This window comes from Streptomyces sp. NPDC058663, from assembly GCF_042716745.1.
Lineage (GTDB): Bacteria > Actinomycetota > Actinomycetes > Streptomycetales > Streptomycetaceae > Streptomyces.
Map to the genome: position 1 here is coordinate 1 of NZ_JBHXRV010000042.1, position 54,355 is coordinate 54,355.

A 54,355-nucleotide genomic window follows, 5' to 3' on the forward strand; every position below is an offset into this window, starting at 1 on the left:
TGAGTTGCCTGCGCGTCACGCTCGTCTTCCTACCGGATCCGCCTTCCATGCGGATCCGGATCGGCAAGATTGATCACGACGTCACACAGGCCCTAGTACGCCGGGCATCTTCACGGTGAATAGCGAGTACCGCCAGACCACAAAGGCCGCAATACGCACAACTAGGTGACCCGAGGAGAGGTTGGCTGAATGACGCCCACCGCCGAGACTCTTTCCAGCATCCGCACACCGGTCCGCGACATCAGGCGCCGTCGAACGCCTCCGCTACACCCGGCCGCAGGGATCTGCAAGGGCGTGCCGTCTCCCCCATCGCGCTTACGTCGTGCCACAACGTGCCAGTAGGGGCGGTAAACAGCGGTCACCAAGGGTTTCACCGGAGCCACCTCCGACCACCCCCAGGCAGCCATCGCCCCAGGCCAGAGGCCATTCACGAGCCGAAGTGCAGGGTGATTACCAAGCTCAGAGCGCGAGTTCGATTCTCGTCACCCGCTCCAGTGCGAACCCCCAGGCCAGCGGCCCGGGGGTTCTTTCGTTGTCCAGGCCGGGTCAGGAGCCGTGCACCATCTCTGCACCGCCAGCTCCCTTCCTGGCCTACTCAGAGACGAGGCTCACCTGCCAGATCGCAGAATGACAACGTATGCGGACGGTACGCGATGACCGAGACGCCTGGTGGCGGAGTGCCTCCGCGCCATCGCCGTCGCCGACGATGACGCGGGCCTCGCACAAGCACGCAGAGACTGGAAGGCCGTCCGGCAGCAGGATCGGCGCGCCTGGCCTTCGATCCTTCTCTACGTGGCATGGAGCTACCTAGGGATTGCCATGATCCTTTGCGTAGTAAGCGCATTGGGCTGGTTGGCAGAGAACGGCGGACCAGGAAAGATCAGCGGGTCGGACCCGACCACCGCAAATTTTTGCCTGCTAGCCATCACTGCCGGCCTCGTCTTTATCACCCTTCTGCCCGTGGCGGTGGCTACAGCAGAAGCGATCCGCTCTCTTCGCCGGGCCCGCACCAAGCAGCGCGAGTTCGCCCGGCGCGAGGCCGAGACCGCCTCGCGCATGTGGCCCTGCGATCGGCAAACTCAGGGTTGCCCTCAAGCGACCCGCCGACGACATGACGAAACCGTGGCGGCGGTCGCGTCCGCATCGTCTCCCTCTGAACCAGAGGCGCCGTTGACGGGGATGCCTCAGTCGGCACCGCCCGTCCGAGTCCGGCATCAGGGTGCTTGTTCGGCATACGGCGTGGGCCACTGGTCGGCGCTGGGGAAGAAACACCGTCACGGCGCGCATACTTCAGTATGCTATCCGTATGTCCTCGACGACTCGCATCACTGTCACCCTGCCCAGCGACCAGGTGGCCGAGCTCCGCAAACTCACGGACAACGTCTCCGGGTACGTGGCGGAAGCAGTCGCCCGCCAGATCCGGCACCAGTTGCTCGGTGATGACCTGCGACGCCACGAGGAGGAGCACGGCAATTTCACCGACGAGGAGCTTGCAGAGGCTCACTCGAAGATCTTTGACCCCGCAAGCACCAGCACCCGGTCGGACGCCGCGTGAACGAGCGCATCGAAACCGTCGTCCTGGATTCCGAAGGGCTGTCGGCCTGGGTCGCGCAGGACCGGAAGGTCCTCGCGATGCTGCGGGTGTTCCATGACATGGGTGCGGACCTGGTCGTAGGGGCGAACACGATCGTGGAAGTCAGCCATGCGCGCACCAACACGCCACGCCTCAACTGGACGCTGTCGCGGGTCAAGGTGGAACCGGTCACCGAACAGGCGGCCAGAGCAGCCGCCGAACTGCTGAAAGAGACTGGGCTGCACGGCCACAAGTACGCCATCGACGCCACCGTGGCGGAGATGGCCCTGCGCCAGCCAGGACCAGTCGCGCTCCTCACCTCCGACACCGACGACATGACAAAACTGTGCGGCACCCGCGTCCGCATCGCCTCCCTCTGAACCATCAGCACCTTTGACCGGGATGCCGCTGCTCTCCCGGGCCAGCCCTCGCGGCCTCGCGGGGCACCGCACACAGGGCCGTGCCACAACGTGCCAGTAGGGGCGGTAAACAGCGGTCACCACGGGCTTCACCGGTGCTGTACGCGAACAACGCCAGGCAGCCATCGCCCCAGGTCAGAGGCCACTTGGCGGTCGAAGTGCAGGGTGATTCCCAAGCTCAGAGCGCGAGTTCGATTCTCGTCACCCGCTCCACGAAAGCCCCAGGCCAGCGGCCCGGGGCTTTGTTGTTGTCCGGACCAGCCAGGTACCGCGTGCCCGCTCCGTGCCTGCCGCTCGGTCAAAGGAGCGGTGCCCGGAACGCCCCGCCGTAGAGCTCGTCGAGACCGATGAGCAGCACGCCGTCCTCGCCTTGTGCTCCCCGTGACACCTCACGTCGCAACGAGTCACTGAAGCCGGCTGCGCTGAAGCAGGCCAGCTGGCACCGGCTGGTGTCCATGCCTCGCGCGGTGAGGACTTCTCGTGCGCGAGCAAGCCTCTCCAAGTGGCTCAGCCCCATGACAGTGCCCCATTTCGCCTCTCCCAACAGGTGGACCGCTTGTTTGCTGCCCCCGGACCCGGGTTCCACCACGGCTACGTCGATCTGCGTCTGCCGCCGCACCACCGGGTCCGTCACCACGCCACCGCCCACCTCCCCCAGGGAGGAGCGGAGCAGGGCCCGGCCCGGCCCGAGGAGGTACTCACGGCACACCGTCTCGAAGTGCGGTCCGGCCACCTGGGCCGCGAAGCGTTCCGCGGACTGCGCCCACACCTCTCGCGCCTGTCCGCTTTCCAGTCGCGCCCAGGCGGGCCGCATCACCGCCTCGTAGAAGTTGATCAGCGGCTCCGTGATTCTGTACTGGGACTTCCCGGTTCGGAAGACGTCCGCTTCCCGCACCAGAAGGTGACTGTCCTCCAGGACGTGCAGAGGGTGTGAGATGTCCACCGACTTGCGGCCGATGTACCCCGCGATCCCTCCCCGGGTGGAATTCCCCTGGGCCACTGCGGCAAGGACCGAGTGATACAAAGCCGTGTCCCGGATGTCCGCTTCCTCGGCGAGCAGGTACCGGGCTTCCCGGAAGAGAGGACTGAAGGGCGAGAGGACCGTACGACAGACCCAGTCGTCGAACTCCTCCAGCCCGGTGGGGACGTCGTCTGCAAGGAACTGCCGACGGTACGCAGGTGTACCGCCGACCACGGCGTGGAGACGGGCAGCGAGCGCGGGGTCGTCAGGAACCCCCCAGAACTCAGCCGCCGCCCGATACCCGAAGGGCCTTACGACAAGTTCCAGTTGAGCCCGGCCTCGCAAGGGCGCAGTACTCGCCAGCAGTCCGCCCATGACGGACATCGCCGACCCGCACAGGAGAAGCCGCATCCGGCTCTGCTCAACCTGGAACCGGTCGACCTCCCGCTGGATGATCGACGGAAGCTCCGGAGCGGTCTTCGCCAAATACGGAAATTCATCGATGACCACAAGCAATGGCGCCCGAGAACTTCGCGGCGAAGCCAGCCCGAAGAGGTAGGAAATCGCGTCGTCCCAGGTGGCAAAGGAGAAGGGAACCGGCGACCCCACATGATCGGCAAGAGCCGCAGCGAACTGGCGCAGGGATTCCGTCTCCGTCGCCGCCGTGGCTCCGAAATAGAAGCCCCCCTGCTGCTCCACCAGAGCGCGCAGCAAGTAGGTCTTGCCCATCCGCCGCCTGCCGCTGACGATCCCGAGCATGGCGTGCTGCAGCGGCCGGCTCACGAAGGCGGCGAGAGCGTCCCACTCGACGCTCCGGTCGAAGACATGGGCCGGTTTGGTCGGGCGCGAGGAACCGGACACGGATGCACTCCTTAGGAACGTACTCCTATGGAGTGTACTCCTAAACATTGTCCGCTCACCTGAAGAGGAGGACCACGCGCGCGCACCCGCAGCACAGCGACACCGTGGCAAGACTGTGCGGCACCCACGTCCGTCACATCTCCCTCCGAAACGTCGGTTCCCCCGCCGCCCGGCCGCGTGGACGCTCCCGGGGATGCCCGGTTCCGTCGAGTTGAGCATCTGACCCATCGGCGTAGCGTGGAAAAGACCGAGGCCAGGCGCGGTCGGCGCGGAGAGCGGCCGACGGAGCGTCGGGTGGCTCGGTGAGGGCTGTGTGTCCCCGGAGCACGCGGCACGACGCGCAAGGAGTGAGGTTGATGAACCCTTCATCGATCGAACAGTTGCGGGAACGCGTACGGGGGCCGGTGGTCACTCCCGACGCCGAGGGCTACGACGAGGCGCGCAAGGTCTACAACGCCATGGTCGACCGGCGCCCGGCAGCCGTGGTGCGGTGCGCCAATGCCGGCGATGTCGTGGCCGCGGTCGACTTCGCCCGGGACAACGGGCTTGACCTCGCGGTGCGTGGCGGCGGGCACAGCGTGCCCGGCTTCGGGACCTGTGACGACGGGCTGGTGGCCGATCTGACCGGCATGCGCGGCGTCCGCGTGGATCCCGGGCGGCGCATCGCGCGGGTGGAGGGCGGGGCGACCTGGGGCGACTTCGACGCGGCGGCGCACGCGTTCGGGCTGGCGACCACGGGCGGGATCATCTCCACCACCGGCGTCGGAGGTCTCACCCTCGGCGGCGGCATCGGTTACCTGGCCCGCGGTCTGGGCCTGAGCTGCGACAACCTGATCTCGGCCGATGTGGTGACCGCGGACGGCAAGCTGCTCGTCGCGAGCGAGGACGAACACGCCGACCTGTTCTGGGCCCTGCGCGGCGGCGGCGGGAACTTCGGGGCGGTGACGTCGCTGGAGTTCCGGCTCAGTCCGGTCAAGGACGTCTATGGCGGGCCCATCCTCTTCGAGTTGGAGGATGCCGGCACGGTGCTGCGTGCGTTCCGCGAGCTCATCGCCGACGCCCCGGAGGAACTCGGCGGGTTCCCCGCCTTCCAGATAGCGCCGCCCCTGCCGTTCATCCCGGAGAACCGGCACGGCGACACCTTCATCCTGATCGTGGCGTGCTGGGCAGGGCCGATGGATGAGGGAGAGCGCGCCGTCCAGCGGTTCCGCGACATCGCGCCGGTGGTGGCCGAGCACGTCGGACCGATGCCGTACTCCGCGCTCAACAGCGCGTTCGACGCACTGGTGCCGCCCGGCCTGCAGCACTACTGGAAGGCCAACTTCGTGACGGAGCTCAGTGACGCGGCGATCGAGGCACACCTCGAACACGCGCCTCGGTTGCCCGCCGTCAACTCGACGGTGCACATTTACCCGATCAACGGTGCCTGCCACCGCGTGGCACCGCAGGACACGGCCTTCGCCTACCGGGACGCCACGTTCGCCACCGTCATCGCCGGAATGTGGCCGGACCCCGCCGACAACGAGGCCAACACCGCCTGGGTGCGTGACTACTACCGGGCCACCGCCCCGCACTCGGAGGAAGGCGGGTACATCAACTTCATGGCCGAGGACGACCAGGACCGGATCCGGGCCAACTACCGGGGCAACTACGACCGGCTCGTAGAGGTCAAGCGGGCCTACGACCCCGGCAACCTGTTTCACGTGAACCAGAACATCAAGCCGTAGCGGGGGATGGGTCGCGCGGAGAGGCGGGAGGCGCCCGAGCCCCGCGCTTGGATGCGCACCGCGTTCCCCTGGTCGACGGGATACGCGGTGTGTGCTGGCGGCGCGGCACTACGGACGAAACAGGTTGGCGGTGAACTGACCTATCTGCCAGCAAACTTGGTCAGCATTTCCCAGCCCCCCAGTCACACCGTCCCTCTGCAGCCCGTCGCTGCATAATCCCGAGGCGGCTCACCTGGCCACATCGCAGAATGATCACATGGATATGTCTGAGCCGTACGCAACGACTGTCGCAGCCGTGGCCCCTGTGATCTGGGCAATTGGAACGGTCGAGGTTCACCAGGTACTGAAGCGGGTGTGGGTCCTGCGCGACGAACGAAATCGCCTGGTGGAGGCGTCCCTTCACGCCATCGCGACGGTCGACGATGAAGCGGGGCTCGCTCAGGCGCGTAGGGACTGGAAGTCCGTCCGTCGACAGGACCGGCGTGCGTTGCCGCCGACCCTTCTCTACGTGGCCTGGGCCTACCTCGGAATCGCCATGATCGCGTGCGTGATGTTCGCGTTGAGCTGGTTGGCAGAGACCGGGGGGCCGGGCAAGCTCAGCGGGGCAGACCCGACCACAGCAGGACTCTGTCTGCTGGCCATTACCGCCGGCCTCATCTTCATCACATTCCTGCCCATGGCGGCGGCCACGACAGAGGCGATCCGTTCTCTTCGACGAGCCCGCGCCAAGCAACAAGAATTCGCCACGCTCGAGGCCGAGGCTGCCTCACGCCTTGCGGTCCGGCGAGTGGCCGACTCGGAGGCAACCGCAGCCTCCTCGCCGGCTCCGTAGCACCGGATCGGTGCCGCGGAGAGCGCGGGAAATGACCAGGTAGCGCCGCCGTAGGGCATCCGGCTTGCCCGTGCGCGAGGGCGCCCGGCGCAGCAAGCGGCATTTCGCGCCGTCTTCGGAACCTCACGAGCACCTATGGCAACTATGATAGTTGCCATACACTGCCGTCATGGAGACGAAGACTTACACAACCATCGACCTCCGCAAGGGGATGGGCGAGATCCTGGATCGGACTCGGATCGCCGGGGAATCCGCTGCCATCACCCGTAAGGGGAAGGCCATCGCCTACCTGGTGCCGGTTGAGTGGTTCGAGCAGATGGCCTTTCCGCAGCAGCCGCACGAGGCCCGACACGACGCGGCCTGATCCTCCACCCCCAGGAGACGGACCATGCCCTCCCATGCACTCCACTTCGAGGGATACGAGGGGGAGCCTCCGCGGTTGCCGCCCATGCCCGAACGGACCCCGCAAGCACTTCGACTGGCCATTCAGGAGCACGCTCCGCACCTCCTCCCGGACTTCGAGGCTCACTGGAAGCGTGTCATCGGTGATGCCTTCAACATCACCCCGGTGCCGGCCTTCATGCGCCTGTGGTGGACGCAGTACGCCATCGCACGTGATCCCGTCCTCGACTCCCATCTGCACGATCTCGAAGCCCGCGCCGCCAAGTCCGAGGACCCGGCAGAAGCCATGCAACTGCTGGAGGAATACAGCCGCCTCCGGCATGAGGCCGCCGAGAGGAAGCCCGGGGAGTGAGCGACGAACCGCCCCGGCCGCCCTGGCAGATGGACTGGACGAAGCGGGCGCGCCACGACTTCCAGAGCATGCCTGCCGAAGGCAGCGACCTGTTCATGAGCGCCCGCGCGGAGCTGATCACCGCCGAGGACCCCTACTTCCGAGGGATCGACGCGGATGCCTCACTTCCGCACTGGATGACCGTCCGCCCCTTGGCCTCCACCAGCCCGGGAGGGCCCCACATCGTGGACCTGGCCGGCGGACGCGGTTGGCTCATCTACACCTTCATGCGTCGCCACGCGGACCCGCAGATCGTCGTGACGGAAGCCTTCTGGGCCTGACGTCCCCCTCACGCCGACCCGGGTCAGCCCCGCGCCCGCCCGGTGCCCGCTGCATCGCGGGCGGCGCCGGTCCATCCGGTGCGGGACCCTGGGATCCCCGCATGTAACCGGCCGCAGTTTCTTGACCGGACGTTCCAGATAGGCCTATGGTCCCGGTGTGGCCAGAACCAAGGAATTCGATCCGGAGGCCGCGCTTCAGGCGGCCCTTGAGCTGTTCTGGCGGCGTGGTTACGAAGCGACGTCGATGGCCGACCTCGTCGAGCACCTCGGCATCGGCCGCGCCAGTATCTACGCCACCTTCGGGAACAAGCACGAGCTGTACCTCAAGGCCATGGACCGCTACTCCGAGGGGCGTGACGCGTCCCTCATGAGCGAGCTGTCGCAGCCGGGGCCCGCGCTGCCCGCGGTGCGGGCGGTGGTACGCCGCTTCGCCTCGGAGGCCGCGTCACCCGGGAGCCGGCTGAACGGCTGCCTCGTCACCAACACCGCGGCCGAGCTGGCCCCGCACGACCCCGCTGCGGCCCGCCGGGTCGAGCTCAGCTGGGAGCATTTCGAGACCCTGCTGCACTCCGCGCTCCTGCGGGCCAGGACCCAGGGCGAGTTGCCCGCGGGGCGCGATCCCCGCGCACTGGCCCGCATGCTGCTCGTCCTGCTGCAGGGCGTACGGATCACCGGCAAGGCGTCCGGCGACCCCACCCTGGTGCGCGACGCGGCCGAACAGGCGTTGACCCTGCTGGACTGAATGCCGGACGCCTGGCCGAAGGTGGTGCGCATCCGGTCCGGATCCGCGTCGCGTCCCGCCACGGAGCCGGTAGCCACCCCCGCATTCCCGCATTTCCGCATTCCCGCATGCCCGCATGCCCGCATGCCCGCATGCCCGCATGCCCGACCAGCGTCCCTGCGTGTCCCTATATTGGAACGATCGATCAAGTATGAGAGAGGGTCATGACCGCCGAGGGAGTCACCCCCGTCGTCCCGGTACGGGGCCGCCACGCCTTCGCCCTTCTCGGCAGCATCCAGCTCACGCTGATCTTCACGCTCACCGTGATCGCCGTCCCGCTGCCTCGCATCGGGCAGGAATTCGGCCTGCAGCGGCCCGACTTGATCCTGCTCAGTGCCGCGTACGGACTGAGCTTCGCCGGGCTCCTGCTCTTCGGCGGCCGGCTCGCCGACCGCTACGGCGGGCGGCGCACCCTCGCCGCCGGTCTTGTTCTGTTCGCGGCCGCCTCCGCCCTCGCCCCGTTCGCCCCGGGCATCGGGGCCCTGATCGCGGCCCGCTTCGCGCAGGGAGCCGGTGCGGCCCTCGTCGCACCCGCCGCCATGGCGGTGCTCCGCGTCACGTACCCCTCCCCCACCGCGTACCGCAAGGCGATGGCCACCTGGGGCGGGCTGTCCGTGCTGGGGGCCACCGCCGGCAATCTGCTCTCCGGCGTCCTCCTGTCGCTGCTTTCCTGGCGTGGGGCCCTTGCCGTACCGCTCGTCGTGGCGGTCACGGCACTCGCCCTGCTGTCCCGCTTGCTGCCGCCCACCGCGGAGAACCGGGGCCGGGCTCTCGACCTGCCGGGTGCGCTGCTCGCCACCGCCGGGATCACCCTCACCAGTTACGGGCTCGTCGTCACCGACACCCTGCCCTGGTCGTCGCCCGGCGTTCTCGTACCACTGCTCGGTGGGGGCGCGCTGCTCGCCGCGTTCCTGTACGCCGAGCGGCGTGCCGGGGATCCGCTGCTGCCGGCCCGGTTCCTGCTCGACCGGCGGCGTGCCCTCGCCCTCACGGCCATCGCGTTCAGCGCCTGTGGGACCGCGATGACCTCCGTGGTCCTCTCGCTCCACCTCCAGCAGGTGCGCGACTGGTCACCGATGCAGACCTCGGCCGCCTTCGTGCCGTTCGCCCTTGCGCTGATCGCCTCGGGCCGGGCGGCAGGACCGCTGATCACGCGGTACGGGGCGCGGGCCGTCACGACCGCGGGGCTCGCCGTGGGCGCTGCCGGGCTCGTTCTCCTCGCCTCCACCGGGCTCCACCCGCACACCCCGTACGCGCAGGGACTGCTGCCGGGCCTCGTGCTGCTGTCGGCCGGCGCCGCGGCCTCCTTCGGGGGAGCCGCCGTGCTCGCGGCCGACGGTGTACCGCAGGACCGGGCCGGGCTCGCGGGCAGCGTGCTGAACAGCGCGATGGAACTGGGCCCCACCGTCCTGTTCGCCGTTCTGCTCACCCTCGGCAGCGACGCCCGGTCCCTTGCCGCGACGGGGGCCGCCCTGGCCGTCGTCGCCCTCCTCAACCACCACATCAAGTAACCGTCTACGCACAGGAGTTGTCGAAATGAACCGCTTCACCGGCAAGACCGTCCTCGTCACGGGCGCGGGCTCCGGCCTCGGCCGCGCGATCTCGATCGCCTTCGCCGCCGAAGGGGCGTCCGTGGTCGCCGCGGGTCGTACCGCGGCCTCCCTGGACGAGACGGTCGGCCTCATCGAAGCGGCCGGCGGCACGGCTGCCGCCGTCACCGCGGACGTCACCGACTCCGGTCAGGTCCGGGACCTCGTAGACGCGAGCGTCACCCGCTTCGGCGGGCTCGACATCGCGGTGAACAACGCCGGGATACTCCGCGGCACCGTACCCGTCGGAGAGGTGAGCGAGGAGGACTGGGACGCGGTGCTGCGGACCAATGTCACCGGCGTCTGGCTGGCCATGAAGCACGAGATCGCGCACATGAAGGAGAACGGTGGCGGGGTCATCGTCAACATCTCCTCCAACCTGGGCGCCCATCTGCGCATCCCGAACGCCGCCGCGTACATCACCTCGAAGGCGGCCGTCTCCGCGCTGACCCGCGCCGCCGCCCTCGACCACGTCCACCAGGGCATCCGCATCAACGCGGTCAGCCCGGGGGCATCCGCCGCCCCGATGTCGCTCCGGCCCGGCGAAACCGAGGCCGACCGTACCGAACGGGTGAAGTCGGAGAACCCGCTCGGCCGGCTCGCGGAGGCCGAGGAGGTGGCTGCCGCGGTGCTCTACCTCGCCTCACCCCTGGCCGGAGCGACGGTCGGCACCGATCTGGTCGTCGACAGTGGGTCGTCGGCCTGACGGGGCACCGCCGGGCCTGACGGAGCACCGCCGAGTCTGACGCTGCACCGCCGGGTCTGATGGGGCAGCGTCGATCCTGACGGTGCACCGCCGGGCGCGGCGGTCGTCCACGGTCCCGACAAACCTCCATACGGTGTCACCGGCCCACCGCGCGGCCGTTTCCACGGGTGATGAGCGGTCATATGAGGCCCGTGACCCCTTTGCCGGAAGTTTCGGCCGTGTCCGCCCGTGGAGCGGGGGCGTGGGCGCCGGCCGGTGCCCGTGGGTCGCGGATCCATCAACGCAAGGGAAGGCTGCTGCTGTGGTTGACCACGTAACCGGGGAGAACTCTCGTCTGCACAAGGCCGGGAACGCCCTCCGGCGGATGAGCAGGTCGTACTCGCCGCAGGAGGAGCGCCACCTCGGCGGGCACCTCGGGGCCGTCGTCTCCTTCGGCGCGTACACGGCCGCCTGGGGCGCGGCGGTCGCCGTGCGGAAGGCGAAGCTCCCGGAACGCCCCGCCCCGCAGGACCTCCTGCTGACGGCCGCCGCCGTATTCCGGTTGAGCCGGCTGCTCAGCAAGGGCTCCGTCACGAGCCCGCTCCGGGCGCCGTTCACGACGTACGAGTCGGCGACCGGGCCCGCCGAGGTGAGCGAGAGCCCCCGCGAGGGCGGCATCACGTCGACCGTGGGGGAACTCGCCACCTGTCCGTTCTGCCTGAGCGTCTGGCTGACCACGACGTTCGCCGGGGCCCAGCTGCTGTGGCCCCGTGCCACCCGGACCGTCACGGGTGCCCTCACCGCGCTGGCCGCGGCCGACACCATGCAGCTGGGCTACGACTGCCTGCTGCAGAAGAACACGGACTGACGCGGGGGGCGTGGCACCCCCGGGGAGGCGGGAACACGGGCGCCGACGGCCGGGCGCGCTCGTTCCGGTTGTTTTCGTCGCCGTGAGCGGGAGAAATGTGTCTCCGACCGAAGGAGACTGATGTGGTACCTGACCGGATGGGCCTGGCCGAGGTTCTGGCAGCGGCGGAGAACGCCGCGCCGGTGGACTCGTTGGACGTCGTAGCGCGCAATCTGCGCGAGCGGTTCGGTGCGCGCTACGTGTCCTTCCTGTTCCTCGACGTCGTCGGCCGCCGCCTGCTGCGGGTCAACGGGACGGCCGACACCGTGAACGGTGAGCGCGCCGAACAGGTTCCCCTGGTCGGCAGCGGCATCTACGACGAGGTCGTGCGGTCCCAGAAACTGGTACGGACGCCGGGAAACGGGCAGGGGCAGCGGGTGCTCGCCCCCGTCACCAACCGCGGCGACACCATCGGCGTCCTCGAGCTGTTCCTCACCCACGTCACACCGGACGTACTGGAGCAGGTCGAGGAGGCCGCGCACGCACTGGCGTACATCATCGTCACCGACCGCCGCTTCACCGACCTCTACCACTGGGGCAACCGCACCACCACCGTCAGCCTGGCCGCGGAGATCCAGCGCCAGCTCCTGCCCTCGGCCTCCGCCTGCGAAGCCGACCAGTTCTCCCTGGCCGCGGCGCTGGTCCCGGCCTCCGACATCGCCGGCGACACCTACGACTACAGCCTCGACGAAGGCACCCTGCACCTCTCCGTCACCGACGCCATGGGCCACGACGTCGACGCCTCCCTCATGGCCACGCTGCTGGTCAACGCCTCCCGCGGCGCCCGCCGCGCCGGGGTGGACCTCGCCGAACAGGCGCGCCAGACCCACCAGGCACTCCTCGACCACGGCCGGCGCACCTTCGCCACCGGTCAGCTCCTGCGCATCGCGCTGGACGGGTCCGGTGCCCAGCTCGTCAACGCGGGCCACCCCTGGCCTCTGCGACTGCGCGACGGCGAAGTGACCGAACTCCCCCTGACCGTGAACCTGCCCTTCGGCGTCGTCGGGCAGGGCCCCTACCGGGTGCAGAACCTCGACCTCCGCCCCGGCGACCGCCTCGTGCTCTTCACCGACGGCATGCAGGAACGCGAAGCCCAGTCCGTCGACCTGCCCGCCCTCCTCCGCAAGACGACCACCGAGCACCCGCGCGAAGTGGTGCGCACCCTGGTCGCCGCGGTCACCGACGCCTACGACGGCCCTCCGCGGGACGACGCCACCGTCCTGTGCCTGGACTGGCACGGCGGGCCGGTCCCGAACACGGCCCCGGTCCAGGTCCCGGCTCCGGCCCAGGTCCCGGTCCACGACTGAGGGCGCGTCGGCACCTGTGCGGACCGGGAGCGTCCGGCCAACCCGGCGAAGGTTTGGTTAGCCTTACCTCATATGCTGGTCGACTTCTGGCCCGTCCGGTACGCCGGGTGGGCCGGAGCCATCCGCAGATCCGTGACGACTGGACCCCCCACATGCGCACCACTCACCGTGGCCTGATCGCGGCGCTCGCGCTCGCGCCCCTGCTCACCGGCTGTTTCGCGGCGAACGAGAACACGTCCGGTGCGGCCGCGGACGGTGCGAAGCGGTTGCGGGTCGCGCTCGCCGTGCCGCCGGTGCAGGCGCTCTCGCCGTACAGCAACGACGCCACCGTGCTCAGCAAGCTGTCCGTCGCCGAGGGACTGACCAAGCTCGGCAAGGACGGCAACGCTCAGCCGGCCCTGGCGAAGTCGTGGCAGCGGGTGGACGCGAAGACGTGGACCTTCGAGCTGCGGAAGGCGTCGTTCCAGGACGGCACCCAGGTGACCGCCGCCGCGGTGGTCAACGCGCTGGACCACGCGGGCAAGGCGGCCACCAAACCCCGGGTGCTGAGCGATGTCGCGCTGAAGGCGAAGGCCGACGACGCCGGCACCGTACGGATCACCAGCAGTACGCCGGACCCCGTGCTGCCGTGGCGCCTGGCGAGCCCCGCGCTCGGCATCCTCTCCGCCAAGGCCTACGCGAAGGACGGCACCGTCAGCCCGGTCGGGACGGGGACGGGAGCCTTCCGGATCGCTGAGGTCGCGGGGAAGACCAAGGCCAGGCTCGACCGTTTCGACGGGTACTGGGGTGGCAAGGCCAAGGCGGCCGGTGTCGACGTGTCGTGGATCGCGGACGGCACCGCCCGTACGAACGCACTGCGCGGCGGCGAGGTCGACATCGCCGAATGGATACCCACCTCGCAGGCGAAGCTCCTTCCCGAGGGCACCCGGCACGAGGTGCCGTCCGTACGGACGGACAGCCTGGTGCTGAACACGGGCGGCGGCGTCTTCGCCGACGCCGGCATGCGGGGCGCCGCCCGCAAGGCGGTGGACGGTTCCGTGCTCGTCGGCTCCGTGTTCGGCGGGTACGGGGACGCCCCCGAGGGGCTGTTCGGGCCGGGCGTCGGCTGGGCCGCCGGAGCGCGGGACAAGCAGCGGCCGGCCGGCCGGGCGGAGGCCGCGAGCGCAGCCGAGGTGAAGGAGAAGGCCAGGAGCAAGACGCTGCGGCTGGCGACGTACACCAACCGCGCCGAACTGCCCGAGGTCGCCAGCGTGGTGCAGCAGCAACTGGAGAAGGCCGGGTTCGAGGTCGAGCAGGACGTCCGCGAGTACACGCAGATGGAGGCGGACCTGCTCGCCGGGAAGTACGACGCGCTCGTCTTCTCGCGCGTGACGCTGCTCGACACCGGTGACGCCGTGTCGTACCTCGCCAGCGACTACGCGAGCAAGGGCGTCTACAACATCGCCCGGCTCAAGGACCCTGCCGTGGACAAGGCGATCGCGGCGGCCGCCGAGGAGGGCGACACCGGGGAGCGGCGCAAGAAGATCATGGCCGCCGAGGCCGAGATCCTGCGCACCGACGCGGTGCTGCCACTGGTGCACGAGAAGGTCGTGCAGGGCATCGGCACCGACGTCACGGGCGTGCTGCTCGATCCGCGTGAGCGCTCGCTGATCGACGCCGGCACCCGGCTGAAGTAGCAGCGGCGCCAGATGACGGTCGAGGATTCGGCGCCGCGGGACGCCCGGCGGGGAGCTGCGCGGGAGGTCCTGCGGGAAGCCCAGCGGGAGGCCTCACAGGAAGCCGTACAGGAAGCCGTACAGGACGCCGCGCAAAAGGCACCGCCCGCCGCCCCCGCCCCCCGTCGCCGTCTCGCGTTCGCCTGGCGGGGCGGGGTGGGGGCCGGGGCCGGGCGGGTGGTCGCGGGGGGCCTGCTGCTGTGCACGGTCGCGCTGCTGCCGTGGCTCTCGCGCAGCGACCCCGCGCTGACCGTCCTGCGCACCCGTTCCGCCGAGCAGAACCCGACGCCGGAGGCGCTCGCCGCCGTACGGGAGCAACTCGGCCTGGAACAGGGCCCGTTGTCCCTGCTAAGGCAGTGGCTCGGCGGGCTGCTGCGCGGCGACGCGGGGACCTCCTGGGTGTCCGGGGAAGCAGTGCTTTGGGATCTGCTGGCGGCGCTCGGGGTGTCGGCCACGATGGTGGCCGGGGCGCTGGCGGTGACCGTCGTGGTCGCCGCGCTGGTGTGCGCCAGGACCGTCTTCCTCGGCTCGCGGCGGCGGTTGCACCGCGCGCGGGCGGGAACCGGGGCGGCCGTGCTCGCCGCACTGCCGAAATTCCTGCTGGCATCCGTGTTGGCCACGGTGTTCGGGGTGTGGCTGGGCTGGTTCCCGTCGAGCGGCTGGGCGGGACCCGCGTCGATGGTGCTGCCCGCGCTGGCGCTCGGGGTGCCGTCGGGCGCGATGATCGGCGGGCTGCTGGACCAGGCGCTGCCTGCCGCCTTCCACGAGCCGTGGGCGCGCACCCGGTACGCCGTCGGCCTCCCGTCGGGGCGTGCCGTGGGACCCGCGCTGCGCCGGACCCTGCCCGGGGTGCTGCCGCAACTGCTGCCCACGGTCGTTGCGCTCGTCGGCGGGGCCGTGTCCGTCGAGATGATCTTCAATGTGCCCGGGGTGGGGCGGCTGGTGCTGAACGCCGCCCTCGCCCAGGACCTGCCGGTGCTCCAGGCGGGCACGCTGACCCTGGTCCTGCTGGGTGCCGCCGCCGGGCTCGCGCTGCGGGCCGTACGGCGGCGGATGCTCGGGCCCGCCCTGCGCGACGGCGCGCTGCCCACCCTGCACCGCCCGCCGATGCCCGTACCGGGGTCACTGCGGTACGTCGCCGGGGGCTGCGCGGCCGTACTGGTGGCGCTGTGCGTGGCGGGGCTGCTGCGGGATCCGCTGCATCTGGACACGGCGGCGCGCCTGGTGGCGCCGTCCCTGGAACACCCGTTGGGCACCGACTCGCTGGGCCGCGACCTGCTGGCCAGGCTCGGTCACGGGGCGGTGCGCACGGCGGGGGTCGCGCTGGGCGTGACGGTGGTCAGCGTGCTGCTGGGTGTGCTGCTCGGCCTGGCGGCCGGGGTGGGTGCCGGGCTGACGGAAGTGGCCTCGACGCTGCCCGCCGTGGTGGCCGGGCTGCTGGTCACCGGTTTGACGGGCCCCTCCGTGCTGGGTGCGGCGCTCGCCGTGTGCGTGGTCGGCTGGACTCCGTACGCCGCCCAGACCGCGGCCCTCCTCCAGCAGGAGCGGGCCGCCGGGCACGTGGCGGCGGCGGTCGCGCTGGGCGGCGGGCGGGGACACGTGCTGCGCCGCCATCTGCTGCCCGCCCTGGTGCCGCCACTGGTGCGCAACGCGCTGCTGCGGCTGCCGACCGCGGTGCTGGTGCTGGCCTCGCTGGGCTTCCTGGGCCTCGGCGAACAGCCGCCGGCCCCCGAGTGGGGGCGGCTGCTCTCGGAGAACCAGGCCTATGCGGAACTGGCCCCCTGGACGGTGCTGGGCCCTGCCGCGGCACTGGTGGTGCTGGCGGTGCTGGCGGTGACCTGCGCGGCGGTCGTACGGGGTGGGACGGGCGTACGCCGCCGGGCGCGGGCCACGGGCTGAGCGCATGCGGGGGCGCGACAGCTGCTGGGCCCCCGGGACCCGACGGCTCTGCCGGGAACAGCGGGTCCGGTCGGCGCGGTTGCACCGACCGAGAGAAGGACGCATCCCCGCAGGAGGACTGCTTTATGACTGACCGGCCCTTGACGCTGATGGCTGTGCACGCCCACCCCGACGACGAGGCCACCGGAACCGGAGGGGTCCTCGCGCGGTACGCGGCGGAGGGCATCCGCACGGTTCTCGTGACGTGTACCGACGGCGGTTGCGGGGACGGCCCCGGAGGCACCAAGCCGGGCGACCCAGGACACGATCCGGCGGCCGTCGCCGCGATCCGCCGCGAGGAACTGCGGGCGAGCTGCGACGTCCTGAAGATCAGCGACCTGGAGACGCTGGACTACGCCGACTCCGGGATGATGGGCTGGCCGACCAACGACGCCCCCGGGTCCTTCTGGCAGACCCCGGTGGCGGAAGGCGCCGCCCGGCTCGCGGAACTCATGCGGCACTACCGGCCCGATGTGGTCGTCACCTACGACGAGAACGGCTTCTACGGCCACCCCGACCACATCCAGGCCCACCGGATCACGATGGCTGCGGTGGAGATGACCGGGCTGAAGCCGAAGGTCTACTGGACGACGATGCCCCGCTCGATGATGCAGCGGTTCGGGGAGACCATGCGCGAGTTCCAGGAGGACATGCCCGAGCCGGACCCCGCCGAGGCCGCCGCACTGGCCGAGATCGGTCTCCCCGACGACGAGATCACCACGTGGGTGGACACCATGGCGTTCAGCGGCCAGAAGTTCGACTCCCTTGCCGCGCACGCCAGTCAGGGCGAGAACATCTTCTTCCTCAAGATGGGCAAGGAGAAGTTCGGCAAGCTGATGGGCATGGAGACCTACGTACGCGTCCAGGACGCCACAGGCGCGGCCCTGCCCGAGAACGACCTCTTCGCCGGCCTGCGCTGACCCGTCCGGGGGTCAGGAGGCGGCGGCGTCCTCGGCCAGGGTGTGGGCGACCAGCGCGTTGGCGTGGCCGTGTCCGAGGGCGTGGTCCGCCTTGAGCCAGGCGACCAGTTCCATGTGCTTGGTCAGGGGGGAGGAGCGGATCAGGGTCTTCCACTCGGCGATCGGACGCCCGTACTTCTTCTCGATGGAGGGGAAGTAGCTGGCGGGACCCTTCACGGCGGTGCTCGGGCTGGTCATGGTGGGCTCCCCGTTGGGTGAGTGGTGGATACGTGGGAAGGGTGACCGGGCGGGGGACCGGAAGTCATCGGACAGCGGGTGTGGAGTGGGTCACACCCCAGGTGGGGGCCGGGTGTGCGCGGTGATGCGAAAGGGGGCCCCGATGGATGCGGGGCCCCCTTTCGCGCACGGACGCCAGGGAACGGGCCAGCGGTCGTACCCAGATGAACGACGATCTAGCCGAAACGTTGCTGCGCTCCGCGCCGCCGCCCGGCGATCTCCACAAACAGCACCGGCGGTTCACCTTTTCTCGACCGGAGCACCACAACGCCCCGGGCCACACCACAAGGGTCACCAGATGGGGCCGCCGCCGCTGGTTTGTGGGGTGGCGCCCCGTCCGGGGACTTCTTCTCCCGGTCAGCCCAGCCCGTCGAGCGGGATCCCGATCGGGCCGCCGCCCGCGGCGAGGCCACCGATGAGGGCTGCCGGGGCGGGTACGTAGCCGGCACCGCCGGGGTGCACGGCGGTGGCTGCCGACTCCGTCCGGAGCTGCTGGTTGTCGACCTTGGTCTTGACTTCGGACAGGAGCTTCTGCGGGGAGAGGAATTCCGTGACCTGCCGCACCTGCTGGGACGTCAGCTCCTCCACCTGCGTCTGCGCCTCGGCCACCTGGGAGGTCTCTGCCATGCCCTGGTCGGTGTCGTGGACGGCGAACGCCGGAGTGGCGGAGCCGAGGGCGACGAGCGTACCGGCGAGAGCGGCGGTCGCCTGGGTGTACTTCATGGGGAGGTCCTGTCCGTGAGGCGGTGGCGGGGCGGCAGGTTCCGGAGCGGCACCTGTCGTTCACCTCTGGACAACGCCCGCCGGGGCCATTGGAGACGTGGACGCCGCGCAGATCACCCTATTGACTCGTCGGCCGCGCACGCAGTTGCCCGTGCCGTACGGGCTGTTGTGCCTGGTGGGGGCGGGTGTTGGCGGCACTCGGGGGCTCAACTGTGCGGAGTGCGAACGGGGTCCGCCCCGGCGGGCCCGGGAGGGGCGGGCGCGTGACTTCCTGCCCGTACGGCTCGTTGCGCCTGCGACCAGCCGAACCCCACACCGCAGGAGAACCCGATGCGTCACCACAAGAGCTCCGCCGCCGCCCTCGCCGTCCTCGTCACGGGCTCCGCCCTCGCCGCCGCCGGCACCGCTCAGGCCGCGGCCCCCGAGGCGGCCCCGAAGCCGGGTCCCGCCGCCGCGGCGCCGGCCTCCGACCTGCTCAGCGGACTGCCGGTGGTGGGTGGTCTCACCAAGGGCGGCTCGCCCGCCGACGCCCTGCCCGGTGGCCTGCTCGGCGGTCTCCCGGTCGGCGGCTGACCCTCGACGGCCCTGCCGATCGGCCGCGGCGGTGGGCGTGACCCGCAGGTACGCCCGCCGTTGGACAGCCCATGAAGAAGCACACTCTGATCCTCACGGCCGCCGCGGCCGTCGCGCTGGCCTCTTCGGCCGGTGCCGCCGCGGCGGACGAGATTCCGCTGGGCCTGCCTCTCGTCGTGCCACAGGTGGCGGACGGGAGCTTCGAGGGCGCCGACCGGCTGGTGGACCACGGGATTCCGGTCCCGGCCGGTGCGACGGCCAGGTGAGAGCCCGGGGAGCGCCCGGGGAGGGCCCGGTGACACCTCGTCGTACCCCTGTGCCGCCCCGGCGCCGCCCCTCCATTGCCGCCTTTTTCTACGGGCCTTTCGGGTGACGGAGAAAACTCGCCGAATGAAGTGAGTTTCCTCAATGCCGCCGGATCGTTACGGATAGCGACGGCGGTTCGACGGGATTCTGCATCGAAACTCGTGCAGCACGAAATACGTGGCTGTTCTTGGTGCCGCCGAAAGAAAGGTCACACAATGAAGTTCACGAAGGTTGCTGCTGTTGCCGCCGGCTCGCTGATGGCCCTGGGTGCGGCTTCCCCCGCCATGGCCGACGCCGAGGCCGAGGGCGTCGCGGCTCACTCCCCGGGCGTCCTCTCCGGCAACCTCGTCCAGGTTCCGGTGCACATCCCGGTGAACGTCTGTGGCAACACGGTCAACGTGATCGCCCTGCTGAACCCGGCGTTCGGGAACACCTGCGTCAACAAGTAGCGCTCCCTCCGAACCCTTGTGAGTTCGGATCCGGACAGCCCCTGAGCACACGCCACGTGCTCGGGGGCTGTCCAATCAGCGCCCCCTTGAGTGGGTGAGCAATCGGCTGGCCCCGCAAGCACGAAAGACAGGGAACGGCGAAGTGCGACAGGTATTGAAGAAGAGAGTGCTGCTCACCGCAGCCGTCTCCGGTGTGGTCTCCCTGACGACCGGGGGATACGCTCACGCCGACGCGGCAGGCAACAGCACGGTCTCGAATTCGCCGGGGGTCGCCTCCGGCAACAGCGCCCAGGTCCCGGTGCACATCCCGGTGAATGCCTGTGGCAACACGGTCGACGTGATCGGTCTGCTGAACCCCGCTTTCGGCAACAAGTGCGCCAACCAGTCGGCGAAGAAGCCGGGCAGGAACAGCGGCGCCACGGCCGGCTCGACGGTCACGGGCTCCCCCGGTGTCGCTTCCGGGAACAACGTGCAGGTCCCCGTGCAGGTGCCGGTCAACGCGTGCGGCAACACGGCGAACGTGGTGGCTGCCCTGAACCCGACGTTCGGCAACACGTGCGTCAACGGCCCGGCCGAGTCGGCCCCGCCGTCCCACAAGCCGCCGGTCGACCAGCCGCCGGTCGACCAGCCGCCGGTCGATCAGCCTCCGTCCAACAAGCCGCCGACCGACGAGCCCCCGGTCTACGAGCCCCCGACGGACGAACCGCCGGTCCACCAGCCCCCGACGGACCAGCCACCGACCGATGGTCCGCCGACGGACCAGCCGCCCACGAACCAGCCGCCGACGGACGTGCCCCCGGGCAACGAGCCTCCGACGGACGCGCCCCCGGTCGGTCAGCCCCCGACGGACCAGCCCCCCACCAACGTCCCTCCGGTCGGCCAGCCGCCCACGGACCAGCCGCCCACCAACGTGCCCCCGGTCGGCCAGCCCCCGACGGACCAGCCCCCCACCAACGTCCCCCCGGTCGGCCAGCCGCCCACGCCGCCGAAGCCCGGTAAGCCCGCCGAGCCCGGGACACCCGGTAAGCCCGGTGAGCCCGCCAAGCCCGGGACCCCCGGGGAGCCCACCAAGCCCGGCAAGCCCGCCCAGCCCGCCCAGCCCGGGACGCCCGGCAAGCCCACGGGCCCCGGTAAGCCCGGCGAGCAGCTGGCGCACACCGGTGCCGGTGAGCTCGGTGGTGCCGCTGCGCTGAGCGCGGCGCTCCTCGCCGGTGGCGTGCTGATGACCCGTCGCGGACGCGCCGCCCAGCGCTGACACCGGCGCCGTCTCACGGCACATGACGTACGGGTGGGGCAGGCCTCGGCAGGCCTGCCCCACCTTTTCGTCGTCCCCGGCTTCCCCGCATGCGGGTGAAGCGCGAGGAATTGTGCATGGATTCAGTTTCCCCGGGGGCCGGCCCGCCGTTAGTCCGGAAGAACCCGAAGAACCACACCGCAGAGATTGAGGACATTTCGATGAAGTACACCAAGGCAGCTTCGGTTCTGGCCGTGTCGATGGTTGCCGTCGGTGCGGCCTCCTCGGCGGCGGCCGCGGCGGCCCCCGTGCCGACCAGCCCCTCGATGAGTCTCAACTCGGGTCTGGCGCAGGTGGTGGACGCGTACAACACGCACTCCCAGAAGCTCGACGCCCCGCTGCCGTTGGTCGGCCCGGCGACCGAGCTGGCCAAGAAGGTGCACGACGTCAAGGAGGCGAACCCGCTGCAGCTGGTCGAGGGCGCCGTCGGCGGGAACGCCACCGGATCGATGCTCGGTGGACTGCCGCTCGGCTGACCGGTCCCCTCCCGAAGACGCACCAGCACGCAACAGGGCCCCACAGGAGAACTGTGGGGCCCTGTTGCGTGCGAAAGGGCGGTGCGAGAGGCCGGTGGGAAAGGGCGGTGCGGAGGGGTGGTGCGAAAAGGGGGCTCAGAGGCTGGCGGCCTCGTTGCCGAAGGCCGGGTCGAGCAGCCGCGCGGCCTTAATTCCCGGGAGAGGACATCCGTGGCATTCGGGTGATTCCCGATGAACTCGCCCTGTGTTTACGGTAATCTGCTCCCTGAACCTGTGCGGGCGGTATTCCCAGCCGTCGGCTTCCTCGCCGTCGAATACCGCCGTTTTACCTCGCACGGATTCTCGTCCCTCCTGAAGTACCGCACAGCACTGCGCCCCCCGGCCTGGAGTCCGGGGGGCGCAGTGCTGTGCGGGGGAGAAAACCGTGCGTGCGGCCCGTGGGGCCGCACGCACGAACGGCGTCAGTGGTTGCCGTTGCCGTTGCCCGAGAGGACGGGGATGTCGCTGAGGATGTGCGACAGCGGCTCGTCGCCCTTGGCCTGGGTCGAGTTCTCGACACACTGCTGGTTCTGGGGCGCGGACAGGATCGGGATGTCCTGGACACCGACGTTCACCAGGGCGACGAGGGACTGGAGGTTGGCCTTCGCCGGCAGACCGATGCAGGGCTTGTTCAGCGAACCCTGGACCAGGGACATCTGCGGGCTCATGTCGCCGCGGGTGTAGGAGTTGCCGTAGTGCTGCTCGGCACCGTTGCCGCTCTGCGAGGTGGTGCCGGTGTCGTCCGTGATCGCCATGGCCTGCGGGGCGCCGACAGCGCCGAGGCCCAGCGCGCTCGCTGCGAGCATGGCGGATGCCATGACCTTCTTCATCTCTGAATCCTTCTTTCCCATGGAGTACCCCGTGTCGGAGCTCCCTGGAAAACTGCGCAGCGAACCATTGGTTATCGTCATTCACCCGGACGGGAACGGCATGCACCCAAGCGTGCCCAATTGAATGAAGAACAGATTGACTGCAAATAGGGACGGCGTCGCCCTCTGGGCAGCTTTTATGCCATACGGGTGAACGGAAGGAACCAAACCCGGGTCCTGACTGTTGGGCAGCGAGTAAAAGGCCTACACCCCTGGAACGAAGAGGTTTTCTCCATGCGTAACAAGATGATGGTCTCGTCCGCTCTCGCCGTGGCCGCGATGGGCCTGGGTGCCGTCGGCGCCCCGCAGGCCATGGCGCTCGCGGACGACACCGGCACGACGTCGCAGAGCGGCAACGGTGCGGAGCAGCACTACGGCAACGCCGCGACCCACGGCGACATGAGCCCGCAGATGTCCCTGGTCCAGGGTTCGCTGAACAAGCCCTGCATCGGTCTGCCGGCGAAGGCCAACCTCCAGTCCCTCGTCGCCCTGGTGAACGTCGGTGTCCAGGACATCCCGATCCTGTCCGCGCCCCAGAACCAGCAGTGTGTCGAGAACTCGACCCAGGCCAAGGGCGACGAGCCGCTGTCGCACATCCTCAGCGACATCCCGGTCCTCTCGGGTAACGGCGCCCACAACGGCTGAGACCAGGGCCTTCCGCCCTGGACCAGCTGACTGTGTGCGCGTGAACAGCCGCTCGCGCGCATGGGGATGAGGTGGCACCTGTGGCCCCGCGAAGACACGTCTTCGCGGGGCCACAGGCCTGTCAGGAGCCGGTTTCCGGTGCGCTCGCCCCCGGTTGCCGCCGGTTGCCGCGCCGACGGTCCTACTTGCGCAGGCGGGCTGCCGGGAGGCGGCAGTGGGCGGCGGACAGGATGGTCTCCTCGTCGCCGACGAACGCCTTGAGCTGGTCCTCGGTGACCGGCCGGCCGGGCTGGAACTCGGGCCACGGGCGGGTGGTGAACATGAGGTGCACCTGGCCGCGCTTCTCGGCGGCCGCGGCCCACTCCGGCGGGACGGCACAGGTGACGTTGAGGTGGGGCAGGGTCAGCACCGCGTTGCCGCCCTCCACCATGAGGGTCACCGGGACGCTGGAGAGCGCACCGTTGACGATGGCGCCGCCCACGGGCAGGCCCGCCTGGGCGAGCAGGGCGCGGACGGCCGCCTGGCCCTCTTCTTCGGTCCCCGCCCCGTCGCCGAGCGCGTACGCGAGGAGGAAGGCCGCGTCGCGGCCGTCGTCGGCGTGCTCGCCCGCCCAGGGGAGCACCGCGATGGTGCCCAAGTGCGCGTGATTGAGGGCAGTTTCAGCAGGTTTGGTTGCAGTCATGCGACAGGACAGTAATTGCCGGGTGTCTCCGCTCTCCGCCTCTTGTCACCCACTCGGCCCAAGGAACGTGACCCGGTAGCCCGTACGTGTCACCGCGTGCGAACCGGGCCGGACGTCAGGCCGCCTGGAGTGCCAGCGTCGGGGAGAGGCGTGCGGCGCGGACGGCCGGGTAGAGGCCCGCCACCGTGCCGATCACCAGGGTGGCGGCGAAACCGCCGGTCACCGCCCAGAGCGGGACGACCCAGGGCAGGCCGCCGGACGCCGCGTACACGCCCGTCGCCGCCGCGCCCAGGGCCACGCCGGCGAGGCCGCCCAGGCCCGAGAGCATCAGGGACTCCGTGACGAACTGGATGCGGACCTGGCCGCGGGTCGCGCCCAGGGAACGGCGCAGACCGATCTCGTGGCGTCGTTCGAGAACCGAGATGATCATGGTGTTGGCCACGCCGACGCCGCCCACCAGGAGGGCGATGCCGCCCAGGCCCAGCAGGAGCGTGGAGAAGGCGCCCTCGGTGGCTGCCTTGGCGCGCAGGGCCGAGGACGGGTCGCTCACGCTGACGTTCTGCGGGTTCTGCGGGTCGACGGTGGCCGCGAGGAGCGAGCGTACGTACGGGACGGCCGCGTCGTGGGAGCGCTCGTAGACCGACGTCGGATGTCCGTCGAAGCCGAGGAGCCGCTCCGCGGCCGACCAGCCGACCAGGGCCGAGCGCTCGATCTCCGGTGCCAGCGGCAGGGGGGCCAGGATGCCGACGACGGTGAAGTAGCGGTCGTCGAGCCAGACCTGGCGGCCGGGCGCCGTGATGCCCAGGCGTGCGGCCGCGACATGGCCGAGGACCACGGACGGATAGCGGCCGTTGGCGGCGTTGAGCCAGGTGCCGTGGGCCGTCCCGCCGCGCAGCACCTTCAGCAGGTCCTGGGTGGCGGCCTTCACGGTGATGCCGGCGGTCTCCTCCTCGGGGATCTTCTCGGTGCGGCGTACCGAGCGCGCCACGTCGCCCGTCGCGCCCACCTGTTCGACGCCGTCGACGCGGCCGGTCATGCCGACCGCGTCCTTGGGGAGCTTGACCTCCTGGCCGGAGAACATCGAATCGCCGGGGGTCGCCACGAGCAGGTTCGTGCCCAGCCTGTCCAGTTGGCGCAGGAGCTGGGCCTGGCTGGACGCCGAGATGCCGACCACGGCGATCATCGTGGCGATGCCGATGGCGATGCCGAGTGCGGACAGGACGATCCGGACGGGGCGGCTGCGCAGACCCGCGGAGCCGACGTGGAGCACGTCGCGGGGGGTGAGACGGGCGGCCTTGAGGCCCGTACGGGCGGAAGGGGAAGGGGTGGTCATCGGGCTGCCTCCTGCGGCTGGGCGCCCGTACCGGCGGACCCGGTCTCGTCCGCGACGATCCGGCCGTCCCGGAGGCGGACCCGGCGCGGGAGCCGGTCCGCGATCTCGGTGTCGTGGGTGATGACCGCGATGGTGGCGCCCTCCGCGTTCAGGTCGCGCAGCAGTTCCATGACCGCCGCGCCGGACGCGGAGTCCAGCGCTCCGGTGGGTTCGTCGGCCAGCAGGAGGTCGGGGCTGCCGGCCACCGCCCTGGCGATCGCGACGCGTTGCTTCTGGCCGCCGGAGAGTTCGTGGGGACGGTGCTTCATGCGGTCCGCGAGGCCCACCCGGGCGAGCGCCTCGGCGGCCAGCGCGCGGCGGCGGGCCCTGGGCAGGCCCGAGTAGAGGAGCCCTTCGGCGACGTTGTCCTGGGCGCTGACGCCTGGCACCAGGTGGAAGGCCTGGAAGACGAAGCCGATGTGGCGGGCGCGCAGGGCCGAGAGCCGGCGGTCGGAGAGCGCCGACACGTCGTGCCCGGCAATCGCGACCCGTCCCGTGGTGGGCCTGTCGAGGGTCCCGACAATGTGCAGGAGTGTGGACTTGCCGGAGCCCGAAGGGCCGACGATGCCCAGCAACTCGCCCTGGTGGACCGTGAGCTGGACGCCGTCGAGGGCCTTGACCCCGCCCGCGTACTCCTTGCCGACTCCGGTCAGTTCGACCACGGTGCTCACAGGGAAGGCACCCCGACCTTCGTGCCCTCGCGCAGGGAGCCGCCGGTGACTTCCACCCGGCCGTCCGCGAACATGCCGAGCTCCACCTTCACGTCCCGGCTGCGGCCGTTCTCCACGACCTCGACGCCGAATCCGCCGCCGGGCAGCGCGAGCAGCGCGTTGACCGGCACGGACAGCACGTTCTCGGCGGTGCGGCCGGTGAGGTTGACGGTGACCGGCGACTGGTCGAAGGCCCTGACCTTCGCCGGGTCGTCGAAGGACACCGTGACGTCGACCTTGGGGGTCTTGTCCTGCGGGTCGTCGCCCGTCTTCGCCACCCTGCCGACGCCGGTCACCCTGCCCGGCACGACGGAGCCGTCCGGGAGCTCCACGGTGACCTTCGTTCCGGTCTTCGCGAGGGACCCTTCGGAGACGGGCAGCTGGAAGCGGACGACGCGTGCGGAGCCGGTGACGGTCAGCACCGTCCTGCCGGGGCCCGTCTGGTCGCCGACCGCCGCGCCCGTCTCCTTCACCCGCAGCGGGCCGGACGCGAAGGCCACCTGGTCGGGGCCGATCCGCCCGGTCCGCTTCAGGCTGTGGGACTTCTGCCAGCGTTTGACGGCCTGGGCGGTGCCTTCGGTGTACGTGCCGTCGACCGTGAGGTACGCGCCGTACCCGAGGTCGCGCAGGTTCTCCTCCAGTTCCCGGACGTCCCGGCCCTTGTCGCCCGGCTTCAGCGTCCGGTACATCGGCCCGCTGCCGTACAGCAGCCGTACCGGCGTGCCGTCGATCTCGTAGAGACGCTGGTCGCGTACGACGGCGGAACCGGTGGCCGCGATCCAGGTGAGGGTGCCGGAGACGGTGCCCGTGGTGAGCTTGCGCTCCTGGGCGTGGCCGAGGGTGCCGGTCCTGCGGCTGCTCTCGCTGAGGTCGCCGCGCTGGACGGCGGCGGTGTGGCGGGAGGGCCCGCTGCCGGTGGGGGCGGAGTTCCGTTCGGGGGCGCCGTACGCGGCGACGGCGGCGGCCCCGCCGCCCGCGACCAGGAGCAGGGCGGTGGCCGCGACGACGAGCCGGCGGCGGGTCATCGGCGCTCGCCCCCGCAGGCCTTCATGGCCTTCTCGAACGTGTCCTTCTCAGGTCCCGCAGTCGGCATCGGGAGTGCCTTCTGCATCGCGGCTCCGTCGAACGTGGGGTCCGGCATGTTGACGCCGTTCTTCCGCATGCAGCCCGCGAACTTGACCGCCTTGTCCTTGTCGGCCTGGGTGAGCTCGCCCGAGCCGCCGGACCCGGGTCCGCCGCCCTTGCCCCGGCACGCCTTGAAGGCCTTCTCCATCGCCTCCTTGCCGAGGTCGCCGCCGATGGTGATCCCGCGTTCGTCCTGGCCGGGCTTCGGCTCGGGCACGTCCAGACCCTGGTCGCGCAGGCACTTGCGGTACTCCAGGGCCTTGTCGGCCTTGGTGCCCGCGCCGCCCGCGGCCTCGTCCTTGCCGGGCGCGTCGGTGCCGCCCGAGCAGGCGGCGGCGAGGAGTGCCAGGACGGCGAGGGCCGTGCAGTGGCGGATGCGCCGGGCGGTCCCGTTGGCTGGAGTGGTCGTGGTAGCCGGGGTGGGTGTGGTGGCTGTCATGGACGGAGGGTGGCGCGGTGGGGTGTTTCGTTTCTCTCAAGCCCGCCTTTACAGCGACGAAAGGTACGGGTGGGTTACACAGATCCGTATGCGCGTACTGGTGGTGGAGGACGAGGAGTTCCTCGCGGAGATGGTTGCCGAGGGGCTGCGCCGTGCCGCGCTGGCCGTGGACGTGGCGGCGGACGGCACCGAGGCCCTGCGGAAGCTGGGGTTCGGGGCGTACGACGTGATGGTCCTGGACCGTGACCTGCCGGGCGTGCACGGCGACGAGGTGTGCCGGCGGGTGGTCAGGATCGGGCTGGAGACCCGGATCCTGATGCTGACCGCCTCGGGGGCGGTGCGCGACCGGGTGGACGGGCTCGGCATCGGCGCAGACGACTACCTGACCAAGCCGTTCGCGTACGACGAGCTGCTCGCGCGGGTCCTGGCGCTGGGCCGCCGCTCCCGCCCCGCCCTGCCGCCGGTCATCGAGCGGGCCGGGATCGTGCTGGACACCGCACGCCGCCGGGCCGACCGGGACGGCCGCCCGCTGCACCTGTCCCGCAAGGAGTTCGCCGTACTGGAGACGCTGCTGCGGGCGGACGGTGCGGTGGTCAGCGGCGAGGACCTGATCGAGCAGGTCTGGGAGGAGCACACCAGCTATCGGACGAACGCGGTCCGGGTCACCCTGAGCAAGCTGCGCGCCAAGCTGGACGCACCGCCGGTGGTGGAGACGGTGCCGGGCGTGGGCTACCGGATCGCGTCGTGAGGGGCTGGAAGGGGCTGCGGGGTGTGCGGGCGCGGGGCCGGCAGGGTGCGGGGGCGCGGGGTGCGGGCGCGCGGGGTGCGGGCGGCCGTAGTGGGATGCGGGATGACCGGGGCTCGGGCGGAAGCGGCGGGATGCAGGGCCGGCGGGGTGCCGGTGGGCGGGTCGTGGCCGGGCGTACTGCCCTGCGGAGCGAGCGGGGGCGGCTGACCGCGTTGTACGGCGGGCTGCTGGTGCTGGCGGGGGCGCTGCTGACAGGGGTGGTCTACCTGCTCGTGCGGGAGGGGCTCTACTCGTCGATCAGTCTCGCGGTGACCACGGCCGTGCCCGCCCGGGTGCTCGGCGGCACGCCCGACCCGGACATCCCTGCCGTGCCCGCCCCGCACTCCTCCGTCCAGCCCTCCAGCCCGGCCCCCTTCCCTTCCGGGGCCCTTCCGCCCGGTGGGTTCCGGCGGGGCTATGTGGTGGCGCGGCAGCTCAGCGACGCCGCGGAGACGGCCGCGCTCGACCGGCTGCTGATGGTGTCGCTGGGGGTGCTCGTGCTGTACGCGCTGGCCTCGGTGGTGCTCGCCTGGTGGATGGCGGGACGCGTGCTGAGGCCGGTGGCCGTCATCACGGACACCGCGCGCCGGCTGTCCGGCGAGAACCTGCTCGGCGGTGCGCCCGGCCAGGCGTGGGGGCGCATCGCCCTGAAGGGTCCGCCCGGCGAGCTGAAGCACCTGGCCGACACCTTCGACTCGATGCTGGAGCGGATGGAGCGTCTGGTCGCCGCCCAGCAGCGGTTCGCCGCCAACGCCGCCCACGAGCTGCGCACCCCGGTGGCCGTCCAGCGGGCCGCCGCCGAGATCGGCCTGGCGGGCGAACCGGGCCCCGAGCGCGTCGCCCGCATCCGCACCAAGCTCATCGACGTCGCCGACAGCAGCGAGCGCCTCATCAACGGGTTGCTGCTGCTGGCCGCCTCCGAGCAGGGCCTGGAGCGGCGGGCCCCGGTACGGCTCGACGAGGTGGCCCGCGCGAGCGCCGAGGGCCTCGCGGCGGAGGCGGCGGAGCGGGAGGTGGCCGTGTCCGTCGAGACCCGGCCGCTGACGGTGGCGGGCGACGCCGTCCTGCTGGACCGGCTGGTGCACAACCTCCTCGCCAACGCCATCCGCCACAACCGTCCCGGCGGGCGCGTGGAACTGCGGACAGGCACGTGGGGTATCGAGGTCGTCAACACCGGCCATGTAGTGCCGGCACACACTGTTCCGCTCCTCTTCGAACCGTTCCACCACACCGGCGGCGGGGGTGCGGGACTGGGCCTCTCGATCGTCGATTCCATCGGCCACGCGCACGGGGCGACCGTCACCGCCGCCCCCAACCCGCCCCCGTCCGGCGGTCTGACAGTGCGGATACGGTTCCCCTCGATGTGGGAATCGAACGAGGGGAGCGGGCCATGAGCGCGCGGGGGACGACGGATGTGACGGTGCCGGGGCCGCTGGTGGGGACACAGTGGCTGGCGGAGCGGCTGGGGCAGCCGGGGGTGGTGGTGCTGGACGCGTCCGTGGGGGCGCACCGGGGGCGCGGGCCCTGGATTCCGGGGGCGCGGCCCTTCGACATCGACGGTGAGATGTCCGCGCACGGGCCGGACCTGCCGCCGCACACCATGCCGGACGCGGACCAATTCACCGAATCCGTAAGGGCGTTGGGGGTCGGCGACGGCGACTGCGTGGTGGTGTACGACGGTGCCGGGATCTACTCCGCCGCCCGGGCATGGTGGATGCTGCGGGCGATGGGGTGCGCACAGGTGGCCGTGCTGGACGGCGGGCTGCCGGGGTGGCGGGCGGCGGGGCTGCCCGTCGACTCCCGGGCGCCCGATCCGGCCTCGTACGTACGCGGGGACTTCACCGCCCGGCCGAGGAGCGGGGCGTTCGTCGGGCGCGAGGAGGTGCGCCGGGCGCTCGCGGACGAGGGAAGCGCCGTGCTCGACGCGCGCAGCCGGGGGCGCTTCGCCGGTACGGAGCCGGAGCCGCGCGCGGGACTGCGACCGGGCCATATGCCGGGTGCGGTGAACCTGCCGTTCGGCGAGCTGCTGGACGGGGACGGGAGGATGCGGCCGGTCCCCGAACTGCGGCGGGCCTTCGGTGAACTGGGCGTGGAGGGGCGGCGGTGGGTGGTCAGCTGCGGGTCGGGCGTGACGGCCTGCGTGCTGGCACTGGGGGCGGACCTGGCGGGCCACGGGGACGCGTCGGTCTACGACGGGTCGTGGAGCGAGTGGGGCCTGGAGGGTGCCGGGACGCCTGTCGTCACGGAGGGGGCGTCGGCCTGACTGCTGCCGGGACGCCTGTCGTCACGGAGAGGGCGTCGGCCTGACTGCTGCCGGGAGGCCTGTCGTCACGGAGGGGGCGTCGGCCTGACCGCCGACGGGACGCCTGTCGTCACGGAGGGGGCGTCGGCATGACCGCCCCCGGGGCGGCCACAGTGCAGGAGGGCCGTCGGCCCGGTCGCCACCGGGGGTGTACGTGCGAGTTCCCCGCGTCCTGGTGGGCGCGGGGAACTCGTGGGCTTCCGGGGTTACCGCTTGCCCCAGGGGTCGCCGAGGTCGTCCTGGCCCCGCGCGTGCTTCGCGCGGTTGCCCTCGTCGAACTCGATCTGCTCCTTGCGGACCTGGCCCGACACCTCCTGCTCCTCTGTCACCTTGTAGACCTCCATGCGCACCCGCTCCACCGGCACGGTCTCCTTGCTCAGGACCGCGCGCTCCTCGTGGAGCACCACCTCGACCTTGCCCTCGCCGATGTGCGCGTCCGTGTGGCCGGACCGGCGTTCGTCCTCGGTGATCGGCACGCGGGTGACGCGCACCTCCTCGTGGCTCACCTGGACCTGGTGGGTGACGTCCTCGGTGACCACGCGCTTGCGGAGCTGGGCGCGACCGCTCTCGTGCTCCTCGGTCGCGATGTTCAGCCGCTCCTCGGAGATCAGGAGCTCCTCGGTCTGGCCCTTCTCGTCCATCGCGCCGCGGTCCGTGCGGCCGTGGAGGTCGAGGTCCGGGCCGCCGCGGGTCGGCGCGCCCGCACCGGCCATCGCGCGGCCGCCGCCGGCCGCGCCCGTCCCGGCCAGCGGGCGGACGTTCGACTGGGTGCGCCCGGATGCCATGGACGAGGTCTCCGTCCTGTGGCCCGGTCCGTCGGAGGCCGCCATGCCCGCCGCCGTACCGCCGACGCCTGCCGCGTGCCGGCCGGTCGTCTGCGTGCCGCGGCGCGCGTCACCGGGGCCGGTCAGGCCGTAGTGCTGGTAGAGCGTGCCCTCCTCGGACCGGTCGAGGTGGCCGTCGACGTCGATCCTCGGCGCGTCCTTGATGACGTCCTTGTCGTGCGGCACCCGCAGACCGTTGTCGGTCCGGGTCGCACCCGCCAGGGGCACAAACGTTTCCTTGGTGCCGAAGAGACCGGTCCGTACCGTGACCCACTCCGGTTCCCCGGTGGTGTCGTCGCGGTAGACCTTCTGTACGGCTCCGACCTTGTTGCCCTCGGCATCGACGACGTTCGCGCCGGACAGGTCCTCGGGGCTGTAGCCGCCGGAGTGGACATTGGGAGAGGTCATGGGCTCCTCGTCTCCTTTTCCCTTTCGCGCAGCACCTTTCCGTGCGGTGCCCTGCACATGAGTCCAGTGCGCACGCCAGGCGGCGGGTCCGCGACCGCAGTGATCGCCCGCCGGGCCGCCACCCGCGCCTCCCGGGGCCCCGCCGACCCGCCGGATCCGCGTCTCACCAGGGCTGTAGCAGATTCGGAGCACCTCTCGGGGGACCTTCCGCACCACATACTCCGTTCGAGTGAAACAGCGAGTGCGTGCGGTCTTGCCCCAGGCCGCTACCGGGTGTCACCGCCCGGTCGGCCCTCTGACGCGCGCCGTCCGAACCCGCCACACTGGTGGGCACATTGAGGACCGCGTGTGGGGGGCGACATGGCACTCGGCTACACCCGGCGCACCGGCATGCTGCCCGTCGAAGTGACCGGCTTCGTCGGGCGGATCTCGGAGCTGGAACACGTACGTGAGCTGCTGCGGAACTCGCGGCTGGCCACCCTGACCGGCCCGGGCGGGGTCGGCAAGAGCCGTCTCGCGCTGCGCACCGCGCTCTCCCTGAAGGGCGAGTACGACGACGGGGTGGTGCTCGTCGAGCTGTCCGCGCTGCTCGACCCGGAGCTGCTGCCCGGCGCGGTGGCGAGCACGCTGGGGCTTTCCGAGCAGTCGGGGCGCACGATGCTCGACGTGGTCGTCGAGCACCTGGAGAACCGGCGGGTGCTGCTCGTCCTGGACACCTGCGAGCACCTGCTCGACGCGTGCGCCGCGCTCGCCGACCTGTTGCTGCGCGAGGCGCCGGGGGTCACCGTCCTGGCGACCAGCCGGCAGCCGCTCGACGCCCCGGGCGAACACACGCTGCCCGTACCGCCCTTGGGCGACGAGGACGCGATCGCGCTGTTCGCGCAGCGGGCCGCCGCCGTGGTCCCCGGCTTCGTGGTCGACGCGCGCAACCGGGGCAACGTACTGGCCCTCTGCACACGCCTGGACGGCATTCCGCTGGCCATCGAACTGGCCACCGTGCGGCTGCGGGCGCTTTCCCTGGAGCAGCTCGTGGCCCGTCTGGAGCACCGTTTCCAGGTGCTGACCGGCGGACGGCGCAGCGCGGCGCTCCCCCGCCACCAGACGCTCCGTACCGCCATCGACTGGAGCTACGACCTGTGCTCGCCGCCGGAGCGGCTGCTGTGGGCGCGGCTCTCGGTGTTCGCCGGCTCCTTCGACCTGGGGGCCGTCGAGGAGGTCTGCGCGGACGACGAGGACGGGCCGCGGGACACGGACGGCCCGCGGGACGCGGACAGTGCGGACGGGCCGCGGGACGCGCACCGTACGGAAGCGCAGCAGGCCGGGGGCGGCATCGGGAGCACGGGCGGAGCGGGCAGCGGGCTCTCCCGGGACGAGATCCTGGAGCACCTGATAGGTCTCGTCGACAAGTCCGTGGTGCTGCGCGACGGCGATCAGGGCGCCCGCTACCGGCTGCTCGACACGATCCGCGAGTACGGCGGCGACCGGTGTACGCCGGTGGAGCGCGAGCGGTGCCGCAGGCGCCACCGGGACCACTACCTGGGCCGGGCCTCGTACTTCTTCGAGATGCTGCTGTCGGCTGAACAGGTGCCGCTGTACTGGCAGTTGCACCGCGATCTGGCCGATCTGCGCAGCGCCCTGGAGTACTCGCTGTCCCGCCCCGACGGGGTGCGGCCGGCGCTGGTGATGGCGGCCAGGCTGTGGCCGTTCTGGTCGACGGCCGGGCTGCTCAAGGAGGGCAGGTACTGGCTGGAGAAGGGCCTCGCCCTGGACAAGGGGGCCTCCAGGGAGCGGGCCCAGGCGCTGCTCTGGGGCAGCCTGCTGGCCATCATGCAGGGCGACGTCGGCCTGGCCCACACGGGCTTCGAGGAGACCGTACGGGTCGCGGCGGAGTGCGGGTCGGAGCTGGACCGGGTGCAGGCGCTCGGCTTCCTCGGCGGCATCGCCTGGCTGATGGGCGAGGCGGAGGAGGCCCGCCGCATCCTCGACGAGGCGTACGCGGGCCAGCTGCGGATCGGTGATCCGCTGGGCCTGGTGGTGCACCACTACCAGAGCAGTTACGTCCAGTCGCTGCTCAGGCGGTCCGAGGAGGCGACCGCGCATGCCGAGGAGGCGCTGCTGCGGATCTCGCAGGCCCCGGGCGGCGGGGTGGGCGAGTGCCTGATCACCGGCCAGGTGCTCGGCATGAAGGGGCTGGCGGCCTGGACGCGCGGCGACGCCGGGGAGAGCGTGCGGCTGACGCGCGAGTCACTGCGGGCCAGCCGGGAGCTGCGGGATGTGTTCGCCGCCACGAACTCGCTGGAGCTGCTGGCCTGGGGTTCGGCGGAGACGGGCGCCAGCAGGCTGGCGGCCTGGCTGCTGGGCACCTGCGGCGAGCTGTGGCAGAAGATCGGCACCCCCATGTTCGGGGAGGCGATCTACCAGGACGACCACTCCCGGGTGGAGGCGGCGCTGCGGGCGGAGCTGGGCGAGTCGGAGTACCGGCTGCTCTACGAGCAGGGGGCGCAGATCCCGATCGACCAGGCGGTGGAGCTGGCGCTCGCCGGGGCCACCCGCCCGGTCTCGGCCGCCGACCGGGCGCCGTCCGTCGACCACCTCACCCGCCGCGAGCGGGAGGTCGCCGCGCTGATCGCGGGGGGCCTGACCAACCGGGAGATCTCCGAGCGGCTGGTGATCTCCAAGCGGACCGCCGACGCGCACGTCGAGCACATCCTGGCCAAGCTGGGCTTCTCCTCGCGCACCCAGATCGCCGCGCTGGCGAACGGTTCTGCGGATCCGGTGCCCGGCCGGCTTCAGCCCTTGGACGGGGGCCGGGCGTAGCGCGCCACGGCGCTGAGCACCGCGACGGCGAAGACCAGCGCCAGCACCAGCCAGGCGGCGACGGGCAGGGCGGGGCGTTCGGCGGCGGCGACGGCGGCGGCCAGGACCGGGTGGGCAGCGTTCATGAACCGCGTGTGCCCCGGGGACGCGCGGACGAACGCCCCATCCCCCGTCCGGGCGGCGCGGGGCGTGCCGTTGACCTCTCCGCCGTGCCCGGCGGGGCGGTACGCGACCGGGCCATGTTCCCGCCGGGCGTACCCGGCCGAGCCGTACGCGGTTCGGCGGTACGCAGGCGGTGTACGCGCCAGTACGGGGCAAAAGGTCTGCATGACCACGAACGGAAACACCACAGCACCGGGCGACGTCGTCGAACTGATCCTCAAGGACCACCGCAGGATGGAGGACCTGATGCGCCTCATGCGCAGTGCGGAGGCCGACCGGGGCAGCGCCCTCGACGACTTCGCCGACCTGCTGATCGCGCACGCACAGGCGGAGGAGGCCGAGGTCTACCCGGCCCTCAAGCGCTACAAGAAGATCGACGACGAGGAGGTCGAGCACGGCGAGGAGGAGCACGCCGAGGGCAACGCGGCCCTGCTCGCGCTCATGGAGGTCGAGGAGGTCGGCTCCGACGAGTGGGACGAGAAGCTGGAGGAGCTCTCCGAGGCGATCTCGCACCACACCGACGAGGAGGAGCGCACCATCCTCAACGACGCCCGCGGCAACGTCAGCGACGAGCGCCGGGCGGAGCTGGGAGCCGCGTTCACCGAGGCGCGGGACAAACTCCTCGCGGCGGGCTGCGGAAGCCTCGACAATGTCCGCAAGATCGTCCACAAGTAGCCCTGAGCGCACCTCTGACCTGCACGTTTCCCAGGTTCCCCGGCACCCCGCGGACCCGGCGAGATTCCTATGACTGAAAAGTGCTTTCGGGGGAAGGCGCGTCGTCGGAGCACCCGGCAGCACGGGGGACGTCAGGTGTACAGGACAGGACGGGCGGTGCGTGCGGTGCGGGAAGCGACGATGACTGTGGCAGTGGGCATTCCCTTCAGCGCCAGTGCGACGTACGACGGCGAACCGGGCACCATCGGCGAGGCCAGGGACTTCGCGGCGGACTTCCTCGTGCGGGCCGAGGCCCTGCACGGGGTCTCCGTCTCCGCGCGGTCGGCAGGCACCGTGAAGCTCCTGGTCAGCGAGCTGGTCACCAACGCGGCGAAGTACGCGCCCGGCCCCTGCCTGCTGGACCTCTCGATGGAACGGGAGGAGGGCGGCCCCGACCGCCCCGCCCGGGACACCCTGCGGATCACCGTGTGGGACACCGACACCAGCCTGCCGCAGCCCGGCGCCCCGGACCCGCAGCGGATCGGGCAGCACGGCCTGGAACTGGTCCTGGCGCTGTGCAACAAGTACGACATCCAGCGCATGGCCGGCGGCAAGCGCGTGCGGGTGCACCTCACGATCGACTGAGCACATCCGTCTGACTGCCGGACGCCGCCCCCGACGGTCGTACGCCTCCGCCCGACGGCCGGACGCCCCCGCAGCTCAGGGCTGCGGGGGCGTTCGCGTGCGGGCGCGCCTGCCGGTGTCAGCGGCTGACCACCCGTACCCAGACCTCCTGCTCCTGGTCGCCGGCCGCGGTGCCGTCGCCGACCACCGAGAACTTCGCGCCCAGCAGCTTCCTGGCGAGGCCGACCTCGTGCGGCGCGCCCTGGAGGGTGACAGTGACCGGGCCGGAGAGGGGGTCGGGTGCGGACCCGCCCGACTCCGGGGCTCCCGGCACGTCGAAGACCGTCGTCCACACCGTCGGTCCGGCGCCGGGCGTGTCCCCGGGCACGTCGCCGGGGGCCCGGTCCGAGGACGGGAAGCCCTCGGCCAGGACCTCGAAGACCACCCGGGCATCCTGGGCGGGGCAGTCGGTAACGGTGGCAGTGACCTTCATGATGCGTTCCGATCCTGTACGTCGGTGGTACGTCGGTGGTACGTCGGGGACGTCGGGTGCGTGAGGGGCGTCGGGAGCGCGAAGTGCGCCGGGTGTCCGAGAGGGGGCAGGTACGTGGGGTTCGTGAGGTGCGGGGTCCGCCGGTCACAGCTCCCGCAGGGCGGGCAGCAGTTCCTTCTCCGCCCACTCGAGGTAGGGCTCCTGGTGGTCGCCGCCGACCTGGACGAGCGCCACTTCGGTGAAGCCCGCCTCCACGTAGGGGCGTACCGCCTCCACGAAGTCCGCCACGTCGGACCCGCAGGGGATCGAATCGGCCACGTCCTCGGGCCGTACGAACTGGGTCGCACCGGCGAATCCCGCGGGACCCGGCAGCTCGGCGTTGACCTTCCAGCCGCCGGCGAACCACCGGAACTGCTCGTGCGCCCTGGCGACCGCCGCGTCCCGGTCCCGGTCGAAGCAGACGGGCAGCTGGCCGACCCGGGGCTTGCCCGTACCGCCGTGCCGGTCGAAGGACTCGATCAGCTCGCCCTTGGGTTCGGTGGCGATGACGAGGTCACCGAGGCGGCCCGCCAGCTCGCAGGAGCGCTCGCCGGAGACGGCGATGCCGATCGGCGGCAGGGGAAGGCCCTCGTCGCCCGGCAGGTCCCACAGCTTCGCGTTCTCGACGTCGTAGTGGGTGCCGTGGTGGCTGAAGTCGCCGCCCTCGAAGAGTCCGCGGATGATCTCCACGGCCTCCTCCAGCATTTCCAGCCGTACGTGGGCCGCGGGCCATCCCGCGCCCACGACGTGTTCGTTGAGGTTCTCGCCGGAGCCCAGGCCGAGCCGGAAGCGGCCCTCGGACAAAAGCTGCATCGTCGCGGCCTTCTGCGCCACGACCGCCGGGTGGTAGCGGACGGTCGGGCAGGTCACGTACGTCATCAGCGGAATCCGCGAGGTCGCCTGCGCCGCCGCTCCCAGCACGCTCCAGGCGTAGGGGGCGTGGCCCTGTTCGGTGAGCCAGGGGGAGTAGTGGTCCGAGGTGACGGAGAAGTCGAAGCCTGCCCGCTCGGCGCCCACGACGTGGTCGACGAGAGCACGCGGCCCGGCCTGCTCGGTCATCATCGTGTATCCGATCTGCACCATTCCGTTCGCCTCTCCGGGCTGCGCACACCGAAACGTGCGAAACCCACACGATGTCAGGTCACCTCACCCTCGCATACTTGATAAAGAGGGACATTTTGGGTGCGGAGTAGGGTAATGGAACCTTAAAATCGATCACGCTCGCGTCCATGGAGGACCCCATGGGGACACGCCGTTCCACATTGCCCGGCATAGGCATCCAGTACGACTTCGCGACCGAGGGCGGACGGCACATCTCGGTCGTCGTGCACGACGACGGCCGCCGCTTCATCGGCTTCTTCGCCGCGGACGACCCGGACGCGTGCCTGCAGGCCGTCCCGCTCTCCGCCGACGAGGCGACCGCGCTGGCGCACCTGCTCGACGCGGCGCCCACCGACGCGGTCCGCACCGACGGCATCGACCTCGTCACCGAGCACATCCCGGTGACCTCCAAGTCGCCCTACGGCGGAAAGCTGTTCGGCGACACCAAGGCGCGCTCCCGCACCGGTGCCTCGATCGTGGCCGTACTGCGCCGGGCCAGCGCCCACCCCTCGCCCGAGCCGGACTTCCGCCTCGCCATCGGGGACACCCTGGTCGCGGTCGGCACCCGGCAGGGCGTGGCCGCGCTCGCCGACCTGATCGCCGGGACCTCCTCCGGCGCGACGCTCACCGACGACTGAGACCGGGGACCGAACACCGTGCACACCACCGCCCTTCTCATCGAGCTCGGCGCAGTCATCCTGGCCCTCGGCATCATCGGGCGCCTGGCGGGCCGCATCGGCCTGTCCCCGATACCCCTCTACCTGCTCGCCGGACTCGCGTTCGGCCACGGCGGGCTGATACCCCTCGACGCGAGCGAGGAATTCACCGCCGTCGGCGCCGAGATCGGCGTGATCCTCCTGCTGCTCCTGCTGGGCCTCGAATACAGTGCGAGCGAACTGGTCACCAGCCTCAAGACCCAGTACCCCTCCGGGATCGTCGACCTCGTCCTCAACGCGACCCCCGGCGCGATCGCCGCCCTGATCCTCGGCTGGGGCCCGGTCGGCGCGGTCGCGCTGGCGGGCGTCACCTGGATCTCCTCCTCCGGTGTCATCGCCAAGGTCATGACCGACCTGGGCAGACTCGGCAACCGCGAGACCCCCGTCGTCCTCGGCGTCCTCGTCATGGAGGACCTGGCGATGGCGGTCTACCTGCCGCTCCTCACCGCGATGCTGGCCGGTGTGGGCCTGGCCGGCGGCAGCGTCACGCTCCTCATCGCCCTCGGCACCGTCGGCCTCGTCCTGTACGCGGCCCTGCGGCACGGCCGTGTGATCAGCAAGGCGGTCTCCTCGGACAACCCGGAGATGCTGCTCCTGGTCGTCCTCGGCCTCACCGTCCTGGTCGCGGGCATCGCCCAACAGCTCCAGGTGTCCGCCGCCGTCGGGGCCTTCCTGGTCGGCATCGCCCTCTCCGGCGAGGTCGCCGAGGGCGCGCACAAGCTGCTGGCCCCGCTGCGGGACCTGTTCGCCGCCGTCTTCTTCGTCTTCTTCGGCCTCTCCACCGACCCGGCGGACATCCCGCCCGTCCTGGTCCCGGCCCTGATCCTCGCGGTGGTCACCACCCTCACCAAGATCGGCACGGGCTGGTATGCGGCCCGGCGGGCCGGCATCGGCAAGAAGGGCCGGCTGCGGGCGGGCGGAACCCTGGTGGCGCGCGGCGAGTTCTCCATCGTGATCGCGGGCCTGGCAGTGGCGACGGAACCGAGGATCGGCCCGCTGGCCACGGCGTACGTACTGCTCCTGGTCATCCTCGGGCCGCTGGCGGCACGCTGGACCGAGCCGCTGATCATGCGCCTGCAGGGCGGCCGGAAGCAGCCCCCGGCCGGACCGCCGTCGCTGGAGGCCATGATCGCGGCGGAGGCTCCGGCGGCGGGGCGGCCGGATTCCGGTGCGGTGGGGCGGTCCGGGTCGCCTGCGGCGGGGCGGCCCCCGTCGTCCGCGGCCGGGCGGGCGGAGACGTCGTCGACGAACCGTTAGGGCGCCTTTATGCGCGGTCCTGTTAGGTTCTACAGAGCTGTAGATCTTTGCAGCTCCGCACGCACCACCGACCATCCAGACGACGGAGACACTTCATGGCCCTGTGGGACCGCCTCAAGGAAACCGCCTCTACGATGCAGACCCAGCTGGACTCGAAGAAGAACGAGCTGAAGAGCGGCTCCTTCCGGGACGCCAGCATGGCCATGTGCGCGCTGGTCGCGGCGGCCGACGGCTCGATCGACCCGGCGGAGCGGCAGCGGGTGGCGGCCCTCATCGGCAGCAACGACGTGCTCCAGAACTTCCCCGCCGACGACCTCCAGCGCCGCTTCAACGAGTACTGCGAGAAGCTCACGGCCGACTTCGCGTTCGGCAAGGTGAGCATCCTCCAGGAGATCGCCAAGGCGAAGAAGAAGCCGGCGGAGGCGCGGGCGGTCATCCAGATCGGCATTGTGATCGGCGGCGCGGACGGCGACTTCGACAAGACGGAGCAGGCCGTGGTGCGGGAGGCGTGCTTCGCGGTGGGGCTGGCCCCGCACGAGTTCGACCTGTAGGCCTCTAGGCCTCTAGGCCTCTAGGCCCCTAGGAGCGTCCCGCTGTTGTCGGCAGCGGAGTGGCAGTCAGCCGAGTGGCAGTGACGAGGCCCCGCCCCCGGGCCGTACGCAGGTCCGGGGGCGGGGTTTCGGTTGTGCCGAGGGCCGCCCCGCCTCGCGGACCCGCGACTACACCACGCGGACCCGGATCCTCCACCACAGCAGCCAGGAGCCGGTGGCCACGACCAGGGCACTGACCGCGCCGGACAGGAGGAGCCCGGCGAACTCGTCCTTTCCCACGCTCACCCAGGGGAAGAACACCGCCAGGTTGAGCAGTACGGCAAACCCCCAGACGGGCGCGGGGCGCAGCCGGGGCCGGGGAAGGGCGTTCAGGCACGCGACGACGAGTACGGCGACGAGGCCGCTGAGGGTGAGGCCGTGCGCCGTTCCGGGCCACGGAATGAGCCCCACGGCCAGCACCAGGACGTAACACCCCGCCAGTCGCAGCACGCGCGCCCGGGCCCGGCTCATCCCCGTCCCGGCAGGCAGCAGCGCCGGGGACGGCGGAGCCGCCGTCGCACGCCTGCTGCGGCCCGCCGGAACGGCCGTGCCCGCCGCGCTCACGGTGCGGGCGTCGGGTGCGGACCCGGCGCGGGCCCTGCGGGGTGCCGGGGCGGGCCGCTGGACGTGAGCCGGGGCGGGCCGACGCGCACCCTCCGGAGCGGCGGGCCCGACGGATGCCGGCGCGACGCCCGGGTCGGCCCGCGGGTCCGCCCGAGCGGGGACGACCCCCGGGTTGGCCCGTCGCGCACGCTCCGGAGCGGCAGATCCGTCCGATGCCGGAGCGGTCGCCGGGCCGTTCCGGCCGAAGGCCGCCCGTGGGTCGACCTGTGTCGGGACCGGCCGAGCGGGATACCCGGCACCCTCCCGTGCCGCCGCCTCCAGTCCCGCCCGCGCCCGTGCCGCGTCCGCGCGGTGCTGCGGGTCCTTCGTGAGGAGCGCCGCCAGTACGGGGGCCAGGGCGCCCGCCCGCTGCGGCGGGCGCGGCTCCGCGGTGGCCACCGCGATGCACAGCGCGGTGAACGTCTCGGCACTGAACGGCGGCACACCCTCCACCGCGCAGTACAGCGTCGCCCCCAGCGCCCACAGGTCCGTCGCGGGCGCGGGCGGCTTGCCCACCAGCTGCTCGGGGGCCATGTACGCGGGGGTGCCGATGATCGTGCCGGTGTGCGTGAGCGCCTTGGTGGCGTCCGCCATGTGCGCGATGCCGAAGTCCGTGAGGATCACCCGGTCGTCCATCAGCAGCACGTTGTCGGGCTTGAGGTCGCGGTGGACGATGCCCGCCGCGTGGGCGCGTCCGAGCGCCTTCAGTACGGCGAGGCCGATCTCCGCGACGCGCTCGACCGACAGGCTCCCGTTCCGCGCGATGGCCGTGGCGAGCGAGGCCCCGGTGACGTACTCCATGACGATGACCGGGGCGCCCGCGTGCTCGACGACGTCATGCACGGTGATGATCCCGGGGTGGTTGAGCCGTGCGGCGGCCCGCGCCTCGCGCATCACGCGCTGCAGGAGTACGTCGCGCTGCTCGACGGTGATGCCCTGGGGCAGCAGCACCTCCTTGACCGCGACGTCCCGCCCGAGGATCTCGTCGAGGCCGCGCCAGACCCGGCCCATCCCGCCCTGCCCGATCAGTTCCCGGAGCCGGTACCGGCCCCCGATCAGCACCTCGTCCACGTCAGCCACGCGGCTCAGCGTAGAACAGCGCGCTGGGGCGAGTGCCTTGTTCGGCAGGGAAGTTGAGCGGACTCAGCCGAGCGGGCGCGCGGCGAAACAGCGCACCGGCACCCATTCCCCCTTCCCCCAGTCCTGTTCGCCCCCGCCCACCTGTTCCCAGCCCGTACGGGAGTAGAAGGCGACCGCCCCGGTGTCGGCCGCGACCACGTCGAGCACGGCACGCGTGCCATGCTCCCGCGCAGCCTCCGCGACCCGGGCCAGGATCGCCCCTCCCACTCCCGTCCCCCGCACCCGGGGCGACACGAAGAGCCGGGCCACCACGGCGACCGGCCCCGCCACCAGGCCGGGGGCCACGTCACCCGGTCCGGCGGCGACCAGAGCCGCATGGCCCACCGGTTCGCCCGCCACCTCCGCCACCCACGCCTCGAGGGGCCCGCCCGCCCCGCCCGCGTCCCCGACCCAGACCTCCGGGTCGGCCGGCCAGTTCCTGGGATAGCCGTCCTTCTCGTGCACCTCGCGCAGGACATGCGCGAGCGCGGGCAGATCGTCGGGACGGCGGAGGCGTACGGCGGGAGGAGCGGGAGGACGCGGAGGAGCGGGAGGACGCGGAGGAGCGGGCGGACGCGGAGGAGCGGGCGGACTGGGAGGAGCGGGAGGATTCGTCATCGGCGTAGCAGAACACAGCCCTCGGCCGGGGAGGCAACGCGGCCCCGCCCCTCACACGTCGAGCCCGCGCTCCCGCAGCCAGGGCAACGGGTCGACGCCCGAGCCGAGTTGAGGGGTGACGCGGACCTCGAAGTGCAGGTGGGGGCCCGAGACGTTGCCGGTGCTGCCGGACAGCGCGATCGTTTCGCCCGCGACGACCCGCTGGCCCCTGCGCACGCCGAAGACGGAGAGGTGGGCGTACTGGGTGAAGTAGCCGTCGGGATGGCGGACGATCACCTGCTTTCCGAAGCCGTCGCCGCAGCCGATGAAGTGGACGGTGCCCTCGCCCACGGCCCTCACCTCGGCACCGTCGAAGACGGCGAAGTCCTGCCCGGTGTGGCGGTGCTTCCAACGGCTGCCGGACTCCGCGTAGCCCGCCGAGAGCGGGGCGGGGTCCACGGGCTTGACCCACTGCGGGGCATCGGCCCCTTCGCCGGGCGGCGGCGATCCGAGCGGCTCGGCCCCTCCGGCACCGCCGCAGGCCGGGCCCGGGGCGCCGGCCGCCGTGAGGCTCCAGGGACCCCCTCCCCCGCGTCCCGCCCGCCGGACCTCTTCCGCGTGCCGCAACCGGGCCTGGGCCAGCCGGAGCTTCCGTTCGATGAGCTGCCGGGCTGCGGCCTGCCGTACGAGATCGGCCTTCAGCGCACCCAGCTCCCTCGCGGAGGCGGCCCGGTCGCGGGCCAGCCGTGCCCGGGACTCCCGTACGCGGGTCATCAGCGAGGCCGTGGCGTGCCCGCCGCGCCGGGCGAGGGCCACCTGTTCCATCAGCTGCTCGGGGGACTCCGCAGCCAGCAGCCGGACCGTGTACGGGAGGGCACCGGCCGCGCCTCGGTACTGGGTGCGCGCCAACTGGCCCATCACGTCACGCAATTGCCCCAGCCGCGCGCGCTCGGCCGCCTCGGCCGCCCGCAGCCTCACCACTTCCTCACGGGCCCGAGCGACCTCCTTGCGCGCGCTCTCGTGCGCCCGCACGGCCGCCGCCGCCTCCCGGTACAGCCGGGCCACTTCGGATGCCTCAGGTACGGGTCCGGCCAGGGCGCCCGTACTCGCGCCCGCCGCCAGCAGACAGCCGGCCATCGACAACGCGCACCCTCGGATCCACTCGACTCCTCGCATCGCCCGACTGTGGCAACTGCCCACCACCGCCCGGCCCCACCCGCCCCCGGGACGCGCCGCCCGGGTCACCCGGGTGCAGTACTTCGGGGGCGGTGGAGCGCCCGGGGGCCTGAGGTGCTAGCACCCCTCACCGGACGGTCGCGCGCTCGGCCCACACGGTCTTGCAGGGGTACGGGCCGTGCGTCACACCCCACCGGTCGGCCAGCGCCGCCACGAGGAGCAACCCCCGCCCCGCCTCCGCGCCCTCCGCCCCTCCCCCGCCGACGGGCCCGGCCACGGGCAGCCGGTCCCCGCGCGCGTCGGTCACTGCGATACGGAGCGTCCCGGCCGCGTCGACGCCGAGCACGAGCCGGAAGTCCCGCCCCGGCACCCGCCCGTGCGTGACCGCGTTGGCCGCCAGCTCGGCGACGAGGTGCGCCCCGTCCTCCAAGGGCTGACCCCACGAACGAAGTTGCTCGACGGCGAGCAGCCGGGCGAGGCGGGCGCCGCGCAGAGTGGAGGACAGTTGTACGGCGAACCGGCGTTCGTACGGGCGGAGTTGCGCGGTCTCTCGGATTGCCTGGGTTTCATAGTTCACGTCACTCAGCGTGTCGGTCCGTAGCTACCGTGAACAGGGAGATCGCCCTTGCGTACGGAGACTGTCCCGACGCTGTCCGGTGCTGTCCCGACTGTCCGGGGTGCCCTCGCGGGGAGATGAGGTGTCGGGTACGGGGAGGACCTCGTCTACAAGGTGGAGGGCGGCCGGCGCATCCCGAGGCCGGAGTATCTGGACCGTGCGGACGAGGTGCTGGGGGCTCGCGGGAAGATCTCGGCGATGAAGGAGGACTTGGCGGAGATCCGGTATCCGAAGAAGGTTCGGGATCTGGCCAAGCTGGAAGCGCGGGCAGTCGAGCTCCTGGCTACGGAACCCACAACATCCATGGGCTCTTGCAGACGGAGGAGTACGCGCGGTCCCTGTTCGGGATGCGGCGGCCTGCCTTCTCACCGGACGAAGTAGAGAGGCTGGTGGCTGCGCGTGTGGCCAGGCATTCCATTTTCGGCCGCGTACCTGCCCCAGAGCTCAGTTTCGTCCAGGAAGAGGTAACGCTGCGCCGCCGCCTCGGAGGCAGAATGGTATTGCGGCGGCAGCTCGAACATCTCCTTGCCGTAGGCCAGTTGCGGAACGTGGAGATACAGGTGATGCCGACCGCCCGTGAAGATCACGCCGGGATGGGAGGCGAGTTGCAAGTGCTGAAATTCGGAGACGGATCTGCCGTGGGACGCTCCGAAGGAGACTTCGGTAGCCGTCCGGTATCCGACCCGAAGCATCTCCGGATCATTGAGCTGCGGTGTGGCATCATCCGGGCTCAGGCTCTCAATCCAGGGGAGTCACTGGCTTTCATCGAGCAACTGCTGGGAGAGACATGACCCGCAAGCCCTCTGCCGGAGATGCTTCCACGCCGGTGTGGTTCAAGAGCAGCTACAGCGACAGCAGCAACAGCAACGAGTGCGTCGAGGTCGCAGTTGCTCCCGGCACGGTCCTCATCCGCGACAGCAAGAACACCGAAGGCCCCCGGCTCCGTTTCCGGCCGAGTGCCTGGGCCGGGTTCCTCTCGTACGCCGTGCAGCGCTGACCCCGCACCACCCGGAGCCCCCGCCCCCGTACTCACCGGGAGAGGGGGCTTCGTGCTTTCGGTCCCCCCTCTCCTCCGGCAGAGGCACGGCGTCGAGGCCGACCGGCCACGCTACGCACCACGTAAAGACTTGCCGAACAGGAGAAACCGTTCATGGACCGGCATCGTGAGCTGGACGTCGCCGACACCTTCGTCGAGCTGGCCGACACACTGGTGGACTCATTCGACGTGAGGAATTTTCTGCGGCAACTGTGCCTGCGGTGCGGCCAGTTACTCGATGTGTCGTTGGCGGCCGCGTTACTGGCGCCGCCGGGCAAGGAACCGCTGCGCATCGTCGCCCCCTGCGATCCCGGCGGGATGCTCGGCGAATTGCTCGACACCGCCGCCGACGAAGGCCCGGCCGTGGAGTGCCATGCCGGTTCGGCGAGGGCCGGGAGTGAGGCGCGCACCGGCACGGAGCACGGCACGGACCTGGCGCGCGTGGACCTGCGCGTGCCCGACGACCGCTGGGCCGCCTTCGGTCCGCTCGCCCGCCGGGCCGGGTACACCTGGGCGTGCGCACTGCCGCTGAGGCTGCGCGGGGAGAGGCTGGGCAGCCTGCTCCTCCTGCGTACGGGCGAGGAACCGCTGCCTGAGTCCGACGTACGCCTGGCGCAGGCACTCGCGGACGCCGCCGCCATCGGCCTCGTGCACGCGCGGACCCTGAACGCGCACCGGACGACCGTGACCCAGCTCCGTACGGCACTCGACAGCCGCGTCCTCATCGAGCAGGCGAAGGGAAAGCTGGCGGAGCGGATGCGGGTGGGGGTGGACGAGGCGTTCGCGGTGCTGCGGCGGCATGCCCGGAACGGGGGCCTGCGGCTGACGGACGTGGCATACGACGTGGTGGAGAACGGGTTGGTGCCGGGGGCAGCGACGGGGAGCAAGGGGAAGCGGGCTTCGGTGGCGGAGAAGCGGTGAGAGGTGGGGGCGACGTGCGCGACATCCCGGCGGCGGCGCGGCGGTGTCCCGGCGGCGGCGCGGCGGCGTCCCAGCGACATCCCGGCGGCCTCCCGTCAGGAGAAGCGGCGGAGGTGTTCCTCCGTGGGCCGGAAGCGCTTCTGGCAATTGCCGCACCACCAGCGCCAGTGGTGCTCGTCCGTCTCGCGGATCTCGGAGCGGGTGTCCTTCCACAGGACGCCCTGACGGCAGTGGGGGCAGGCCGGGGGGATCGGGGGCGGGACCGGTACGCGGTCGGAGGAGGGCGGGCGGGTGCCGATGCGTGTGGACATCCCGGCAGAGTGCACCCAGTTGGGCTGTGCTCGGGGCAAGTTCGGGGCGCGGTCACCCCTTCGGGGAAGGCAAATCGCTCGACATTCGGAGGTGCCGTATGTCCATCATCCCCCGATGACTCGAACTGATATGCCTCAGACCTGGGACGAACGTTCCACCCTGGCCACCCTCCTCGACTACGCACGCGGAGTGGCCGTCGACAAGTGCGCCGACGTCGCCGCCGAGCACGTGGGGAACGCCCCGCTGCCCGGCTCGCCCCTGATGACCCTGGGCGGGATCATCAGCCATCTGCGCTGGGTGGAGCAGTGGTGGTTCGAGGGGGTCTTCCTCGGGCGGCAGGACGCCGTCGAGTGGCCCTGGACGGAGGACGACCCGGACCGGGAGATGCGGGTCGGGGCGAGCGCGCCGATCGCGCAGCTGATCGCCGAGTACGAGGAGAAGTGCGAGGAGTACCGGGAGCTGGTGGCCGCCACGGACCTCGACGCGGTGAGCACGGGACAGGTGCGCAGCGGCGTGCGGCCGACGCTGCGGTGGGTGCTGCTGCACCTGATCGAGGAGACCTCCCGGCACAACGGCCACCTGGACGTGCTGCGGGAACTGGCGGACGGACGCACGGGGGACTGACCGCAGGCCCCTGGCCGGAGGCCGTCGGCGGGGCGGGAATAGGTCGCGGGGGTGTTCCGTTGCAGAGGTTGTTAAATGTTCAACCTTCTGTACGACGGAACCCAGAGGTGGCCACGATGAACGCGATGCAGTTCGGGATCTTCAGCGTCGGAGACGTCACGCCCGACCCGACGACCGGCCGCACGCCGACCGAGAACGAGCGCATCAAGGCCATGGTCGCCATCGCGCAGAAGGCCGAGGAGGTCGGTCTCGACGTCTTCGCGACCGGCGAGCACCACAACCGTCCTTTCGTCCCGTCCTCGCCGACCACGATGCTCGGCTACGTCGCGGCCCGTACCGAGCGGCTCATCCTCTCCACCTCCACCACCCTCATCACCACCAACGACCCGGTGAAGATCGCCGAGGACTACGCGATGCTCCAGCACCTGGCCGACGGGCGCGTCGACCTGATGATGGGGCGCGGCAACACCGGGCCTGTCTACCCGTGGTTCGGCAAGGACATCCGCCAGGGCATCCCGCTCGCGGTGGAGAACTACGCGCTGCTGCACCGCCTGTGGCGCGAGGACGTCGTCGACTGGGAGGGGAAGTTCCGCACCCCCCTCCAGTCCTTCACCTCCACCCCGCGCCCGCTGGACGGCGTCCCGCCGTTCGTCTGGCACGGTTCGATCCGCTCCCCGGAGATCGCCGAGCAGGCCGCGTACTACGGCGACGGCTTCTTCGCGAACAACATCTTCTGGCCGAAGGACCACTTCCGGAAGCTGATCAACCTCTACCGCGAGCGATACGCGCACTACGGGCACGGCACCCCCGACCAGGCCGTGGTCGGCCTCGGCGGCCAGCTCTTCCTGCACAAGAACTCGCAGGAGGCCGTGCGGCGGTTCCGCCCGTACTTCGACAACGCCCCGGTCTACGGCCACGGCCCCTCGCTGGAGGAGTTCGCCTCCGAGACGCCCCTCACGGTGGGCTCCCCGCAGGAGGCCATCGAGAAGACCCTCACCTTCCGCGAGTCCTTCGGCGACTACCAGCGCCAGCTCTTCCTGATGGACCACGCGGGCCTGCCGCTGAAGACGGTCCTCCAGCAGCTCGACATCCTCGGCGAGGAGGTCGTACCGGTCCTGCGCGAGGAATTCGCCAAGAAGCGCCCTGCCGGTGTGCCGGACGGCCCGACCCACGCGGCCCGCGTCGCCCAGGCCCTCGCCGACACCCCGGCATCGAAGCCGGCATCGAAGGAGGTCACCACCTCATGACCACGCACCTGGCCGTCGTCTCGGCGGGGCTGAGCGTCCCGTCGTCCACCCGCCTGCTGGCGGACCGCCTGACGGAGGCGGTCCGCACCGAGATCCCGGACGTCACCGTCCACGTCGTCGAACTGCGCGAACTCGCCACCGCCATCGCCCACCACCTCGTCACGGGCTTCCCCAACGAGGCACTGCACGAGGCGATCACCACGGTGTCGGAGGCGGACGGCCTGATCGCGGTGACCCCGGTGTTCGCGGCCTCCTACAGCGGTCTCTTCAAGTCCTTCTTCGACCTGCTCGACCCGGACGCGCTGACCGGCACCCCGGTGCTGATCGCAGCCACCGGCGGCACGGCCCGGCACTCCCTGGCCCTGGACCACGCCGTCCGCCCGCTCTTCGCGTACCTGCGCGCCATGACCGTCCCCACGGCGGTCTTCGCGGCCTCGGAGGACTGGGGCGACAAGGGTGACGCCTACACGACCCACCTGCCGGGCCGGATCACACGGGCGGCCGGCGAACTCGCCGCCCAGATCCGGGCAGCGGCCCCGCGCAGGACGGCACAGGACGTGGTGCCGTTCGCGCAGCAGCTGGCGGACCTGCGGTTGGACTGAGCCCGGGGTACGGGCCCTGGGCACCCCGTGCGGTGGACAGAGCTGATGCGCGAGGTGCCCAGGGCCCCTGCCCCGCGGTCGCCGCGCGGCTGCGCCTCGCCCCTACTTGCGGTTGCAGAGGCGCATCGTCGCCGTACCGAAGACGAGCAGGAACAGGGCCGCCCAGCCCAGCGACCAGGCGATGTCCGCGCCCGGCCAGTTGCCGGCCATCAGCTCACGGACCGCCGTGGCCACATGGCTCACCGGGCTGTTGTTGACGAACGCCTGGAGCCAGCCCGGCATAGTCCTCGGGTCGACGAAGACGTTGGACAGGAAGGTGAGCGGGAAGATCACCATCATGCTGACGCCCATCACCGACTTCTCCGAGCGCAGCATCAGCCCGAACATCGTCCAGATCCACGAGAACGCGAACGAGAAGACCATGAGGAGGACCACGCCGCCGAGGACGCCGAGGATGCCGCCCTGGGGGCGGTAGCCGATGATCAGACCCACCACGAGGATGACCATCGAGGCGATGAGGTAGCGGATCACGTCGCCGAGCAGATAGCCGACCATCGGGGCGGGCCGCCACATCGGCAGCGTGCGGAAGCGGTCGAAGACGCCCTTGGAGATGTCCGTGTTGATGGCCACGCCCGTGTACATGGTGATCATGACGATGGACATGACCAGGACGCCCGGCAGCAGGAACTGGATGTACTCCGAGACCGACCCGGCGAGCGCACCGCCGAAGAGGTAGGCGTACATCAGGACCATCATGATCGGGAAGGCCGTGACGTCGAACAGCTGCTCAGGCACGTGCTTGATCTTCAGCATGGCGCGCCAGCCGAAGGTCAGCGAGGAGCTCAGGGCGCTCGGGCGGGCCGGGCGGTCCTTGGCGACCAGGAGGGCGGCGAGCTCCTCCGGGTCGGGTGCCCTGAGCAGCTTGTCGAGGTCGGCCTCGGAGTCCTTGCCCCTCCCGTTGCCCCTGCCCTTCCCGTCGCCCTTGCCCTTCCCGTCGCCCTTCTTCGGGCCCGCCGTGGTCCCGGTGGTCGAGGTGTCCGTGCTCACGCCGTCGCCCCCTTCTTGTCCGTGAGTGCCAGGAAGACCTCGTCGAGGCTGGGCTGTCCGAGGGCGAAACTGTCGACCGTGATGCCGGACCGGGCCAGCTCCGCGAGCGCGCGGGCGGCCTGTTCGGCGGCACCCTGCTCGGTCCCCCGGCCGTCGACCGTGGCGGTCAGCGCGACCGGGTCCGGGTCGAGCTGGACCGTCGCGTTCATCGATGCGGCGAGGATGCGTTCGGCCTCGGGCCGCTGGTCCGCGTCGCGCAGCCGCAGGTGTACGGAGCCGGAGCCGACCGACGCCTTCAGCTCGCCCTTCGTGCCTTCCGCGATGACCTTGCCGTGGTCGATGACCGCGATACGGGAGGCCAGCTGGTCGGCCTCGTCGAGGTACTGGGTGGTGAGCAGCACCGTGGTGCCCTGGGCGACCACCGCGCGCACGATGTCCCAGACCTGGTTGCGGCTGCGCGGGTCGAGGCCGGTGGTCGGCTCGTCCAGGAAGAGCAGGTCCGGGGTGTTGAGGATGGACGCGGCGATGTCGATGCGGCGGCGCATGCCGCCGGAGTAGTTCTTGATCTGCTTGCCGGCGGCCGCGGTCAGCCCGAACGCTTCGAGCAACTGGGCAGCGCGGGAGCGGGAGTTTGCCTTGGAGTGGCCGAGGAGGCGGGCGAGGAGGATCAGGTTCTCGGTGCCGGTGAGGTCCTCGTCCACGGACGCGTACTGGCCGGTGAGGCTGACCCGGGACCGTACCGCGTCGGCGTCCTTCACCACGTCCTTGCCGAAGATCCGGGCGCTGCCGCCGTCGGGGCGCAGGAGCGTGGCGAGCATCTTGACTGCGGTGGTCTTGCCGGCGCCGTTGGGGCCGAGGACGCCGTAGACGGTGCCGGTCGGGACGGCGAGGTCGATGCCGTCGACCGCCCGGTTGTCCCCGAAGACCTTGACCAGCACATCGGTCTCGATGGCCAGGTCGGTGGAGGAGGCTCCGGTGGAGGGGAATGTCATGGAGGCGGGTCAACTCCCGGGGTGCGGCGATGTCGTCGGGGGCCGTCAGGCGTTGTCGGGGGCCGTTAGGCGCCGTCTGGGGCCGTCAGGTTTTCTCTGGCGTTGTCTCGCCTGCCTGGCGTTGTGGGTTCTTGGGTCAACCTGACGGTAGTGGACGCGAGTTGGGTGCTGCGCGGGATTTTCTGGGGCTGCGTTCTGTGCGATACCGATACGGATCTTTCAGTCGCTGTGCGAGTAGAAGGCGTAGTACGTGGCGATGTACATGCCCGCGCCGAGGACCAGGGCCAGTACCACTGAGGTGAGGACGCTGCCTCCGCCGAGGCTGAACAGGTAACCCATGGCGGCGGCGAAGGGTACGGCGATCGCGATGGCTCGCATGCCGGGGGTACGGCCCTTGATCATCCTGCCGACCAGGAGCGCCACGGCGGTGAGGATCACGCCCCATAGGACGCCGAACCAGACGTTCGACCAGGTCAGGGGGCCGGTGCCGCGGGCCATGAAGGCCACGTAGACGCCGTAGGCGAGGCCGAGGACGAGGGGGAGGACCAGGGCGGAGCGGGAGGCTCCGTGTGTCCCGGGGTGGCTGCCGGGGGCGGGGCCGGGGCCGGGAGTGCCGGGCCGGATTCCCCGGCGGGCTCGGGTTCCGCGGGTGGGGACTGCTGCGTGTGTGCCCATCGGGATGCCTCCCATCGCCCCCCGGGGTGGGTACGTTGCTACCTCACCAGGGCACACCCATTGGGGGGTGGCGGCAAGTCGGGGGCGGTGGGTGGAGTGGGTGGGGTGGCTGTGGCGGGCGTTTGCCTCCCCCGCAGGGTCGCGGCTGGCCGTGCGGGGGCCGCGCTCGGCCGCGCCTGGCCGCCGCGGGGGGGCCACGGCTTCCGGGCGTTTGCCCCTCCTTGCAGAGGCGCCGGGGCGGCTGGCGGGTCGCGCCTGCGGCGGGCTTTGCCCCTCCCCGCCCCTTCCCTAAACCGCTGGCCGCGGGGCTGGATTCATCTGCGGGAGCGTTGCGGGTTGCTCGCGCAGTTCCCCGCGCCCCTGGGGGCAAGCCCCCTTGGAAAGTCCGTGCGGGAGCGTGGTTGGTTGCTCGCGCAGTTCCCCGCGCCCCTGGAGGGGCGTGTCAGTGGCGGAGGGCCTTGGCGATTTCGGCCTTTACCTTGCCGGACAGGTTGCGGTTGCTGGTGGCCACCGCCGTGGCCTCCTTGCCTGCCGCCACGTCCTTGACCGTGACCACCACCGTGTCGAGCAGGTTCCCCCCGTCGTCCCGGAAGTTCACCTGCACCACAAAACTCTGTTCCTTGTCCTGCTTGTTGGAAGCGGTGACCTCGGCCGCGCTCCGGTCCTCGTCCGTCTTGACCTCGCCGACCGCCACCTCACCCTTGGCGTCCATGCCGTCCCTGACCTCGTTCATCCTGGCCGAGGCCGACGCGGAGGCGGACGCGTACGACTCCTTCGCCTTCTCCCCCATCTCCCCCGCCTTCGCCGTGGCGCTCGCCGCCGCGTCGCCCGCCTTCTGGGTGGCGTTCGAGACCATCTGCGCGGGCGACTTGTCCCCGTCGGAGCAGGCGGAGGCCGAGAAGGCGAGGAGGGCGGCGAGAACGGCGGCGCCGGCAGCGCGGGTGATCTTCATGCCGACCACCCTGTGTCCAGCGGGTCCCGCCCGCGAGGCGGGTGGTCCGAACGGGTGGTGGCCCGCCGACGACCCGTCAGCCACTCCGCGCCCCCGGCCACCAGCGCCACCACCAGTCCCGCCACCCCGATCACCCAGGCCGTCGTCCGGAGCGCAGCCGTCAGCTCCCCGTACACGGCCTCGGCGGCGGGGCGGCCGATGTCCTCGGGGAGGTGGGACAGCGCCAGGTTGTGCGCGAGTACGAGGAGCAGGGCGAGGAGCACGGCCCCGAGTACGGCAGCGAGGCCCGCCAGCGCGACGGTGCGCAGGCGCCGGCCCCGTACCGCCAGCAGGACCGCCGCCACGACCAGCAGGGCGACCACCCCAGGCAGCAGGCGCGCCGCCGGGGCGAGCCAGCCGTAGGCGCTGCGCCACTCGTCGAGGCTGTCGGTCCGTACGAGGGTGATGTCCGTGTGGACCACCGGGATCTGCTCCGCCAGCGGCACCTGGTCCGCCGTCATCCGGGCCTTGAGCTCCTCGGTGACCGGGGCGAGGTCCAGGGTGACGGCGTTGCCGCTGCCCGCGGGGGCGGCCAGGGCGTCGCGGAAGGCGTCGTGGGTGACGCGGCTGACCGTGTTCCACGCCGTCCGGTAGGCATCCGTACCGGTGAACGACCGGACCGCGTCACCGATGAGCCGCCCGGCTCCGTCCTGGAAGGGTCCGAGGTCGACCTGGCTCATGATCTCGCTGGTGAGGCGGGTGGCGACGGCCTGCTGGACGTCGGGGTCGTCGGCGAGAGGGGCCATGGTCGCCACGTACCGGCCGGTGTCGTCGATCTCGGCGTCGGCCCATACGGAGAAGGCGGCAAGCGGTACGAGAAGTGTCGCCAGGACGAGCAGGAGGCCGGGCAGAAAGCGGCGCATGGCCCCCAGCCAAGGCGAGGTACGACGCGAAGGCGAGCGGGGCGGGGCCGGAGAGGTGAGGCGGGGGGCGCATGCCCCGGCCTGTGGGGCGGGGGCGGGTGGCCCACGGGGGGCGAGTAGCCATACCGGGGGGCGGGTGGCCCCACGGGGGCGAGTAGCCACACCGGGGGCGGGTGGCCCCACGGGGGCGAGTAGCCACACCGGGGGCGGGTGGCCCCACGGGGGCGAGTGGCCACACCGGGGGGGCCTCCACCAGGGGCGGATTGCCCCGCCGGGAGCGAGTGGCCCCCGGTGGGGCCCGTACGGCCGCTTTCGGGGTGCGGTGGCCGCGGGGGCATTTCAAGCTGGGCGGAACTCGTCACACGCGGCAGCAGTGGGGAAGGGGACCGGCACCTTGGCAGTACGGCGGCGGCAGGCGCAGGCGCAGGCACGTACGGCGGTGCGGTGTGCTCGTGCCGGGGGATCGGCCGGTGTCCCCGGACGAAGCCTCGTCCTCGTGTGCGTCCTGGTGCTTGCCCTTGCCTCCTGCGGGGGCGGCGGCACGCCGGACGGTGGGGGAAGCGGCGCACCCACCGGTTCCGTGGCTCCGCCTCCCGTGGAGGTGCCGCGGGCCGAATGGGAGGACTGTCCGATCACCGGGCAGCCCACCCGCGAGTGCACCACCCTGAAGGTCCCCGTCGACGCGGCAAAGCCCGATGCCGGGAACACCGTCCTCGCCGTCTCCCGTGTCCCGGCGACCGACCGGAAGCGGCGGATCGGGGTGCTGGTCGTCGATCCCGGGGGGCCGGGGCTGCAAGGCAGGTACACCGTGGCGAACCTGCTGCCGCCGCAGTTCCGCGCCCTGTTCGACATCGTCGGCTTCGACCGCCGCGGTTCGCACGCCTCCGTTCCGG

General features: G+C 71.3%; 59 protein-coding genes and 1 pseudogene (1 of these 60 cut by a window edge). 37 read left to right on the forward strand and 23 right to left on the reverse strand.

Features of this window, described 5'->3' with window-relative positions; genetic code table 11:
• Positions 1-1,306: 1,306 nt before the first annotated feature.
• Together ACFWVV_RS27330 and ACFWVV_RS27335 are read left to right on the forward strand one after the other, a co-directional pair.
• Positions 1,307-1,555 (forward strand): hypothetical protein, encoded by a 249-nt coding sequence (locus ACFWVV_RS27330; protein WP_384358446.1) that lies wholly within the window; start codon positions 1,307-1,309, stop codon positions 1,553-1,555.
• A complete protein-coding gene (locus ACFWVV_RS27335) occupies positions 1,552-1,953 on the forward strand; it encodes a PIN domain-containing protein (protein WP_384358444.1) in 402 nt (133 codons plus the stop codon). The genes ACFWVV_RS27330 and ACFWVV_RS27335 overlap by 4 nt, the downstream gene beginning before the upstream one ends.
• 337 nt (positions 1,954-2,290) lie before the next feature.
• Here the strand turns inward: ACFWVV_RS27335 and ACFWVV_RS27340 are convergent, their stop codons facing one another.
• On the reverse strand, positions 2,291-3,814 hold the full coding sequence (locus ACFWVV_RS27340; RefSeq protein ID WP_384358442.1) for an ATP-binding protein: 1,524 nt from the start codon (positions 3,812-3,814) through the stop codon (positions 2,291-2,293).
• 356 nt (positions 3,815-4,170) lie between these two features.
• Between ACFWVV_RS27340 and ACFWVV_RS27345 the strand changes: the two genes are divergently transcribed.
• The 13 genes from ACFWVV_RS27345 to ACFWVV_RS27405 all read left to right on the forward strand — a co-directional run bounded on the left by ACFWVV_RS27345 (position 4,171) and on the right by ACFWVV_RS27405 (position 17,289).
• Positions 4,171-5,541 (forward strand): FAD-binding oxidoreductase, encoded by a 1,371-nt coding sequence (locus ACFWVV_RS27345; protein ID WP_384358440.1) that lies wholly within the window; start codon positions 4,171-4,173, stop codon positions 5,539-5,541.
• Positions 5,542-5,797: 256 nt separating this feature from the next.
• Positions 5,798-6,373 (forward strand): hypothetical protein, encoded by a 576-nt coding sequence (locus tag ACFWVV_RS27350; RefSeq protein WP_384358438.1) that lies wholly within the window; start codon positions 5,798-5,800, stop codon positions 6,371-6,373.
• A 169-nt stretch (positions 6,374-6,542) separates the two neighbouring features.
• The gene (locus ACFWVV_RS27355; RefSeq protein ID WP_384358436.1) at positions 6,543-6,737 is read left to right on the forward strand and encodes a type II toxin-antitoxin system Phd/YefM family antitoxin; all 195 of its coding nucleotides are present in this window, start codon (positions 6,543-6,545) and stop codon (positions 6,735-6,737) included.
• Positions 6,738-6,761: 24 nt separating this feature from the next.
• Positions 6,762-7,127 (forward strand): hypothetical protein, encoded by a 366-nt coding sequence (locus tag ACFWVV_RS27360; RefSeq protein ID WP_384358434.1) that lies wholly within the window; start codon positions 6,762-6,764, stop codon positions 7,125-7,127.
• Positions 7,124-7,447: a hypothetical protein gene (locus ACFWVV_RS27365; protein ID WP_384358432.1), complete on the forward strand. Its 324-nt coding sequence runs from the start codon at positions 7,124-7,126 to the stop codon at positions 7,445-7,447. Before ACFWVV_RS27360 ends, ACFWVV_RS27365 begins: the two co-directional genes overlap by 4 nt.
• A gap of 157 nt (positions 7,448-7,604) precedes the next feature.
• Positions 7,605-8,189, forward strand: coding sequence for a TetR/AcrR family transcriptional regulator (locus ACFWVV_RS27370; protein ID WP_384358430.1), 585 nt, complete (start codon positions 7,605-7,607; stop codon positions 8,187-8,189).
• A 203-nt stretch (positions 8,190-8,392) separates the two neighbouring features.
• Positions 8,393-9,739, forward strand: coding sequence for an MFS transporter (locus ACFWVV_RS27375; protein WP_384358428.1), 1,347 nt, complete (start codon positions 8,393-8,395; stop codon positions 9,737-9,739).
• Positions 9,740-9,764: 25 nt separating this feature from the next.
• Complete coding sequence (locus tag ACFWVV_RS27380) at positions 9,765-10,523, forward strand: SDR family NAD(P)-dependent oxidoreductase (protein ID WP_384358426.1); 759 nt, start codon at positions 9,765-9,767, stop codon at positions 10,521-10,523.
• A gap of 301 nt (positions 10,524-10,824) precedes the next feature.
• Positions 10,825-11,370: a DUF1360 domain-containing protein gene (locus ACFWVV_RS27385; protein WP_384358424.1), complete on the forward strand. Its 546-nt coding sequence runs from the start codon at positions 10,825-10,827 to the stop codon at positions 11,368-11,370.
• Between the two features lie 122 nt (positions 11,371-11,492).
• The gene (locus ACFWVV_RS27390) at positions 11,493-12,716 is read left to right on the forward strand and encodes a PP2C family protein-serine/threonine phosphatase (RefSeq protein ID WP_384358422.1); all 1,224 of its coding nucleotides are present in this window, start codon (positions 11,493-11,495) and stop codon (positions 12,714-12,716) included.
• A gap of 152 nt (positions 12,717-12,868) precedes the next feature.
• Positions 12,869-14,392 (forward strand): ABC transporter substrate-binding protein, encoded by a 1,524-nt coding sequence (locus ACFWVV_RS27395; protein WP_384358420.1) that lies wholly within the window; start codon positions 12,869-12,871, stop codon positions 14,390-14,392.
• A 12-nt stretch (positions 14,393-14,404) separates the two neighbouring features.
• Complete coding sequence (locus tag ACFWVV_RS27400; RefSeq protein WP_384358418.1) at positions 14,405-16,330, forward strand: ABC transporter permease subunit; 1,926 nt, start codon at positions 14,405-14,407, stop codon at positions 16,328-16,330.
• A 125-nt stretch (positions 16,331-16,455) separates the two neighbouring features.
• Entirely contained in the window at positions 16,456-17,289 is an 834-nt protein-coding gene (locus tag ACFWVV_RS27405) for a PIG-L family deacetylase (protein ID WP_384358416.1), read from the forward strand.
• A gap of 12 nt (positions 17,290-17,301) precedes the next feature.
• Here ACFWVV_RS27405 and ACFWVV_RS27410 read toward each other — a convergent pair whose 3' ends face one another.
• The gene (locus ACFWVV_RS27410; protein ID WP_384358414.1) at positions 17,302-17,526 is read right to left on the reverse strand and encodes a DUF4287 domain-containing protein; all 225 of its coding nucleotides are present in this window, start codon (positions 17,524-17,526) and stop codon (positions 17,302-17,304) included.
• Between the two features lie 396 nt (positions 17,527-17,922).
• Positions 17,923-18,288, reverse strand: a complete 366-nt coding sequence (locus tag ACFWVV_RS27415; RefSeq protein WP_384358412.1) for a hypothetical protein — start codon at positions 18,286-18,288, stop codon at positions 17,923-17,925.
• Between the two features lie 330 nt (positions 18,289-18,618).
• Between ACFWVV_RS27415 and ACFWVV_RS27420 the strand changes: the two genes are divergently transcribed.
• The 5 genes from ACFWVV_RS27420 (at position 18,619) to ACFWVV_RS27440 (ending at position 21,386) form a co-directional block, all read left to right on the forward strand.
• The gene (locus ACFWVV_RS27420; protein WP_384358410.1) at positions 18,619-18,861 is read left to right on the forward strand and encodes a hypothetical protein; all 243 of its coding nucleotides are present in this window, start codon (positions 18,619-18,621) and stop codon (positions 18,859-18,861) included.
• 71 nt (positions 18,862-18,932) lie between these two features.
• Entirely contained in the window at positions 18,933-19,127 is a 195-nt protein-coding gene (locus tag ACFWVV_RS27425) for a hypothetical protein (RefSeq protein ID WP_384358408.1), read from the forward strand.
• A gap of 255 nt (positions 19,128-19,382) precedes the next feature.
• Complete coding sequence (locus ACFWVV_RS27430) at positions 19,383-19,616, forward strand: chaplin (RefSeq protein WP_384358406.1); 234 nt, start codon at positions 19,383-19,385, stop codon at positions 19,614-19,616.
• Between the two features lie 142 nt (positions 19,617-19,758).
• Positions 19,759-20,871, forward strand: coding sequence for a chaplin family protein (locus tag ACFWVV_RS27435; RefSeq protein ID WP_384358404.1), 1,113 nt, complete (start codon positions 19,759-19,761; stop codon positions 20,869-20,871).
• A 200-nt stretch (positions 20,872-21,071) separates the two neighbouring features.
• Positions 21,072-21,386 carry a hypothetical protein gene (locus ACFWVV_RS27440; RefSeq protein WP_384358402.1) on the forward strand — a complete coding sequence of 105 codons (315 nt, stop codon included), beginning with the start codon at positions 21,072-21,074 and terminating at the stop codon, positions 21,384-21,386.
• Between the two features lie 461 nt (positions 21,387-21,847).
• Here ACFWVV_RS27440 and ACFWVV_RS27445 read toward each other — a convergent pair whose 3' ends face one another.
• On the reverse strand, positions 21,848-22,255 hold the full coding sequence (locus ACFWVV_RS27445; RefSeq protein WP_384422828.1) for a rodlin: 408 nt from the start codon (positions 22,253-22,255) through the stop codon (positions 21,848-21,850).
• Positions 22,256-22,528: 273 nt separating this feature from the next.
• Between ACFWVV_RS27445 and ACFWVV_RS27450 the strand changes: the two genes are divergently transcribed.
• Positions 22,529-22,939, forward strand: coding sequence for a rodlin (locus tag ACFWVV_RS27450; protein ID WP_384422831.1), 411 nt, complete (start codon positions 22,529-22,531; stop codon positions 22,937-22,939).
• Positions 22,940-23,120: 181 nt separating this feature from the next.
• Here the strand turns inward: ACFWVV_RS27450 and ACFWVV_RS27455 are convergent, their stop codons facing one another.
• The 5 genes from ACFWVV_RS27455 to ACFWVV_RS27475 form a co-directional block, all read right to left on the reverse strand.
• Complete coding sequence (locus ACFWVV_RS27455; RefSeq protein WP_384355015.1) at positions 23,121-23,621, reverse strand: DUF5949 family protein; 501 nt, start codon at positions 23,619-23,621, stop codon at positions 23,121-23,123.
• Between the two features lie 115 nt (positions 23,622-23,736).
• Positions 23,737-24,954, reverse strand: coding sequence for an ABC transporter permease (locus ACFWVV_RS27460; RefSeq protein ID WP_384355013.1), 1,218 nt, complete (start codon positions 24,952-24,954; stop codon positions 23,737-23,739).
• The gene (locus tag ACFWVV_RS27465; protein WP_384355011.1) at positions 24,951-25,664 is read right to left on the reverse strand and encodes an ABC transporter ATP-binding protein; all 714 of its coding nucleotides are present in this window, start codon (positions 25,662-25,664) and stop codon (positions 24,951-24,953) included. Before ACFWVV_RS27465 ends, ACFWVV_RS27460 begins: the two co-directional genes overlap by 4 nt.
• The gene (locus ACFWVV_RS27470; RefSeq protein WP_384355009.1) at positions 25,661-26,728 is read right to left on the reverse strand and encodes an efflux RND transporter periplasmic adaptor subunit; all 1,068 of its coding nucleotides are present in this window, start codon (positions 26,726-26,728) and stop codon (positions 25,661-25,663) included. Before ACFWVV_RS27470 ends, ACFWVV_RS27465 begins: the two co-directional genes overlap by 4 nt.
• Positions 26,725-27,267: a hypothetical protein gene (locus ACFWVV_RS27475; protein ID WP_384355007.1), complete on the reverse strand. Its 543-nt coding sequence runs from the start codon at positions 27,265-27,267 to the stop codon at positions 26,725-26,727. Before ACFWVV_RS27475 ends, ACFWVV_RS27470 begins: the two co-directional genes overlap by 4 nt.
• A gap of 88 nt (positions 27,268-27,355) precedes the next feature.
• Between ACFWVV_RS27475 and ACFWVV_RS27480 the strand changes: the two genes are divergently transcribed.
• From ACFWVV_RS27480 to ACFWVV_RS27490, 3 genes are all read left to right on the forward strand, one after another.
• Positions 27,356-28,015 carry a response regulator transcription factor gene (locus tag ACFWVV_RS27480; protein ID WP_384355005.1) on the forward strand — a complete coding sequence of 220 codons (660 nt, stop codon included), beginning with the start codon at positions 27,356-27,358 and terminating at the stop codon, positions 28,013-28,015.
• 182 nt (positions 28,016-28,197) lie between these two features.
• Positions 28,198-29,448, forward strand: a complete 1,251-nt coding sequence (locus tag ACFWVV_RS27485; RefSeq protein ID WP_384355027.1) for a sensor histidine kinase — start codon at positions 28,198-28,200, stop codon at positions 29,446-29,448.
• A complete protein-coding gene (locus ACFWVV_RS27490; protein WP_384355003.1) occupies positions 29,445-30,317 on the forward strand; it encodes a sulfurtransferase in 873 nt (290 codons plus the stop codon). Before ACFWVV_RS27485 ends, ACFWVV_RS27490 begins: the two co-directional genes overlap by 4 nt.
• Before the next feature lie 245 nt (positions 30,318-30,562).
• Here the strand turns inward: ACFWVV_RS27490 and ACFWVV_RS27495 are convergent, their stop codons facing one another.
• A complete protein-coding gene (locus tag ACFWVV_RS27495) occupies positions 30,563-31,588 on the reverse strand; it encodes a PRC and DUF2382 domain-containing protein (RefSeq protein ID WP_384355001.1) in 1,026 nt (341 codons plus the stop codon).
• A gap of 360 nt (positions 31,589-31,948) precedes the next feature.
• Between ACFWVV_RS27495 and ACFWVV_RS27500 the strand changes: the two genes are divergently transcribed.
• The gene (locus ACFWVV_RS27500) at positions 31,949-34,405 is read left to right on the forward strand and encodes an ATP-binding protein (RefSeq protein ID WP_384354999.1); all 2,457 of its coding nucleotides are present in this window, start codon (positions 31,949-31,951) and stop codon (positions 34,403-34,405) included.
• Here ACFWVV_RS27500 and ACFWVV_RS27505 read toward each other — a convergent pair.
• Positions 34,378-34,530, reverse strand: a complete 153-nt coding sequence (locus tag ACFWVV_RS27505) for a hypothetical protein (protein WP_384354997.1) — start codon at positions 34,528-34,530, stop codon at positions 34,378-34,380. The genes ACFWVV_RS27500 and ACFWVV_RS27505 overlap by 28 nt on opposite strands.
• A 202-nt stretch (positions 34,531-34,732) precedes the next feature.
• Between ACFWVV_RS27505 and ACFWVV_RS27510 the strand changes: the two genes are divergently transcribed.
• Together ACFWVV_RS27510 and ACFWVV_RS27515 are read left to right on the forward strand one after the other, a co-directional pair.
• Positions 34,733-35,242, forward strand: coding sequence for a hemerythrin domain-containing protein (locus tag ACFWVV_RS27510; RefSeq protein ID WP_384354995.1), 510 nt, complete (start codon positions 34,733-34,735; stop codon positions 35,240-35,242).
• 180 nt (positions 35,243-35,422) lie between these two features.
• On the forward strand, positions 35,423-35,866 hold the full coding sequence (locus tag ACFWVV_RS27515) for an ATP-binding protein (RefSeq protein ID WP_384354993.1): 444 nt from the start codon (positions 35,423-35,425) through the stop codon (positions 35,864-35,866).
• 118 nt (positions 35,867-35,984) lie between these two features.
• On the opposite strand, the gene ACFWVV_RS27520 is transcribed toward ACFWVV_RS27515, so the two are convergent.
• Together ACFWVV_RS27520 and ACFWVV_RS27525 are read right to left on the reverse strand one after the other, a co-directional pair.
• Positions 35,985-36,338, reverse strand: coding sequence for a hypothetical protein (locus ACFWVV_RS27520; protein WP_384354991.1), 354 nt, complete (start codon positions 36,336-36,338; stop codon positions 35,985-35,987).
• A gap of 144 nt (positions 36,339-36,482) precedes the next feature.
• Positions 36,483-37,460 (reverse strand): LLM class F420-dependent oxidoreductase, encoded by a 978-nt coding sequence (locus ACFWVV_RS27525; RefSeq protein WP_384354989.1) that lies wholly within the window; start codon positions 37,458-37,460, stop codon positions 36,483-36,485.
• A gap of 158 nt (positions 37,461-37,618) precedes the next feature.
• Between ACFWVV_RS27525 and ACFWVV_RS27530 the strand changes: the two genes are divergently transcribed.
• The 3 genes from ACFWVV_RS27530 (at position 37,619) to ACFWVV_RS27540 (ending at position 40,002) form a co-directional block, all read left to right on the forward strand.
• Complete coding sequence (locus tag ACFWVV_RS27530; RefSeq protein WP_384354987.1) at positions 37,619-38,116, forward strand: cation:proton antiporter regulatory subunit; 498 nt, start codon at positions 37,619-37,621, stop codon at positions 38,114-38,116.
• A gap of 18 nt (positions 38,117-38,134) precedes the next feature.
• Positions 38,135-39,451, forward strand: a complete 1,317-nt coding sequence (locus ACFWVV_RS27535) for a cation:proton antiporter (RefSeq protein WP_384354985.1) — start codon at positions 38,135-38,137, stop codon at positions 39,449-39,451.
• Positions 39,452-39,546: 95 nt separating this feature from the next.
• A complete protein-coding gene (locus tag ACFWVV_RS27540; protein WP_384354983.1) occupies positions 39,547-40,002 on the forward strand; it encodes a tellurite resistance TerB family protein in 456 nt (151 codons plus the stop codon).
• A gap of 168 nt (positions 40,003-40,170) precedes the next feature.
• On the opposite strand, the gene ACFWVV_RS27545 is transcribed toward ACFWVV_RS27540, so the two are convergent.
• The 4 genes from ACFWVV_RS27545 to ACFWVV_RS27560 all read right to left on the reverse strand — a co-directional run bounded on the left by ACFWVV_RS27545 (position 40,171) and on the right by ACFWVV_RS27560 (position 44,113).
• Positions 40,171-41,724: a protein kinase gene (locus ACFWVV_RS27545; protein ID WP_384354981.1), complete on the reverse strand. Its 1,554-nt coding sequence runs from the start codon at positions 41,722-41,724 to the stop codon at positions 40,171-40,173.
• A gap of 63 nt (positions 41,725-41,787) precedes the next feature.
• Positions 41,788-42,228 (reverse strand): GNAT family N-acetyltransferase, encoded by a 441-nt coding sequence (locus ACFWVV_RS27550; protein WP_384354979.1) that lies wholly within the window; start codon positions 42,226-42,228, stop codon positions 41,788-41,790.
• A 204-nt stretch (positions 42,229-42,432) separates the two neighbouring features.
• Positions 42,433-43,536: a M23 family metallopeptidase gene (locus tag ACFWVV_RS27555; protein WP_384354977.1), complete on the reverse strand. Its 1,104-nt coding sequence runs from the start codon at positions 43,534-43,536 to the stop codon at positions 42,433-42,435.
• 127 nt (positions 43,537-43,663) lie between these two features.
• Entirely contained in the window at positions 43,664-44,113 is a 450-nt protein-coding gene (locus ACFWVV_RS27560) for an ATP-binding protein (protein WP_384354975.1), read from the reverse strand.
• Positions 44,114-44,236: 123 nt separating this feature from the next.
• Between ACFWVV_RS27560 and ACFWVV_RS27565 the strand changes: the two are divergent.
• The 3 genes and pseudogenes from ACFWVV_RS27565 to ACFWVV_RS27575 form a co-directional block, all read left to right on the forward strand.
• Positions 44,237-44,943: pseudogene (locus ACFWVV_RS27565) on the forward strand (DUF5753 domain-containing protein); the annotation flags it as partial.
• Entirely contained in the window at positions 44,940-45,149 is a 210-nt protein-coding gene (locus tag ACFWVV_RS27570; RefSeq protein WP_384354973.1) for a DUF397 domain-containing protein, read from the forward strand. The pseudogene ACFWVV_RS27565 and the gene ACFWVV_RS27570, both read left to right, overlap by 4 nt.
• 153 nt (positions 45,150-45,302) lie before the next feature.
• Positions 45,303-46,109, forward strand: coding sequence for an ANTAR domain-containing protein (locus tag ACFWVV_RS27575; protein ID WP_384354971.1), 807 nt, complete (start codon positions 45,303-45,305; stop codon positions 46,107-46,109).
• A 95-nt stretch (positions 46,110-46,204) separates the two neighbouring features.
• On the opposite strand, the gene ACFWVV_RS27580 is transcribed toward ACFWVV_RS27575, so the two are convergent.
• Positions 46,205-46,420: a hypothetical protein gene (locus ACFWVV_RS27580; protein ID WP_384354969.1), complete on the reverse strand. Its 216-nt coding sequence runs from the start codon at positions 46,418-46,420 to the stop codon at positions 46,205-46,207.
• 115 nt (positions 46,421-46,535) lie between these two features.
• Between ACFWVV_RS27580 and ACFWVV_RS27585 the strand changes: the two genes are divergently transcribed.
• The 3 genes from ACFWVV_RS27585 (at position 46,536) to ACFWVV_RS27595 (ending at position 48,894) form a co-directional block, all read left to right on the forward strand.
• Entirely contained in the window at positions 46,536-47,045 is a 510-nt protein-coding gene (locus ACFWVV_RS27585; protein ID WP_384354967.1) for a DinB family protein, read from the forward strand.
• Between the two features lie 125 nt (positions 47,046-47,170).
• Positions 47,171-48,292 carry an LLM class flavin-dependent oxidoreductase gene (locus ACFWVV_RS27590; protein WP_384355025.1) on the forward strand — a complete coding sequence of 374 codons (1,122 nt, stop codon included), beginning with the start codon at positions 47,171-47,173 and terminating at the stop codon, positions 48,290-48,292.
• On the forward strand, positions 48,289-48,894 hold the full coding sequence (locus ACFWVV_RS27595; protein ID WP_384354965.1) for an FMN reductase: 606 nt from the start codon (positions 48,289-48,291) through the stop codon (positions 48,892-48,894). The genes ACFWVV_RS27590 and ACFWVV_RS27595 overlap by 4 nt, the downstream gene beginning before the upstream one ends.
• A 102-nt stretch (positions 48,895-48,996) precedes the next feature.
• Here ACFWVV_RS27595 and ACFWVV_RS27600 read toward each other — a convergent pair whose 3' ends face one another.
• The 5 genes from ACFWVV_RS27600 to ACFWVV_RS27620 form a co-directional block, all read right to left on the reverse strand.
• Positions 48,997-49,815 carry an ABC transporter permease gene (locus ACFWVV_RS27600; protein WP_384355023.1) on the reverse strand — a complete coding sequence of 273 codons (819 nt, stop codon included), beginning with the start codon at positions 49,813-49,815 and terminating at the stop codon, positions 48,997-48,999.
• 122 nt (positions 49,816-49,937) lie between these two features.
• Positions 49,938-50,933, reverse strand: a complete 996-nt coding sequence (locus tag ACFWVV_RS27605; RefSeq protein WP_384354963.1) for an ATP-binding cassette domain-containing protein — start codon at positions 50,931-50,933, stop codon at positions 49,938-49,940.
• 219 nt (positions 50,934-51,152) lie between these two features.
• The gene (locus ACFWVV_RS27610) at positions 51,153-51,608 is read right to left on the reverse strand and encodes a hypothetical protein (RefSeq protein ID WP_384354961.1); all 456 of its coding nucleotides are present in this window, start codon (positions 51,606-51,608) and stop codon (positions 51,153-51,155) included.
• A gap of 442 nt (positions 51,609-52,050) precedes the next feature.
• On the reverse strand, positions 52,051-52,560 hold the full coding sequence (locus tag ACFWVV_RS27615; protein ID WP_384354959.1) for a hypothetical protein: 510 nt from the start codon (positions 52,558-52,560) through the stop codon (positions 52,051-52,053).
• On the reverse strand, positions 52,557-53,462 hold the full coding sequence (locus ACFWVV_RS27620; RefSeq protein WP_384354957.1) for a hypothetical protein: 906 nt from the start codon (positions 53,460-53,462) through the stop codon (positions 52,557-52,559). The genes ACFWVV_RS27615 and ACFWVV_RS27620 overlap by 4 nt, the downstream gene beginning before the upstream one ends.
• A gap of 580 nt (positions 53,463-54,042) precedes the next feature.
• Here ACFWVV_RS27620 and ACFWVV_RS27625 point away from each other — a divergent pair.
• Positions 54,043-54,355 carry the start of an alpha/beta fold hydrolase gene (locus tag ACFWVV_RS27625; RefSeq protein ID WP_384354955.1) on the forward strand. Its footprint extends 1,118 nt past the window's final position, so the window shows 313 of its 1,431 coding nt (coding positions 1-313); it begins with the start codon at positions 54,043-54,045; the stop codon falls past the right edge of the window.

Bases quoted from the DNA above. Each gene is read 5' to 3' on its own strand.
- ACFWVV_RS27595 (WP_384354965.1), top strand. From the start codon at position 48,289: ATGACCACGCACCTGGCCGTCGTCTCGGCGGGGCTGAGCGTCCCGTCG.
- ACFWVV_RS27445 (WP_384422828.1), bottom strand. From the start codon at position 22,255: ATGAAGAAGGTCATGGCATCCGCCATGCTCGCAGCGAGCGCGCTGGGC.
- ACFWVV_RS27405 (WP_384358416.1), top strand. From the start codon at position 16,456: ATGACTGACCGGCCCTTGACGCTGATGGCTGTGCACGCCCACCCCGAC.
- ACFWVV_RS27525 (WP_384354989.1), bottom strand. From the start codon at position 37,460: ATGGTGCAGATCGGATACACGATGATGACCGAGCAGGCCGGGCCGCGT.
- ACFWVV_RS27540 (WP_384354983.1), top strand. From the start codon at position 39,547: ATGGCCCTGTGGGACCGCCTCAAGGAAACCGCCTCTACGATGCAGACC.
- ACFWVV_RS27580 (WP_384354969.1), bottom strand. From the start codon at position 46,420: ATGTCCACACGCATCGGCACCCGCCCGCCCTCCTCCGACCGCGTACCG.
- ACFWVV_RS27480 (WP_384355005.1), top strand. From the start codon at position 27,356: ATGCGCGTACTGGTGGTGGAGGACGAGGAGTTCCTCGCGGAGATGGTT.
- ACFWVV_RS27355 (WP_384358436.1), top strand. From the start codon at position 6,543: ATGGAGACGAAGACTTACACAACCATCGACCTCCGCAAGGGGATGGGC.
- ACFWVV_RS27475 (WP_384355007.1), bottom strand. From the start codon at position 27,267: ATGACAGCCACCACACCCACCCCGGCTACCACGACCACTCCAGCCAAC.
- ACFWVV_RS27330 (WP_384358446.1), top strand. From the start codon at position 1,307: ATGTCCTCGACGACTCGCATCACTGTCACCCTGCCCAGCGACCAGGTG.
- ACFWVV_RS27450 (WP_384422831.1), top strand. From the start codon at position 22,529: ATGCGTAACAAGATGATGGTCTCGTCCGCTCTCGCCGTGGCCGCGATG.
- ACFWVV_RS27555 (WP_384354977.1), bottom strand. From the start codon at position 43,536: ATGCGAGGAGTCGAGTGGATCCGAGGGTGCGCGTTGTCGATGGCCGGC.
- ACFWVV_RS27520 (WP_384354991.1), bottom strand. From the start codon at position 36,338: ATGAAGGTCACTGCCACCGTTACCGACTGCCCCGCCCAGGATGCCCGG.
- ACFWVV_RS27495 (WP_384355001.1), bottom strand. From the start codon at position 31,588: ATGACCTCTCCCAATGTCCACTCCGGCGGCTACAGCCCCGAGGACCTG.
- ACFWVV_RS27455 (WP_384355015.1), bottom strand. From the start codon at position 23,621: ATGACTGCAACCAAACCTGCTGAAACTGCCCTCAATCACGCGCACTTG.
- ACFWVV_RS27490 (WP_384355003.1), top strand. From the start codon at position 29,445: ATGAGCGCGCGGGGGACGACGGATGTGACGGTGCCGGGGCCGCTGGTG.
- ACFWVV_RS27350 (WP_384358438.1), top strand. From the start codon at position 5,798: ATGGATATGTCTGAGCCGTACGCAACGACTGTCGCAGCCGTGGCCCCT.
- ACFWVV_RS27510 (WP_384354995.1), top strand. From the start codon at position 34,733: ATGACCACGAACGGAAACACCACAGCACCGGGCGACGTCGTCGAACTG.
- ACFWVV_RS27410 (WP_384358414.1), bottom strand. From the start codon at position 17,526: ATGACCAGCCCGAGCACCGCCGTGAAGGGTCCCGCCAGCTACTTCCCC.
- ACFWVV_RS27530 (WP_384354987.1), top strand. From the start codon at position 37,619: ATGGGGACACGCCGTTCCACATTGCCCGGCATAGGCATCCAGTACGAC.
- ACFWVV_RS27395 (WP_384358420.1), top strand. From the start codon at position 12,869: ATGCGCACCACTCACCGTGGCCTGATCGCGGCGCTCGCGCTCGCGCCC.
- ACFWVV_RS27590 (WP_384355025.1), top strand. From the start codon at position 47,171: ATGCAGTTCGGGATCTTCAGCGTCGGAGACGTCACGCCCGACCCGACG.
- ACFWVV_RS27425 (WP_384358408.1), top strand. From the start codon at position 18,933: ATGAAGAAGCACACTCTGATCCTCACGGCCGCCGCGGCCGTCGCGCTG.
- ACFWVV_RS27575 (WP_384354971.1), top strand. From the start codon at position 45,303: ATGGACCGGCATCGTGAGCTGGACGTCGCCGACACCTTCGTCGAGCTG.
- ACFWVV_RS27570 (WP_384354973.1), top strand. From the start codon at position 44,940: ATGACCCGCAAGCCCTCTGCCGGAGATGCTTCCACGCCGGTGTGGTTC.
- ACFWVV_RS27360 (WP_384358434.1), top strand. From the start codon at position 6,762: ATGCCCTCCCATGCACTCCACTTCGAGGGATACGAGGGGGAGCCTCCG.
- ACFWVV_RS27470 (WP_384355009.1), bottom strand. From the start codon at position 26,728: ATGACCCGCCGCCGGCTCGTCGTCGCGGCCACCGCCCTGCTCCTGGTC.
- ACFWVV_RS27605 (WP_384354963.1), bottom strand. From the start codon at position 50,933: ATGACATTCCCCTCCACCGGAGCCTCCTCCACCGACCTGGCCATCGAG.
- ACFWVV_RS27585 (WP_384354967.1), top strand. From the start codon at position 46,536: ATGACTCGAACTGATATGCCTCAGACCTGGGACGAACGTTCCACCCTG.
- ACFWVV_RS27620 (WP_384354957.1), bottom strand. From the start codon at position 53,462: ATGCGCCGCTTTCTGCCCGGCCTCCTGCTCGTCCTGGCGACACTTCTC.
- ACFWVV_RS27515 (WP_384354993.1), top strand. From the start codon at position 35,423: ATGACTGTGGCAGTGGGCATTCCCTTCAGCGCCAGTGCGACGTACGAC.
- ACFWVV_RS27420 (WP_384358410.1), top strand. From the start codon at position 18,619: ATGCGTCACCACAAGAGCTCCGCCGCCGCCCTCGCCGTCCTCGTCACG.
- ACFWVV_RS27610 (WP_384354961.1), bottom strand. From the start codon at position 51,608: ATGGGCACACACGCAGCAGTCCCCACCCGCGGAACCCGAGCCCGCCGG.
- ACFWVV_RS27400 (WP_384358418.1), top strand. From the start codon at position 14,405: ATGACGGTCGAGGATTCGGCGCCGCGGGACGCCCGGCGGGGAGCTGCG.
- ACFWVV_RS27345 (WP_384358440.1), top strand. From the start codon at position 4,171: ATGAACCCTTCATCGATCGAACAGTTGCGGGAACGCGTACGGGGGCCG.
- ACFWVV_RS27440 (WP_384358402.1), top strand. From the start codon at position 21,072: ATGAAGTACACCAAGGCAGCTTCGGTTCTGGCCGTGTCGATGGTTGCC.
- ACFWVV_RS27415 (WP_384358412.1), bottom strand. From the start codon at position 18,288: ATGAAGTACACCCAGGCGACCGCCGCTCTCGCCGGTACGCTCGTCGCC.
- ACFWVV_RS27505 (WP_384354997.1), bottom strand. From the start codon at position 34,530: ATGAACGCTGCCCACCCGGTCCTGGCCGCCGCCGTCGCCGCCGCCGAA.
- ACFWVV_RS27380 (WP_384358426.1), top strand. From the start codon at position 9,765: ATGAACCGCTTCACCGGCAAGACCGTCCTCGTCACGGGCGCGGGCTCC.
- ACFWVV_RS27460 (WP_384355013.1), bottom strand. From the start codon at position 24,954: ATGACCACCCCTTCCCCTTCCGCCCGTACGGGCCTCAAGGCCGCCCGT.
- ACFWVV_RS27615 (WP_384354959.1), bottom strand. From the start codon at position 52,560: ATGAAGATCACCCGCGCTGCCGGCGCCGCCGTTCTCGCCGCCCTCCTC.
- ACFWVV_RS27375 (WP_384358428.1), top strand. From the start codon at position 8,393: ATGACCGCCGAGGGAGTCACCCCCGTCGTCCCGGTACGGGGCCGCCAC.
- ACFWVV_RS27500 (WP_384354999.1), top strand. From the start codon at position 31,949: ATGGCACTCGGCTACACCCGGCGCACCGGCATGCTGCCCGTCGAAGTG.
- ACFWVV_RS27430 (WP_384358406.1), top strand. From the start codon at position 19,383: ATGAAGTTCACGAAGGTTGCTGCTGTTGCCGCCGGCTCGCTGATGGCC.